The organism is Pseudarthrobacter sp. KH_020_B (genome assembly GCF_057840185.1).
Map to the genome: position 1 here is coordinate 2345595 of NZ_CM174506.1, position 57069 is coordinate 2402663.

Consider the following 57069-nt stretch of genomic DNA (forward strand, 5'->3'; position numbering starts at 1 on the left):
AGCAGATGGGTTTCTGCAACGGCATCGAAAACTACTCGTCGCACATTGACGGCCGCGCCCGCGGGACCGCTCCGCACTGCCTCATCGACTACTTCCCGGACGACTTCCTGCTGGTGATCGACGAATCCCACGTCACCGTGCCGCAGATCGGTGCCATGTACGAGGGCGACATGTCCCGGAAGCGGAACCTCGTGGACTTCGGCTTCCGCCTGCCGTCGGCCATGGACAACCGACCGCTCAAATGGGACGAATTCCTCGAACGCGTGGGCCAGACGGTCTACCTGTCGGCCACCCCCGGCAAGTACGAGCTCGGCAAGGCTGACGGCTTTGTGCAGCAGATCATCCGGCCCACGGGCCTGATCGACCCCGAGGTGGTGGTCAAGCCCACCAAGGGCCAGATCGATGACCTCCTCGGCGAGATCAAGACCCGCACTGCAAAGAACGAACGCATCCTGGTCACCACACTCACCAAGCGGATGGCGGAGGACCTCACGGACTACCTGCTGGGCCACGGCATCAAGGTCGAATACCTGCACTCGGACGTGGACACGCTCCGCCGCGTTGAGTTGCTTCGGGAACTCCGGATGGGCAGCTTCGACGTCCTGGTGGGCATCAACCTGCTCAGGGAAGGCCTCGACCTGCCCGAGGTCTCGCTGGTGAGCATCCTGGACGCTGACAAGGAAGGCTTCCTGCGCTCAGCGACTTCGCTGATCCAGACCATCGGCCGCGCGGCCCGCAACGTGTCCGGCCAGGTCCACATGTATGCGGACCGCATCACGGACTCCATGGCGCACGCCATTGATGAGACGAACCGGCGCCGCGCCATCCAGGTGGCCTACAACACGGAAAAGGGCATTGATCCGCAGCCGCTACGGAAGAAGATCGCCGACATCACCGACCAGCTGGCGAAGGAAGACGCCGATACCCAGGAGCTGCTCAGCAACAACCGGCTGGCCAAGGGCGCCAAGCGGGGCAAGTCTGCGGCCAAGGGCGCGGCGCAGGTTCGCAAGGACGGCCTCGCCGCGGCACCGGCGGAAGACCTCGTGGGCCTCATCGAGCAGCTGACCGAACAGATGCACGGCGCCGCCGCCGAGCTGCAGTTCGAGGTAGCGGCGAGGATCCGGGACGAGGTCAGTGACCTTAAGAAGGAACTTCGCCAGATGCAGGCGGCCGGCCACGCCTAGGCCACGCCCTGGCGGCGAGGGGACGTAGCAGTCGGGACATGTTCCCGAGTGCAGACGCGCCTGCTGTACAGTTAACGTCACGTAGGGGAGTATCCCGAGCGCTACGATCGTCAACACGCCAGGCACAGTCGCCTGGCCGGGCGTAGCGGGCCGCCATTTCAGCACCAAGTGCACAGGCTGGCCGGAGAGACTTACACCATTTCTCTGCACCCTGCGAAAGGCTAACCTGTGCCCGAATTACCCGTGTGGTTCGAGGTCGGCTCACTTGTCGTCCTTGGCCTGATCCTTCTCATTGACCTTCTGCTGGTCGTCCGGCGTCCCCATGAACCTTCCATGAAGGAAGCCGGCCTGTGGGTTGCGTTCTACGTCTCCCTCGCCCTGCTGTTCGCCGGGGCCATGTTCTTCTTTACCGGTGCCGAGTTCGGCGGCCAGTTCGTGGCCGGCTGGGTCACTGAATACAGCCTCAGCATCGACAACCTGTTTGTCTTCATCATCATCATGGCCCGCTTCTCCGTGCCCCGTAAGTACCAGCAGGAAGTCCTGATGGTGGGCATCATCATCGCCCTGATCCTGCGCGGCATCTTCATCCTCCTCGGCGCCATCGTGATCGAGCAGTTCAGCTGGGTGTTCTACATCTTTGGCGCCTTCCTGCTCTGGACCGCCTGGAAGCAGGCCCAGGACGAAGGTGAGGACGAAGAGGACAAGGAAAACCCGCTCATCGCCCGGATCCGCAAGGTCATCCCCATGTCGGAGAAGTTCGACGGCGGCAAGCTGCGCACCACGGTGGACGGCAAGAAGATCTTCACCCCGATGCTGATTGTGTTCATCACCATCGGCCTCACCGACCTCCTCTTCGCAGTGGACTCGATTCCCGCGATCTTCGGCCTGACGCAGAGCCCGTTCATCGTCTTCACCGCCAACCTGTTCGCCCTGATGGGCCTGCGCCAGCTGTACTTCCTGCTGGGTGGCCTGATGAACCGCCTGATCTACCTGAAGCACGCGCTGTCCTTCATCCTGGCGTTCATCGGCGTGAAGCTGGTGCTCCATGCCATGCACGTGAATGAACTGCCCTTCATCAACGGCGGTAACCACATTGAATGGGCACCGGAGATTCCGACATTCGTCTCCCTGGCCGTCATCGTGGGCACCATCATCGTTGCCGTGATTGCCAGCCTCCTGAGCTCCAAGGCAAAGACGGCTCATCTGGATCCGCGCCTCGAGGAAGACGCCAAGAAGAGCAGGAGCCTCAGCGACGCCGAGCAGGCACCCTAGTCAATGCACGTTCCAGCAATCCCGGTCGCCGTGCGGCCGGGATTGCTGGCTTTAATTACCCTCTGTAGCACCGGTCAGCCGAGGACTATGCTCGGACCATGGCCCGCACCCTGATCACGGAAATGGGAGTGCACCAGGTGCAACGGCGCACCGTGGTGCTGCTGAGCGCGGCCCAGGTTTTCGGTGGTATCGGCACCGGAGCCACGGTTTCCATTGGGTCCATCCTGGCTGTGGAACTTTCAGGTTCCAGCGCCTGGGCAGGTGCCGTGGCCACGGTTATGACATTGGGTGCCGCCCTGGCAGCCCTGCCCTTGGCTTCGCTGGCGGATCGTCGGGGCCGCCGGTCGGGCCAGGTCACGGGGCTTTCCGCCGCGCTGGCAGGCACCGTGCTGATAGTGCTTTCGGTCGTGTCCGGCTTGTTTGTCCTGCTGGTGCTGGGGGCGGTGGGCATCGGGGTGGGTACCGCAGCCAGCCTGCAGGCACGCTTTGCCGCCGTCGACCTTGCGGACGCTGAACACCGCGGCAGGGCGCTTTCCGCAGTCGTGTGGGCCGTGACGGTCGGCGCCGTGGCGGGACCCAACCTCATCCAACCTGGCACCGTTGTGGGCCTGGCACTTGGTCTGCCGCCCGTCGCCGGACCGTTCGTGATCTCCGCGGCCGGACTCCTGCTGGCAATCGTGCTGCTCTTTGCCGGCCTCCGGCCCGACCCGCTCCTGCTCGCCCGGGAAATCGCCGCCCAGGAACCCGCCGCGCTGCAACCCCTCGTCCAGCCGGCTGGCGGAAAGCTGCAGGGCACGCCGCCAAGCACGGCCAATCAGCAAGGCACCACCGCGCGCAACGCAGGCGGGGGATCACTCGTCCGCGGACTGCGGGCAATCCGCCAGTCCAGGGCGTCCTGGCTGGCGCTTGCCGCAGTCGTCGGAGCGCACGCCGTGATGGTCGGCGTGATGTCCATGACCCCGCTGCATTTGCAGGAACTCGTGGCCGGTCCGGGTGCCGCCCATGCTGGCCACGCCGCCTCCGGCGATGTCCTGGTGATCATCGGCTTTACCATCTCCCTGCACATCGCCGGCATGTTCGCGTTGTCGCCGGTCATGGGCTGGCTGACGGACAAGGCAGGCAGGACTGAGACCATCATGATCGGCTTCGCCACGCTGATCGCCGCCGTCGCCGTCGCAGGGTTTGGCCAGACGTCCACCGTGGCGGTGGCCGTGGGACTTGTCCTGCTGGGCATGGGCTGGTCTGCGGCCACCATTTCCGGCTCCACGCTGCTGGCGGAGAGCGTTAACCAGGAGTCCCGTGTGGTGGTCCAGGGCGTGTCAGACATGCTGATGGGCGCCGCCGGTGCGGTCGGCGGGGCCACCTCCGGCCTTATCCTCAGCTGGGCCGGCTACCTGGGACTGAACGTGGCGGGCGGCCTGGTGGGAGCTGCTGTGCTGACCGCCGCCGTCGTGGTCCTTGTGACGGCGCGTCGCCGCAACCCCGCCGCCGGCACAGCCAACGGCTCAGCAGGCGGATGAGCTGCCGGCTGAGCCCGGAACCGAGCGCACCATGCCCAGCAGCCGCCCGAAAATGGCCTCGCCGTCGTCGGCTATGCCGTCGTGGTGGAAGTCGGCGGTCTCCCAGACCTGGAGTCCGCGAACTGCAGCCGCCGTTTCCAGGGACAGATTGCGGTCCACGTATATATCGTCCCGGTAAACCGCGGCGGCGACCGGCACGCCGTTCGCGGCCAGTTGCGTGTGGTCATACAGCGGCTTCCAGTCAGCCTTAATGGCCAGCAATTGGGCCACCTGCCGCAGCGGCGCCAATGCGGCATCCTGCTCGAAGTACCACGGGTACACCATCTCGCCGGTCAGCAGCAGCGGTTCCGCCGCCGGGCGGAATGCCGGATTTTCCTGCAGCACACGCCAGGCGGCCCAGTCGGTGGCCTGTCCCTGCCCGTAGATGGACTCATGCAGCAAGGCATAGAGCGGGTTCGCCAGGCGGGACACGATGCCCTGGACCTGCTCCAGGAAGGCATCGGAGAGCCTGTTCCTGTGTGGCGTCACGGTAAAGGCGTCCTCCAGCAGGTAGTGCAGGCCATCCACCCGCGTGTTTCCGCCCAGGAACGAGCCAACCATCTGGAACCGTTCCACCGTGAGCCGGCCGCCGTCGGGAAGGAACTCCTCGGTCTCCCGGAGGTGCGAGGCGATCGCGTTCACTGTCCGGCGGTCCTCCGGATACCAGCTGAAGTACTCAGTGTTGCGGGCCGCAACCCGCGCGAACGTGGCGCGGTAGACGTCGTCGGCGTGGCCGGCCAGCGGCGCCAGCCCGCCAGTGATGAGGGCTTCCTTGAGCCCTTCCGGGGCAAAGGACAGGTACGTCAGCGCGCAGAATCCGCCGTAGCTTTGCCCGTAGATGCTCCAAGGGCCGGAGCCGAGCGCCGCCCGGATAAGCTCCGCGTCGGCCACGATGGAATCCGCACGGAAATGCTCCAGGTACGCAGCCTGTGCCTCGGCCGTTCCACGCGCCGGCAGCGTGTTCCGGTCAATGGGCGTCGAAAGCCCGGTGCCGCGCTGGTCCAGCACCAGGATCCGGAAGTCCCGGGCCGCCGCCTTGCTCCAGCCGTTCAGCGAAGCCAGCCGGTTGCCGCGGCCGCCCGGCCCGCCCTGCAGGAACAGCAGCCAGGGAAGCTCTTCGGCTTCAGCCGGGGTGTGGGCCGAGGAGACGTACTCACGGGCGAAAACGGTGATGGTCTCGCCCGCGGTGTCACCGCTCTCCGGCGCGAAGTGGTCCAAGGGAACGGTGAAGTAGTGCTCGGCGGTGCGCATGCCCCGGAATTCGTGCCGCGCCTTCACAAAATGCGGGACAGGGGTCCGCGTTTGCGTCGTGTGAGGCGAAGCGTCCCGCTCAGCCACGGATGGACACTGCCGTTGTGGTGCCAAAGCTCTGCAGCGCGTCGCCCGTCAGTCGGAACGTGGACCAGCCATCCAGGGGGCGGGCGCCGAGGCTGCGGTAAAAGTTGATGGACGGTTCGTTCCAGTCCAGGACGCTCCACTCAACCCGGGCGTAGCCGTTCTCGACGGCGGTGGCGGCCAGGTGCTGCAGGAGCGCCTTGCCGTGGCCCTCGCCGCGGGCCTGCGGGCTGACGTAGAGGTCTTCCAGGTAGATGCCGTGGACGCCCTCCCACGTGGAGTAGTTCAGGAACCAGAGCGCGAACCCCTGGACCTCGCCCGCGCTGTTCTCAGCCATCGTGGCAAATACACGGGGATTCTCGCCGAACAGGACCTCCGCCAGCATTTCCGGGGTGTTGCGGACCGCGTCCGGTTCCTTCTCATAGATGGCCAGGTCGTGGATCATCTGCAGGATGGCGGGGACGTCTTGCCGCGTGGCGGGGCGGATTACACTCATGGTCCGAGTTTACTAGCGGCGCCGCGGTCCCTCCTGCCAGGATCCGAGCTGCCAGGATCAGTCCTGCCAGCGAAGCGGCGAGGTCCCGTAGCGGACGGGTCCCTTGCTGTACTCCAGCGGCACGCCGTCCGCCAGGATGGGCGGCCCAACGTATCGCAGGCGGCCGTAAGGGCTGTCCATCACCAGGAAGTCCGGTTCAGGCAGGGAACCACCCTGGCTGGCCGCCGCGGGGAGCTGGAACAATTCTTCAGCGGTGCGGGCCAAGGAAAGCCGGGCCGCTCCGCCACGTCCGCTTCGGAGCCGTTCGGCCAGCAAGGCTATTGCTGCCGCCGCCAGGCCATATCCGGTGGCATGATCCAGCACCTGCACGGGCAGCGCCCCAGGCTTCCACCCGTCATCAGTCGTGCGGCCATACCGTTCGGCAATGCCGCAAGCGGCCTGCACCAGGCTGTCGAAACCGCGCCGCCCGTTCCAAGGGCCGCCGCTGCCCCAGGCGCTGAGGGTGACAATGACGAGGCCGGGCCGGGCCTGCCGACGGCGGGAGCCATAGGCTGGGCCTTCAAGGCATCCAAAACCCGAAGGCTGCCGGTCAGGTCGGGGACGGAGTCCATGGGGTCAGACCCTAGAGCCGGTTGACGTCGGTGACCCGGACCACTGCCGTTCCGGACTCGTCGGAGGCCGCCAGGTCCACGTCCGCGGAGATGCCCCAGTCATGGTTGCGCGCCGGATCGTCGAAAATCTGCCGGACCTTCCAAAGCCCTGGCTCTTCTGTGATCATGAGCAGCCCGGGGCCGCGGGCATCCGGGCCGGTGCCGATGTCGTTGTGTTCGTCGAAGTAGTCGTCCAGGACGTTTTCCCAGCGTTCGGCATCCCAGCCCGCGCCGCCGTCGAGCTCGCCCAGCGCTGCCGCGTCCTCGTCCGCGAACAGTTCCACACGGCGGAACATCTCGTTGCGGACCATCACGCGGAAGGCACGGATGTTGGACGTCAGCGACGGCGGCGGGGGAGGGGGAGCGTCGTGCGGGGTGGGCATCGCGCCGGACGTCAGCTCCTCCCATTCGTCCAGGAGGCTGGAGTCCACCTGCCGCACCAGTTCGCCCAGCCAGGCGATGAGGTCCTCAAGGTCCTCCCGGAGCATGTCCTGCGGCACCGTTTGGCGCAACGCCTTGAAGCAGTCGGCGAGGTAGCGCAGCACAATGCCCTCGGAACGGGCCAGCCCATAGAACTGGACGAACTCGCCGAAGTTCATGGCACGCTCGTACATGTCGCGGACCACGGACTTGGGCGCCAGTTCAAAGTCGCCCACCCATGGCGCGGCCTTGCGGTAGACCTCGAAGGCTTCGCCCAGGAGTTCCGCGAGCGGTTGCGGGTAGGTGACTTCCTCCAGCATGGCCATGCGCTGGTCGTACTCGATGCCGTCAGCCTTCATCGCGGCAATGGCTTCGCCGCGGGCCTTTTTCTGCTGGGCGGAGAGGATCTGGCGGGGTTTTTCGAGGGTCGCCTCGATCACGGACACCACGTCCAGGGCGTACGACGGCGACTCCGGGTCAAGGAGCTCAAGCGCCGCCAGCGCAAACGGCGAGAGCGGCTGGTTCAGGGCAAAATTGGCCTGCAGATGGACGGTGAGCCGGACGGTCCTGCCGTCATGGCCCTGCTCTTCTGCCGGGATCCGCTCCACCACCTCAGCGGCGAGCAGTTCGCGGTAGATTCCCAGGGCCTTTTTCATCAGCCGCAGCTGTGAGGATCGGGTCTCGTGGTTTTCGGTCAGCAGCCGGCGTGTCGCCGTGAAGGGGTCGCCGGGCCGTTCCATCAGGTTCATCAGCACCGAATGCGTCACGCTGAAACTGGACGTCAGGGGATCCGGCACAGACTCCACGAGGCGCTTGAAGGTGGGTTCACCCCAGGAGACGAAGCCCTCCGGCGGCCTCTTCTTGACCACCTGGCGCAGCTTCTTCTGGTCATCACCAAATTTGGCGGTGGCCTTGGCCATGGCCTTCACGTTTTCGATTACGTGCTCCGGAGCCTGGACCACCACGGTCCCCGCGGTGTCATAACCGGCGCGGCCGGCCCTCCCGGCAATTTGGTGGAACTCCCGGGAGTTAAGCGGGCGGGTGCGGACGCCGTCGTACTTGCTCAGCGCGGTGAGCAAGACGGTGCGGATGGGCACATTGATCCCCACGCCCAGCGTGTCCGTACCGCAGATCACCTTAAGCAGGCCCGCCTGGGCAAGCTGTTCCACCAGCCGCCGGTACTTCGGCAGCATGCCTGCGTGATGGACGCCGATACCGTGCCGGACCAGCCGGTTGAGCGTCTTGCCAAAGCCGGCAGCGAAACGGAAATTCGCGATCAGCTCCGCGATCTTGTCCTTCTCCTCGCGGGTGCACACGTTGATGCTCATCAGCGTCTGGGCGCGGTCAATGGCCTCGATCTGGCTGAAGTGCACCACGTAGACAGGCACCTGGCGCGTGGAGAGGAGTTCCTCAAGCGTTTCGTGGACCGGCGTCTGGTGGTAGTAGTAGTGCAGCGGAATGGGGCGTTCGGCTGAACTGACGGTGGTGGTGGGCCGGCCCGTGAGCTCGGTGATGCCGGCCTCAAAACGGCTGACATCGCCCAGGGTGGCGGACATCAGGAGGAACTGGGCCTGGGGCAGCTCCAGCAGCGGGACCTGCCAGGCCCAACCGCGCTGGGGGTCGGAGTAGAAATGGAATTCGTCCATGATGACCGCACCGAGTTCGGCGGCGGCCCCTTCGCGGAGGGCGATGTTCGCGAGGATTTCTGCCGTGCAGCAGATGATCGGCGCGTTCTGGTTGACGCCGGAGTCACCGGTGATCATGCCGACGTTTTCTGCACCGAAGATGTCGCACAGGGCAAAGAACTTCTCCGAGACCAGTGCCTTGATGGGGGCGGTGTAGTAACTGCGCTGGCCGCGCGCCATGGCCTGGAAATGCGCCGCGATGGCCACCAGTGACTTGCCGGAGCCCGTAGGGGTGGCGAGGATGACGTTGGCACCCGTGGCGAGCTCCATGATGGCCTCGTCCTGGGCAGCGTACAGTTCCAGGCCCCGGCTTTCGGTCCACTCAAGGAATTGGGTGTACAGGGCGTCCGGGTCGATGCCTGCGCCGGAGGGGTCTGAGGCGGACAGGACAGGCAGCTGGTCAACGAGTTTCATTGATTTCCAGCTTAGTGCCCAGCCGGTGCAGGATATCCGGGCGGGCCCGGGTTAGGCTCGCGGTACTGCCAGGCGGCACCAGGCGATGGAGGTAACTGTGAAGTGGGACCCTGTAAAGTACGTCCAGTTCGGCGATTACCGCGACCGGCCCTTTTTCGACCTGACGGGGCGGATCCAGGCCGACCGGCCACAGCATGTTGTGGACCTGGGATGTGGTCCGGGGAACCTCACGGCCACCCTCGCCCGGCGATGGCCGGAAGCGAACGTGGTCGGGCTCGATTCGTCCAGGGAAATGCTGGACAAGGCGGCCGCGCAGGCCGCCGGGCATGCGGGCCTCAGCTTCGGGCTGGCTGATATCGCAGCCTGGATACCCCCGGCTGAAACCGACGTGGTGGTCACCAATGCCGCGCTTCAGTGGGTGCCGGGGCATCAGGAGATGCTGGCGGGCTGGCTGGCGGCGCTCAAGCCCGGCGCTTGGTTCGCCATGCAGGTGCCGGGGAACTTCAATGCCCCGTCCCATGCCCTGATGCGGGAACTTGCAGGCTCGGCACGCTGGTCTCCCCAACTCGACGGCGTACTTCGCGGTGGAGAATCGGTGGGGGAGCCCGCAGACTACCTCAGCATCATGCTGGACGCGGGCTGCACGGCAGACGCCTGGGAAACCACGTACCAGCAGGTCCTCGCCGGGACGGATCCGGTGCTGAACTGGGTGCGCGGCACGGCGCTACGCCCGGTCGTGGCCGCCTTGTCGCCCGAGGACGGGCACGCCTTTGAAGCCGAGTATGCTGCGGCCCTGCGGGCCGCATACCCAGGAACGGCCCATGGCACGGTGCTTCCCTTCCGGCGGATCTTTGCCGTAGCGCAGAAGCATCCAAGCGCCTAAACTCCATTCGTTTGAGGTTCTCTACATGGCCGGCAATGGGGCTATGACCAAAAGGGATGTGATGCTCGTTACAATGACGAAAGCGGCTTCTGGGGATGGCAAATGGCGGGACCCTCATCGGCCTCCGAAAACCCGTCCTGGAGGTGCGATGCTTTTCGGCTTAATGACCCGGCTTCTGGCTGGCCACAAGGGCGCCGTGGCCTCGATCATTGCGCTCCAGCTTGTCCAGACCGCAGGCAACCTGCTGCTCCCCACCATTAACGCTGCCATCATCGACGACGGCATCGTGGCCGGGAACACGCCGGAAATCTTCCGCCTGGGCACCGTCATGGCCCTCATAGCTGCGGTCCAGGCGGCGGCGGCCATCGCCGCTGGCTACCTCGGCGCAGTGGTGGCCATGAAGATCGGGCACCAGCTGCGCGGCGAGGTCTTCACCAGGATCCAGTCGCTTTCTTCCCAGGAAGTGGCAGCCTTCGGCACACAAAGCCTCGTCACCAGGGCCACCAACGACACCCAGCAGATCCAGTCGTTCGCCGTCCTGGTCTTCACCATGCTGGTGGCGGCGCCGGTGATGGCGGCCGGAGGCGTCTTACTGGCGTGGCAACAGGACATCGTGCTTTCAAGCGTCGTGATCGTCATCATGCCCATACTCCTGCTGATCATGTATCTCATCGTCCGGCGCCTGGTGCCCCTGTACCGTCAAGGGCAGGAGCTCCTGGACCGAACGGGGGAGCTCCTTCGTGAGCAGATCATCGGCGCGAACGTGATCCGTGCCTTCGTCAGGCAGGGACACGAAACACGCCGGTTCGCGAAGACCAACAGCAGCCTCACCGGAAACAACCTTCAGTCGTCGCTGCTCGTGGCCGGCATGCTGCCGCTGATCATGATTGTAGTCAACCTGTCATCGGTGGCTGTGGTGTGGTTCGGTGGCCACCGGGTTTACGACGGCGGGATGAAGATCGGCGCCCTCACCGCCTTTATCGCCTACATCTTGCAGATTCTCCTGGCAATCATGATGGCCATGTACGTGTTCATGACGGCTCCGCGAGCCGCAGCCTGCGCAGAACGGCTGGGGGCCTTGCTCGAGGCAGAGCCGTCGGTCCAGGACCACAGTGCCCCCCAGGAGACCCGCCACGGGAGTCCCCTGGAGGGCGGCAGCGTCGCCTTCAGGAACGTCAGCTTCTCCTACCCCGGCGCCGAAAATCCAGTACTGGAAGACATCAGCTTCACGGCCCGGCCCGGAACCACTGTTGCGATCGTCGGATCTACAGGGAGCGGCAAATCGACACTCCTGAGCCTGGTGCCCCGGTTCCTGGACGCTACAGCCGGAACCATCAGCATCGGCGGCCGGAACATCTCTTCGATGCCCCTGGACGTCCTTCGCCGGACCATGGCGGTAGTGCCGCAGACGTCGCACCTTTTCTCCGGCACCGTAGCCGACAACCTGCGGGTCGGAGCCCCGGAGGCAACCGACGGCCAGCTGTGGGAGGCCTTGGAGACAGCCCGGGCCGCAAGCTTCATCCGTGCGCTGCCGCTGGGGATGGATACGGAAGTCGGGCAAGGCGGAACGAATCTCTCCGGCGGCCAGCGGCAGCGCCTCTGCATAGCGCGGGCCCTCCTGCGGCGAGTCCCCGTCTATCTCTTTGACGACAGCTTTTCCGCGCTGGACTTCGCCACCGAGGCCCGGGTCCGGGATGCCCTGGAGGTTGCCCTTGAGCGTGCGGTGGTCATCGTCGTGGCGGAACGGATCTCCACCGTTGCCGGAGCCGGACAGATCCTGGTGCTCGACGACGGCCGGCTGGTTGCCCAGGGGACGCACCAGCAGCTGCTGGAGACGTCTGCCACCTACCGGGAAATCGCAGAGTCCCAACTCGCGCTGGACGACGCGCCATGACCGCCTCGCCCGGCGCCGGGTCGCCCGAAGAATTCTGGCCCACAGCGCGCCGGGTCCTCGCCCTGCTGCGCCCGTCCAGGGGGCGGATGCTGGGTGCGGTTGCGGCCACCTGCGCGTTTGTTGTCCTCAATGTCGCGGCGCCGCACTACCTCGGTGATGCCACCGATGTAGTGGTGGATGGGGTCTACAGCGGAGTGCTGGACGGGCAGCGGCTCGGAATCCTGCTGGCCGCCGTTGCCGCGATGTACGTCGGTGCTTCCCTGTTCAACTGGATCCAGGGAGTGCTGACGGCCAGCGCAGTACATGGCCTGATGTACAACCTCCGGGCATCGGTTCAAGAAAAGCTGCACCGGCTTCCTTCCACGCACTTCCAGAAGCAGTCCAGGGGTGATGTCCTGAGCCGCGTCACGAACGACATCGACAATATTTCGCAAGCGCTCAGCCAGGTCCTCACGCAGCTGATCATGTCTGTCCTGATGTTGTGCGGTGCCCTGGCCATGATGCTGTGGATCTCGCCGATCCTGGCACTGATAGCCCTCGTTTCGGTGCCGTTGTCCACCCTTATCACTGTTATGGTGGCCCGGAAATCCCAAGCCCATTTCGCCCGCCAGTGGACCGAAACGGGTGAATTGAACGCCCATGTGGAGGAGTTTGTCACCGGGCACGAGGTCATTAAGGCCTTCGGGTACCAGGACCAGGCAGCGGCAGTCTTCAAGGCAAGCAACGACCGCCTTGCCCGGGCATCCGCACGGGCCCAGTATTCATCGGGCATTGTCCAACCGCTGATGGTCCTTATCGCCAATGTCAATTACATCGTGGTGGCGGTGGTGGGGGCGCTCCAGGTCACCACGGGGGCCATGACCATCGGCGGGATCCAGGCGTTCATCCAGTTCAGCCGGCTCTTCACCCAGCCCGTGGGCCAGATCGGCGGCATGCTCAACGTCATCCAGTCCTGCGTGGCTTCGGCGCGCCGCGTGTTCGACCTGCTCGACGCCGCGGAAATACCTGCTGAGCCTGAAAGTAACGGTCACAAAGCCGGCCAGGACGGGCGGATTGTATTCAGCGATGTCACCTTCGGCTATGCCCGGGCTGACCCCGCGGTCCGTGGACTGTCGTTCACGGTGGAACAGGGCCGGACTGTGGCGATTGTCGGGCACACGGGCGCCGGCAAGACCACCGTTGTCAACCTCCTTATGCGGTTCTATGAAGTCGACGCCGGCAGGATCACCATCGGCGGGATGGACATCGCTGACATTCCGCGGGACGTCCTGCGCGAGGGATTCGGGGTGGTGCTCCAGGATGCGTGGCTGTTTTCGGGCACCATCCGGGAGAACATCGAATACGGCCGGCCAGGAGCCACGGATGCGGAGATCACTGCGGCAGCAGAGGCGAGCCATGTGGACCACCTCATCAGGTCGCTGCCCGCCGGCTACGAGACGATGCTGGGCAACGGGGGAGAACCGCTGAGCCAGGGCCAGCGCCAGCTGATCTCCATCGCCCGGGCTCAGTTGGCGGACCGGACTGTGCTGGTCCTGGATGAGGCCACCAGTTCAGTGGATTCCCGGACCGAGGCCCTGATCCGCCAGGCCATGCAGAGGTTGCGCCGTGGAAAAACAAGCTTTGTGATCGCCCACCGTTTGTCCACGGTCCGGGACGCTGATCTAATTCTGGTCATGGACCACGGACGCATTGCAGAGCAGGGAACCCATCGAAGCCTCCTTGCAGCCAACGGCCGCTATGCGCGGCTCTACAACGCACAGTTCGCCGGCCGCGCGGGCCGCGCCGGCACGTTGGAGGCCGGACGATGACAACGGGCGGTCCGTTCCCCGGAACCTGGAAGCCCAACCAGTCCAGCACCGTGGCACTGTTTGAACAGCTGCGCCTGCACGTGATCCGCCTCGCGGACAGCGGTGCCCTTCCGCCGGGAACCAAGCTCCCGGCCGTGCGGACCCTGGCGGGGCTGCTCGACGTCGCGCCCCACACTGTGGCCAGGGCGTACAAGGAGCTGGAGGCAGCCGGTGTGGTGGCTACGAAGGGCAGGAACGGCACCGTGGTGTGCGCGCGTGATGAACGCGGGGATGCGCTCTCCCTTGCCGCCAACTCCTATGCATCAGTGGCCAAGGCCCAGGGTGCCACCTTCGCGGAAGCAGTCCAGCTGCTGGCAGCGGCCTACGATGCCGACTAGGCGGACCCCACATGGATATTCGAAGACGTTTTCGATTAGCATTAGTGGGTGCGTAAAGCCGTAGCTGAAGAAACAGCAGTCCAATCCGTCCCTGTCGCCGTTCCCCCGGCCCCAGCCACGCCTGCCCGGCCAGACCTCTCCCGCCTTGTGGTCAAGGGTGCGCGCGAGCATAACCTGCGCAATGTGGACCTGGATCTGCCCCGCGATGCCATGATCGTTTTCACCGGGCTGTCCGGTTCCGGGAAGTCATCGCTGGCATTCGACACCATCTTCGCCGAGGGCCAGCGGCGCTACGTCGAGTCCCTGTCGGCCTATGCCCGCCAGTTCCTCGGCCAGGTGGACAAGCCGGACGTCGATTTCATCGAGGGGCTCTCGCCGGCGGTATCGATTGACCAGAAGTCCACCAGCAAGAACCCCCGGTCCACGGTGGGCACCATCACCGAAATTTATGACTACATGCGTTTGCTGTGGGCACGTGTGGGACGGCCGCATTGCCCGGTTTGCGGCGAGGTTGTGGCCAGGCAGACTCCGCAGCAGATCGTGGACCAGCTGCTTGAGCTTGCGGAAGGCACACGCTTCCAGGTCCTGGCGCCGGTGGTGCGCGGGCGCAAGGGAGAGTTCGTGGACCTCTTCAAGGAGCTGACCGCAAAGGGCTATTCGCGTGCCCGGGTGGACGGCGAGCTGATCCAGTTGAGCGAGCCGCCCAAACTCGGCAAGCAGTTCAAGCACACTATTGAGGTGGTGGTGGACCGCCTAGTGGTCAAGGAAGGCATCAGCCAGCGCCTCACGGATTCCGTTGAAACGGCGCTTGGACTGGCCGAAGGCCGGGTACTGGCCGAGTTCGTCGACGTGGACGCAGATGCGCCGGGACGGTTGCGGGCGTTTTCGGAGAACCTCGCCTGCCCTAACGAACATCCCCTGGCCATCGATGAAATCGAGCCGCGCTCCTTCTCCTTCAATAATCCCTTCGGCGCCTGTTCCGCGTGCAGCGGCATCGGTACACGGCTCGAGGTGGACGAAGAACTGATCATTCCGAATCCTGAGCTGTCGTTGTCCGAGGGTGCCATCGCGCCGTGGTCACTGGGCACCGCAACCACCGAGTACTGGAACCGCCTGCTCGAAGGGCTGGCCAACGAGCTTGGCTTCTCCATGGACACACCTTGGGAGAAGCTGGGCAACGACGTCCGCCAGACCGTCCTGCACGGCAAGGACCACAAGGTGGTTGTCCAGTACAAGAACCGCTTCGGACGGGAACGCAAATACAGCACCGGCTTCGAAGGAGCCATCCAGTACGTCCACCGCAAGCACGGTGAGACGGACTCCGAGTGGGCCCGCGACCGCTACGAAGAGTACATGCGGCAGATCGCTTGCCCCGCGTGCAATGGCGCCCGGCTCAACCCCGCCTCGCTGTCCGTCCTGATCAACGGCAAGTCCATCGCCGAAGTCGCGGCCATGCCCATGCGCGTGTGCGCGGACTTCCTGAACACCCTGGTCCTCACCGGCCGCGAGGCCCAGATCGCCCACCAGGTGCTCAAGGAAATCCAGGCCCGGCTGACCTTCCTGCTCGACGTCGGCCTGGAATACCTGAATCTCGAGCGCCCCTCCGCCACGTTGTCCGGAGGCGAAGCGCAGCGGATCCGGCTCGCCACCCAGATCGGTTCCGGCCTCGTGGGCGTCCTTTACGTCCTGGACGAGCCCTCCATCGGCCTCCACCAGCGCGACAACCGCCGGCTCATTGAAACCCTGACCCGGCTCCGGGACATGGGGAACACGCTCATCGTTGTGGAGCACGATGAGGACACTATCCAGGTCGCGGACTGGATCGTGGACATCGGGCCGGGCGCAGGCGAGCACGGCGGTCAGGTGGTGCACTCTGGTTCGTACCAGGAGCTCCTGGCCAACACCAACTCGCTGACCGGCGATTATCTGTCCGGCCGCAGGAAGATCGAAATCCCCAAGAAGCGGCGCAAATACGACAAAAAGCGTGAGCTGAAGATCGTCGGGGCGCGGGAAAACAACCTGGTCAACGTTGATGCGGTCTTCCCCCTGGGCCTGTTCACAGCCGTGACCGGCGTCAGCGGTTCGGGCAAGTCCACCTTGGTCAATGAGATCCTCTACAAGGTGCTGGCCAACAAGCTCAACGGCGCCAAGCAGGTGGCCGGACGCCACAAGAGCATCATGGGCCTGGAGCACCTGGACAAGGTGGTGCACGTGGACCAGAGCCCCATCGGGCGCACCCCTCGGTCCAATCCGGCCACGTACACCGGTGTTTTTGACAACATCCGCAAGCTCTTCGCCGAAACCACCGAGGCCAAGGTCCGCGGCTACCTGCCAGGGCGGTTCTCCTTCAACGTCAAGGGCGGGCGCTGCGAAGCCTGCGCAGGTGACGGCACGCTGAAGATCGAAATGAACTTCCTGCCGGACGTCTACGTTCCCTGCGAGGTGTGCCACGGGGCACGGTACAACCGCGAGACCCTCGAAGTGCACTACAAGGGCAAGACCATCGCGGACGTGCTCAACATGCCCATCGAAGAAGGTGCGGAGTTCTTCGCGGCCTTCTCGCCGATCGCCCGGCACCTGAACACCCTCGTGGACGTGGGCCTCGGCTACGTCCGGCTGGGACAGCCGGCAACCACGCTGTCCGGCGGTGAGGCCCAGCGTGTCAAGCTTGCCGCGGAACTGCAGAAGCGCTCCAACGGACGCAGTGTGTATGTTCTCGACGAGCCCACTACGGGCCTGCACTTCGAGGACATCCGCAAGCTCCTGATGGTCCTTCAGAGTCTGGTGGACAAGGGCAACACAGTGATCACCATCGAACACAACCTGGACGTCATCAAGAGCGCCGACTGGATCGTGGATCTTGGCCCGGACGGCGGTTCGGGCGGCGGCCAGATCGTTGCCACGGGCACGCCCGAGCAGGTCGCGAAATCCACCAACGGCCACACGGCATCCTTCCTCGCGGAAATACTGGGCTAAGGGGTTGGCCTCCGCTGACGTATGCCGTGTCTGGCATGCGAGTTTCAGGCATGCTCGGTGTCGTGAGAAACTAAGCCGGTGACTCAAACAACAGTGCCCGTGATCTTTGACCTGGACGGCACTCTTGTCGATCCGGCCGGCGGAATATCCGGCGGAATCGCAGCAGCCCTTGCCGCCGCAGGCCTGCCGGTTCCTGGCCAGGACGTCCTGAACTCGATGATCGGCCCCAAACTCAGCGACGCACTCCAGAGTGTCTGCAAGGTTCCGGCCGAGATGCTTGACGAGGTCATCCGGACGTACCGGCAGCACTACCTGGCCACGGGGATAGCCCAGAGCCGGCTGTACCCCGGGATCCGGGAAGCGCTGGAGACCTTCGCGGCCGAAGGCAGGCCGGTGGCCGTCGCCACGCAGAAGCCCGAAGGGCTGGCCCAGATCGTGCTGCGCCACCACGGCATCGCCAACCTGTTCCAGTCCATCAGGGGTTCGGCAGACAACGAATCGTCAACGGATGGTCCGGTGGGAAAGGCAGACATCATCGCCGCGGCCCTGACTGACCTCTCCACCCAGCATGCCGTTATGGTGGGTGACCGCGCCCAGGATGTGGCGGGCGCCATCGCGAACGGCCTTGACTGCATCGGCGTGGGCTGGGGTTTCGCTCCCGACGGCGAACTCGAGGAAGCCGGGGCCTTCACCGTGGTGGACACCACCGCGGGCATGGTTGCCGCCATCGGGCGACTCGAAGCCATCCACGCTGCCGCGATGAGTGAGGTGCGCAACGATGGCGCTGTTTGAGGCGGTCCGCTGGACATTTCGCGGGCTCGTCGCGGGCACCTGCCGGCCCACCGTCGTCGGCCTTGAAAACGTCCCAAAAGAGGGGCCCTTCATTGTGGCCCCGAACCATCTTTCCTTCTTTGACAGCGTCATTGTCCAGGCACTGATGCCGCGGCCGGTGGCCTTCTTCGCCAAAGCCGAGTACTTCACCACGGGTGGCGTGAAGGGAAAGGTCATGAAATCTTTCTTCGAGTCCGTGGGCTCCATCCCCGTGGAGCGCGGCGAACAGGCAGCCAGCGTCCAGGCGCTCAAAACCCTCATGGACATCCTGGAGGCCGGCAAGGGCATCGGCATCTACCCTGAAGGCACACGGTCGCGGGACGGCATCCTCTACCGCGGGCGCACCGGCGTGGGCTGGCTTGCCCTGGCCACCGGAGCTCCCGTGATCCCGGTTGGACTGATCGGGACGGAGAACCTGCAGCCGGCCGGTGAGAAGGGCTTCAAGCCGCATCACTTCACCATGAAGGTGGGGGAGCCCTTGTATTTCGACAAGACCGGTCCGGATCATTCGCTGCCGGCGCGGCGGCAGGTAACCGACCGCATCATGGATGCGATCGCCGAACTCAGCGGCCAGGAACGCTCCACCAGCTACAACCAGAGCAAGGCCGCGGACTAGGCGTTGGTAGAATGAAGTAGTGGCAGATCCAGCAAGTTACAGGCCCCAGACGGGTGAGATTCCCACCAACCCCGGGGTGTACCGGTTCCGCGATCCCCACGGCCGGGTCATCTACGTCGGCAAAGCCAAAAGCCTTCGCTCCCGACTGAACTCCTACTTCGCGAACCCGGCGGGCCTGCTGCCCAAAACGCACGCAATGGTTCACACGGCCAGCAGTGTCGAGTGGACAGTGGTGGGCAGCGAGCTGGAGTCCCTGCAGCTTGAATACACCTGGATCAAGGAATACAAGCCACGCTTCAACGTGGTCTTCCGCGACGACAAAACTTATCCGTACCTGGCCCTCACCATGAGCGAGAAGCTCCCCAGGGTCCAGGTCATGCGCGGGGACCGCCGCAAAGGTACCCGGTATTTCGGCCCGTACACGGCTGGCGCGATCCGGGAAACCATGGACACTTTGCTGCGGGTTTTTCCGGTCCGCAGCTGCAGCGCCGGGGTCCTCAAACGGGCCCAGGCGAGCGGCCGGCCCTGCCTGCTGGGCTACATCGACAAATGCTCGGCCCCCTGCGTTGGCCGGGTGACCCCCGAGGAACACCGGGCCCTGGCGGAGGACTTCTGCGCGTTTATGGGCGGCGAGGCCAAACGCTTCATCACCAAGCTCGAAAAGGAGATGGCCGACGCCGTCGGCACGCTCGACTACGAACGTGCGGCGAGGCTCCGTGATGACATCTCCGCCCTGCGGAAGGTCTTTGAGCGCAACGCCGTGGTGCTCGCCGATGATACCGACGCCGATGTCTTCGCGCTGCACGAGGACGAGTTGGAAGCCGCCGTCCAGGTCTTCCACGTCAGGGGCGGCCGGATCCGCGGCCAGCGCGGCTGGGTAGTGGAAAAAGTGGAGGACGCCACCACCCCGGATCTGGTGGAACACCTGCTGCAGCAGGTCTACGGCGACGACGGCGACAGCCACGGCAGGCTGCCCCGCGAAGTCCTGGTGCCCGTAGAACCCAGCAATGCTGCGGAACTTACGGAATGGCTCGGCGGCCTGCGGGGAGCCAAAGTGGATATCAGGGTGCCGCAGCGCGGCGACAAGGCTGCGCTGATGTCCACCGTCCGTGAAAACGCCGAGCACGCGCTTAAACTGCATAAGACCCGCCGCGCCGGGGACCTCACCGTGCGCTCCCAGGCACTGCAGGAACTGCAGGAAGCCCTTGACCTGCCCGTGGCGCTCCTCCGGATCGAATGCTTCGACGTCTCCCACGTCCAGGGCACCAACGTCGTGGCGTCCATGGTGGTGGTCGAGGACGGCCTGCCCAAGAAGTCCGATTACCGGAAATTCTCCGTCACGGGGGCCGCCGCGGCAGACGACACCGCGGCCATGCACGATGTCCTGACAAGACGCTTCCGGCACTACCTGCAGGACAAGTCCGCGCAGCTCGAGGCGTCCGCCCTGCCAGGGCACCAAGCCGCCTTGGAAGCGGCTGCCGATGCGGCCGTCCTGGACACTACGACGGCGGCGCCGCGGGCGAAATTCGCGTACCCGCCCAACCTGGTGGTGGTCGACGGCGGCAAACCCCAGGTGAACGCGGCAGCCCGGGCGCTGGCGGATCTTGGCATTGAGGATGTTTACGTAGTGGGCCTGGCCAAACGGCTTGAGGAAGTCTGGCTGCCGGACAGCGACTTCCCCGTGATCCTGCCCCGGACGTCCCAGGGACTCTATCTGCTGCAGCGGATCCGTGACGAAGCCCACCGCTTCGCCATCACTTTCCACCGGCAGAAGCGCGGGACGGCCATGACCGTCTCGGCGCTGGACGGAGTGCCTGGCCTTGGTGAGTCCAAACGCAAGGCCCTGCTCACCCACTTCGGGTCCGTCAAGGGTGTGAAAGCTGCCACCGCGGCCGAGCTCACGGCGGCGAAGGGCATTGGACCATCCCTGGCGAACGCCATCGTGGCCCACTTCAGCGGCGAAGACGCGGCCGGCGATGCACTTCCAGCCGTGAATATGGCCACCGGCGAAATCATTGAAACCTAGGTAGGGTAAGGAGCGCAGGTTTCCGCCGTTGCGGTTGCCTGCCTTCATCTTGATAGAAACGGGGCGGAACGAATGGCAGACTCTACGGCGGAATCCGGGACGGAGCAGGACGGGCTGACGCCGGTCAAGCCCCTCGAAGCGGAACTGCTGGTGGTCACTGGTATGTCAGGGGCGGGACGCAGCACCGCCGCGGACGCGCTTGAGGACCATGGCTGGTACGTCGTGGAAAACCTGCCGCCACAGATGCTCGGCACCCTTGCCGAGATCGTGTCCCACGCGCCGCAGTCCATTCCGCGGCTGGCCGTGGTGATGGATGTCCGCAGCAAAGGCCTCTTCGTCGACGTCCGTGCAGCGCTGGGGGCCCTCGCCGCCAGCGGGGTCACTTTCCGGGTACTTTTCCTGGACGCCAACGACGACGTCCTGGTCCGCCGCTTCGAGCAAGGCCGCAGGCCCCATCCCCTCCAGGAAGGCGGCCGGATCCTGGACGGCATTGCCGCCGAACGGGAGGTGCTCAAGGAACTTCGCGACAGCTCCGACGTCGTACTGGATACCTCCGCGTACAACGTCCACGCCCTGGCAACGGCCATCACGGAACTCTTCAGCGAGACCGGCCCGGTGGCGCTCCGGCTCAACGTCATGAGCTTCGGCTTCAAATACGGCCTGCCGGTGGACTCCAACTACGTCGCGGACGTCCGGTTCATCCCCAACCCGCACTGGGTCCCGCAGCTGCGCCCGCACACCGGCCTGGACAAGGACGTCAGCGATTACGTCCTGGAGGCAGAAGGCGTAAAGAACTTCGTGGACCGCTACGTCCTGGCGCTCGAACCGGTCCTTGACGGTTACCGGCGCGAAAACAAGCACTACGCCACCATCGCCGTCGGCTGCACCGGAGGCAAGCACCGGTCCGTGGCAGTCGCCGTCGAGCTTTCCAAAAAACTGGCACAGTATCCCCGCGTGACCGTCACCACGACGCACCGGGATCTGGGCCGCGAATAATGGGGATGCTCACTGGGCCGCTGCCGCTGATACCGGTTTCAGGCGGAACCTCGGCAGGCCAGCAGGATAAGGGACCCAACGTCGTGGCGCTCGGCGGCGGACACGGCCTGTCAGCCTCGCTGTCGGCACTGCGGCTGCTCACTTCCGAACTGACCGCCATTGTCACGGTAGCGGACGACGGCGGGTCTTCCGGGCGTCTGCGCGACGAGTACGGCGTGCTCCCGCCCGGAGACCTCCGCATGGCCCTGTCCGCGTTGTGCGATGACACGGATTGGGGCCGTACCTGGCGCGACGTGATGCAGCACCGTTTCCAACCCGGCAAAGGCGGTGGCGGGTCACTTGACAACCACGCGATGGGAAACCTGCTCATCGTCACCCTATGGGAACTCCTGGGCGATACCGTGGCCGGGCTCAAGTGGGCCGGTGCCCTGCTGGGCGCCCGCGGGCAGGTGCTGCCCATGTCCACCGTGCCGCTGACCATCGAAGGTGACATCCGCGTGACCGCACCGGACGGGGAATCCGCGCTGCAGACAGTGCGCGGGCAGGCACGCTGCGCCGTTGCCGGCTCGCTGGAGCATGTCCGGCTGCTGCCCGAGCATGCCCCCGCCTGCGTGGATGCCCTGACTGCAATCGAGCTGGCTGACTGGGTGATTTTGGGGCCGGGGTCGTGGTACACGTCCGTGCTGCCGCACCTGCTTCTCCCGGAAATGCGCCAGGCACTGTGTGGCACGGCCGCGAAACGCTGCCTCACCATGAACCTGGCCACCGACACGAAGGAGACCACGGGCATGTCCGCGGCGGACCACCTGTACGCACTGCGCCGGTATGCGCCGGACTTCAGCGTCGACGTTGTCCTGGCGGATCCCGCATCCGTGCCGGACCGGCAGGAGTTCGAGAAAGCCGCCGCGATGATCGGCGCCGAGGTTGTCTTGGGTAAAGTGGGGGCGTCGGGCCGCCGACCCGTCCACGACCCCCTGCGTCTGGCAGCGGCGTACCACGACATTTTTGGGAACAGTTAGGAAGGTGCCATGGCACTGACATCATCGGTCAAGGAAGAACTGTCCCGTCTGGACATCAAAAAATCGTCAGTCCGCAAGGCGGAGGTCTCGGCCATGCTGCGCTTCTCCGGCGGACTGCACATCATCTCGGGCCGGATCGTGATCGAAGCCGAAGTTGACCTCGCATCCACGGCGCGCAGGCTCCGGGCAGCCATCGCGGAGGTGTACGGCCACCAGAGCGAGATCATCGTTGTCTCCGCTGGCGGGCTGCGCCGCGGAAGCCGGTACGTAGTGCGGGTAGTCCGCGATGGCGAATCCCTGGCCCGGCAGACAGGCCTCCTGGACGGCCGCGGCCGGCCGGTGCGGGGGCTTCCCTCGGCCGTGGTCAACGGCTCGGCTGCTGACGCCGAGGCAGTGTGGCGTGGAGCCTTCCTGGCCCACGGCTCCCTCACGGAACCGGGCCGTTCGTCATCACTGGAGGTCACCTGCCCGGGTCCCGAGTCCGCGCTTGCCCTCGTTGGTGCCGCCCGCCGTCTGGGCATCCAGGCCAAGGCCCGCGAAGTCAGGGGAGTGGACCGGGTGGTGATCCGCGACGGCGACACCATCGCTGCCCTGCTCATCCGCATGGGCGCCCACGACGCCCTGATGGTCTGGGAAGAACGCCGGATGCGCAAGGAAGTCAGGGCCACGGCCAACAGGCTGGCCAACTTTGACGACGCCAACCTGCGGCGCTCCGCCCAGGCGGCCGTGGCGGCCGGTGCCAGGGTTGACCGGGCACTGGAAATCCTGGGCGACGACGTCCCGGACCACCTCAAATACGCCGGCGAACTCAGGGTGGCCCACAAGCAGGCCAGCCTGGACGAGCTGGGGCGCCTGGCCGATCCGGTGATGACCAAGGACGCCATCGCCGGCCGCATCCGCCGGCTCCTGGCCATGGCGGATAAGCGGGCCATCGACTTGGGGATCCCTGGCACTGATGCCAATGTGACGCCTGAGATGCTGGACGAGTAGCGGCACCCCTAGAATCAGAGCGTTCACCCTGATCTTCCGGATGCCAGACATCCGGATGCACAATCCGAGAGTTACAACCCGGACAGACCGTCCACGACATTGGAGGATTTTGTGACCGAGTACGTACTGCCAGAACTCAGCTACGACTACGCGGCGCTTGAGCCGCACATTTCAGCGCGCATCATGGAGCTGCACCACAGCAAGCACCATGCAGCCTACGTGGCAGGCGCCAACAACGCCCTTGCCCAGCTGGCCGAGGCACGCGACAAGGGCGACTTCGCCAACATCAACCGCCTTTCCAAGGACCTCGCGTTCCACACCGGCGGCCACATCAACCACTCGGTGTTCTGGAACAACCTGTCCCCGGACGGCGGCGACAAGCCTGAGGGTGAGCTGGCAGCTGCCATCGACGACACCTTCGGTTCCTTCGATGCCTTCCGTGCCCAGTTCTCCGCGGCAGCCCTTGGCCTGCAGGGATCCGGCTGGGGTTTCCTGGCCTACGAGCCGATCGGTGGCAACCTGGTCATCGAGCAGCTCTACGACCAGCAGGGCAACGTGGCTCTCGGCACCACACCGCTGCTGATGCTGGACATGTGGGAGCACGCCTTCTACCTGGACTACGTCAACGTCAAGGCTGACTACGTCAAGGCCTTCTGGAACATCGTCAACTGGGCCGATGTCGCCAAGCGCTTCGAGGCTGCACGCACCAACGCAACGGGCCTCATCACCCTGCCGTAGTGACCGGCAGTACATGAGCGTGTAACAAACTTCACATTTCGGCGTGATTTCGGCCGGAATGTGGAAGGACCGCCCCCGCACTTGCGGGGGCGGTCCCACTTAAACGTAAGATGGATCACGGAAGGCGGTCTGCCTTCAGCAATGTGGCTGGTCGCCCTCCGATCTGTTAATCATCTCTGCCCAATGGCGTGCGGGATCTGTTAGTTGGCTTCAACGCCCGCTCAACTAGTTTGTGCTTAATCAAGCACCAAGGAGACTGAACAAGTGACGACCCGTATTGGTATCAACGGCTTCGGCCGCATCGGCCGCAACTACTTCCGCGCAGCCCTCGCCCAGGGCGCGGACCTGGAGATCGTTGCCGTCAACGACCTCACCAGCCCTGAGGCACTGGCCCACCTGCTCAAGTACGACTCCGTCGGCGGCCGACTGAAGGAAACCGTTGAGGTCAAGGACGGCAATATTGTCGTCGACGGCAACGTCATCAAGGTTCTCGCCGAGCGCGATCCCGCCAACCTGCCCTGGGGCGAGCTGGGCGTCGACATCGTCATCGAGTCCACCGGCTTCTTCACCAAAGCCGCTGCCGCGCAGAAGCACATCGACGCGGGCGCCAAGAAGGTCCTGATCTCCGCACCGGCCTCCGGCGAGGACATCACCATCGTGATGGGCGTCAACGACGGCCTGTACGACAACGCGGCGCACAACATCATTTCCAACGCGTCCTGCACCACCAACTGCCTGGGCCCGCTGGCCAAGGTCATCAACGACACCTTCGGCATCGAGCGTGGCCTGATGACCACCATCCACGCCTACACGGCTGACCAGAACCTGCAGGACGGCCCGCACAACGACCTCCGCCGTGCGCGTGCCGCCGCCATCAACATGGTCCCCACCTCCACGGGTGCGGCCAAGGCGATCGGGCTGGTCCTGCCCGAGCTCAAGGGCAAGCTGGACGGCTACGCCATCCGCGTGCCCGTCCCCACCGGCTCGGCCACCGACCTCACTGTCACCGTCTCCCGCGAGACCACTGTCGAGGAAGTCAACGCAGCACTGAAGAGGGCTTCGGAGTCCGACGAGTTCCAGGGCATCCTGACCTACACCGACGCACCGATCGTGTCCTCGGACATCGTCGGGGACCCGGCATCGTCGATCTTCGACTCCGGACTGACCAAGGTCATCGGCAACCAGGTCAAGGTTGTTTCCTGGTATGACAACGAATGGGGCTACTCCAACCGCCTCGTAGACCTCACGGAGCTCGTCGCAGCCAAGCTGGGCTAGGGTTAGACACATGACATTCCACACCCTCAACGAACTGATCGCTGAAGGTGTCCGCGGGCGGTACATTCTTGTCAGAAGTGACCTGAATGTGCCGCTCGACGGCTCTACAGTGACTGACGACGGCCGTATCAAGGCCTCCCTGCCAGTCCTGGGAAAGCTCACGGACGCCGGTGCCCGCGTGCTGGTAACAGCCCACCTCGGACGCCCCAAGGGCGCTCCGGAGGAAAAGTACTCCCTCCAGCCAGCCGTAGCGCGGCTCGCCGAACTTGCCGCCTTCAAGGTCTCGCTCGCACAGGACACCGTGGGCGGCTCTGCTCAGGAACTCGCCGCCTCGCTTCAGGACGGCGAAGTCCTCGTCCTGGAGAACGTGCGCTTCGACGCACGGGAGACCAGCAAGGACGACGCCGAACGCGGCGCCTTCGCGGACGAACTGGTGGCCCTGACCGGGGCCAACGGCGCCTACGTGGACGACGCCTTTGGCGCCGTACACCGCAAGCACGCCAGCGTCTACGACGTCGCCTCCCGGCTCGCGTCCTACCAGGGCGACCTTGTGCACACCGAGGTGGAGGTCCTGCGGAAGCTGACGGCTGACACGCAGCGGCCCTACGTGGTGGTGCTCGGCGGCTCCAAGGTCTCCGACAAGCTGGCGGTCATCGACAACCTCATCGGCAAAGCTGACACCATCCTGGTGGGCGGCGGGATGCTCTTCACGTTCCTGGCAGCAGAGGGCCACAGCGTTGCCGGAAGCCTCCTGGAAGAAGACCAGATCCCGGTTGTCCGGGACTACCTAAAGCGCGCTGCCGGTGCCGGCACCGAATTCATCGTGCCCACCGACGTTGTGGTGGCCGCCAAGTTTGCGGCCGACGCAGGCCACGAGACCGTCCCCGCGGACGGCATCGAGGGCAGCAGCTTCGGCGCCCAGGGCATCGGACTGGACATCGGACCGGACTCTGCAGCTGCTTTTGCGGACCGGATCAAGGGCGCCAAAACGGTGTTCTGGAACGGACCCATGGGCGTCTTCGAGTTCGAAGCGTTCTCCGGCGGAACCCGCGCCGTGGCCCAGGCCCTGACCGAGGCCGACGCGTTCACCGTGGTAGGCGGTGGCGACTCCGCTGCCGCCGTGCGGACGCTCGGTTTCGCTGACGACCAGTTCGGGCACATTTCCACCGGCGGCGGCGCCAGCCTGGAATACCTCGAAGGCAAGGAACTCCCGGGACTCAGCGTCCTGGACCGTTAGGAACCTGGACTGCCAAGTCCTCCGGCCGGCAGGGTGCCCGCGGGCACCCTGCCGGCCGCACACATATCAAGTATTTTTTGGAGAACACGTGACAACGTCAACGAACGGCGCTTTTGACCGCACGCCTCTCATTGCAGGCAACTGGAAGATGAACATGGACCACGTCCAGGGCATCACCCTCCTGCAAAAACTGGCCTGGACCCTGTCGGACGCCAAGCACGACTACAGCCGGGTTGAGGTGGCCGTCTTTCCGCCATTCACCGACCTCCGCGGCGTGCAGACCCTCGTCCAGGGCGACGAACTGGACATCGCCTACGGCGGCCAGGACCTCTCCCAGTTCGACTCGGGCGCTTACACCGGCGACACCTCCGGCCAGTTCCTGAACAAGCTGGGCTGCCGCTACGTCCTGGTGGGGCACAGTGAACGCCGCACCATCCACCAGGAATCTGACGAAGTGCTCAACGCCAAGGTCAAGGCAGCGTTCAAGCACAGTGTCACCCCGGTACTTTGCGTGGGCGAAGGCCTCGAAATCCGCCAGGCCGGCACGCATGTCGAGCACACCCTGACGCAGCTCCGGGCGAACGTTGCCGGACTGACGGCCGAGCAGGCGGCAGAGCTTGTGGTGGCCTACGAGCCCGTCTGGGCCATCGGCACGGGTGAAGTGGCCGGGCCGGAGGACGCCCAGGAAATGTGCGACGCCATCCGCGCGGAGCTGGCCGCCCTCTTTGGCGACGACGTTGCGGCGAAGAGCCGGCTGCTCTACGGCGGCTCGGTCAAGGCCAACAATGTCGCCGCGATCCTGAAGGAACCCGACGTCGACGGCGTGTTGGTCGGCGGGGCCAGCCTCGATCCCGCGGAGTTTGCTAATATTGTCAGGTTCGAGAGTCACCTGGTGACGGACTAGTCCGTCACTCAGCTTCAGGCTCCCGCAATTCCAATCTTCTGAAAGGCCGTCGTGGACGTTCTTCATGTCATTCTGCAGATTCTCCTGGGCATCACCAGCCTTCTGCTGACCCTGCTTATCCTCCTGCACAAGGGACGGGGTGGCGGGCTGTCGGACATGTTCGGCGGCGGTATGAGTTCCGGCCTCAGCTCCTCGGGCGTCGCCGAGCGGAACCTGAACAGGTTCACCGTGGTCCTGGGCGTTACCTGGGGCATCGTGATCATCGCCCTTGGCCTGGTCATGCGCTTCAGCGGCGCAGGGGACTCATAGCCCCTGCAACTGATCGTCGCCCGGCACTGCCGCGATGAGGATCTCCGAACTAAACTGTGGCTGTTGGCTTCCAACAGCCACAGTTTTTGTTTAAGCAGCCAGGAGACTCGATGGTACATAGTGCGTCAGCGTTCCGCGGCACCCGGGTGGGTGTCACAGAAGGGGCCGGTCCCAAGAACCAATCAGAAGCTGCCTCCGGCGAAAGGGTGCCGCGTATCCGCGTTTCCTTTTGGTGCACCAAGGGGCATGAGACCCAGCTTGTCTTCCTGCGGTTGCCGGACGAGCAGCTTCCCACCGTATGGGACTGCCGGCGCTGCGGGGCTCCGGCATCACGGGACGGCAAGGAAGCCGACCTGCCGGGCCCGCTGGACGAAGGCTTCAAGAGCCACCTTGAGTACGTTAAAGAACGGCGCTCCGACCAGGACGCCGAAGCTGTCCTGGCCGGAGCGCTGGAAAAACTACGCGCCGGCGGCGTCCTTCCGGACGAGCTGCCGCGGGACACGTGACGCTGCGTTTTCATCGATAAGCCACAGCGTGCGGGATGTTCCACGGGGGCCCGCCGCCGGTACCTGCACAGGGTTGGCTCCCGCCAAGGCCAGGCCTACCGCGCCGGCTTTGTCCTCGCCGGCCACCACCATCCAGACCTCGGCCGCCGTGTTAATGGCGGGAAGCGTGAGTGAGATCCGCTGGGGCGGCGGCTTGGGGGAATTGCGGACGCCAACTACTGTCCGCTCCTTCTCCCGGATTCCGGCCTGCTCCGGGAAGAGCGAGGCCACGTGGGCGTCCGGGCCAACGCCCAGCAGCACAACGTCCAGCCGCGGCAGTTCTCCCGGTTCGTCCGGACGGTCGTCGGACATGTCGGCAGCGTGTTCGGCCTGGGCTGCTTCCCGGAGCCTGCGCGCGTAGTCCTCGGCTGCTTCCTCGGGTGTGTCGAAGTCATCCGAGGAGGCTGGCTGGTTGATCCTCGCAGGATCAACCGGAATGCTCGACAGGAGTGCGGCGAAGGCCTGCTTGGTGTTCCGGTCGGGATCGTCCGCACCGACGAAACGCTCGTCACCCCACCAAAAATTCACCCTGGACCAGTCGACGGCGGGCGCCGCTGGGGAATCCGCAACAGCCTTCAGCGTTCCGATGCCTACTGTGCCGCCGGTCAGGACCACCGTGGCCTCACCGTGCTTGTCCTGCACATCCACCAGTTTGGTGATCAGGCGGGCCGCAATAGCGGCCATCAGGACGGACGAATCAGGATGGATGCTAACTCTTGGCTCAACGCTCACTGGGTCGGACGCTCCTTAGATTGGTACGTGGCAGTCCAATAGTAATCACTTCGCCGAAGACTTCGTCGGGGTCGAGGCGGCGGAGCTCTTCGGCGAGGCAGTCTTTGAGGCTGCGGCGTGGCAGCGAGATGCGTTGGGCGGGCTGTCCGGGCTGGGTCAGTTCCGCCACGGAGAGTCCGGGGCGGAAGAGCTGCACGTCGCCGGTGTGGCGGGTGAGGCGGACCCTCCGGATGCCGGTCCCGGCAGGGTCCGCGACGATGGTCACGGGCGCGTCCAGGGCCAGGGTCAGCCACGCCGCGAGCAGGATCGTGGACGGTGAGTCGGAGGCGCCTTCCACGGCGACGGCGGTGACGGGTGAGCCGTCCACCTGGTCCAGGACGGCCGCGAGCTGGATCCGCCAGTTCGTCAGCCGGGTCCAGGCGAGGTCGGTGTCCCCGGCCTTGTACGTGGCCCGGATGTTCGCCAGCGCCATTTGGGGATCGGCTTCGTTCGCGGAGTCGGTGATCCGGCGGTGCGCGATCCGGCCCACGGAGGTTTCGCAGGCGTTCTCCGGTGCCCCGTGCGGCCACCAGGCCACGATCGGGGCGTCCGGCAGGAGCAGGGCCGCGACCAGGGATTCGCTTTCGTGGGCGAGCTCGCCGTAGCCGCGGAGCACGATGACCTCGGACGCGCCGGCGTCACCGCCCACCCGGATCTGCGCGTCGAGCCGGTCCGGGGCTTCGGCTCCGGCGTCGGCGAGGACGATGATCCGGCAGGGGTGTTCGCGGCTGGCCTCGTTCGCGGCCTCGATCGCTTCTTCCTCGAGCCCGGACCGGGTCACGACCACCAGGGTCAGGACCCGGCCCAGCGCGATCACCCCGCCCTGCTCACGCAGGGAGGTGATCTTCTTGGAGATCTTCGAGGTGGTGGTGTCCGGCAAATCTACAATCATGGCCTTCTCCAGGTTCGTCCGTCGCGGGCCAGCAGTTCATCGGCCGAGGCCGGGCCCCAGGACCCCGGGGCGTAGGGTTCGGGCTGTTCGGCCAACCCGGCCCAGTAGTCTTCAAAGGGGTCCAGGATCTTCCAGGACAGCTCCACCTCGGCGTGCCGCGGGAACAGCGGCGGCTCCCCGAGCAGCACGTCCAGGATCAGCCGCTCATACGCCTCCGGGGAGGACTCGGTGAACGAGTGCCCGTAGCCGAAGTCCATGGTCACGTCCCGGACTTCCATCTGCGTGCCCGGGACCTTGGACCCGAACCGGATCGTCGCGCCCTCATCGGGCTGGACCCGGATCACCACGGCGTTCTGCCCGAAGTCATCCTCGCCATGATCCCGGAACAGCAGGTTCGGGGCGCGTTTGAACACCACCGCGATCTCGGTCACCCGCCTCCCCAGCCGCTTGCCCGCCCGCAGGTAGAACGGCACCCCGGCCCAGCGCCGGGTATGGATGTCCACCCGGACCGCGGCGAACGTCTCGGTCTTCGAATCGGCCGGGATGCCCTCTTCCTCCAGATAGCCCTGGACCTGTTCCCCGCCCTGCCAGCCGCCCGCGAACTGCCCGCGCGCCGAATGCGTGGACAGGTCCGCCGGGAGTTTGACCGCGGCGAGGACCTTTTCCTTCTCCGCCCGCAAATCGTCCGCGTTGAAGGAAATCGGCTCCTCCATCGCCGTCAACGCCAGCAGCTGCAGCAGGTGGTTCTGGATCACGTCCCGCGCGGCGCCCACACCGTCGTAGTACCCGGCCCTACCGCCCGTGCCGATGTCCTCGGCCATGGTGATCTGGACATGGTCCACATAGTTCGCGTTCCACAACGGCTCAAACAGCTGGTTCGCGAACCGCAGCGCCAGGATGTTCTGCACCGTTTCCTTGCCCAGGTAATGATCGATCCGGAACACAGCATCCGGCGGGAACACCGATTCCACAATGTCGTTCAGCGCCCGGGCCGAGTCCAGGTCATGCCCGAACGGCTTCTCGATCACCACCCGCCGCCATTTATCCCCCTCGGCCTGCGCGAGGCCGTGCTTGGACAGCTGCCGGCAGACCTGCTCAAACGCCTTCGGCGGGATGGACAGGTAGAACGCGTGATTGCCCCGCGTTCCGCGCTGCCCATCCAGCTCAGCGATCGTGTCACCCAACCGCTCAAACGCATCATCGTCGTCGAACTCGCCCTGGACAAAGCGGATACCCTCCGCGAGCTGGTTCCACACCGCCTCATCAAACGAAGTCCGCGAATACGCCTGCACCGAGGCCTTCACCTCGGCGGCGAAGTCCTCGTGCTTCCACGGACGGCGGCCAAAACCCACCAACGCGAAACTCGGCGGCAACAGCCCCCGGTTCGCGAGGTCATACACGGCCGGCATGAGCTTCTTACGGGCAAGGTCACCGGTCACTCCAAAGAGCACCAACGAGGACGGACCGGCAATCCGGTTCAGGCGGCGGTCACGGGGATCCCGGAGCGGATTACGCCCTGATCGCCCCGAACGCGGCGCGGAATTCCTGCCGTTTTCAGTTTCTGGCATGTCTGCTGTTGAGCCTTAGTTGTCGGTGACGGAAGCTGACCGGGCTGCGACTGCTGCAATGATCTCCTGCAGCTGTGCAACGCCGGTGGCGCGGTCGGTCAGGTGCAGTCGCAGGACGGGGCGGCCATGGCCGGCCAAGACCTGGGCGTCGCCCGCGGCCTGGGCGGAAATCAGTTCCCCGAACGTGAACGGACGGTCCGGGATGGCCAGGTCTTCCGCAGGAGCGGCCGTGACCTGGAGGAAGACGCCGATGGCGGGTCCGCCCTTGTGGAACTGCCCGGTGGAGTGCAGGAACCGCGGGCCCCAGCCGAAGGTGACGGGACGGCCACTGACGCCGGCAAGCGGGTCGCGGATGCCTTCCAGCCCTGCGAAGGCCATCCGGTCAAAGTAGGCATGGACGCTGAGGTAACTGTCGTCGTCGAGCGTTCCCAGGAGAGCGCCGACGGCTTCCTCCGCAGTGGCTGCTCCACGGAGCCAGTCACCGCCGCGGACTTCGATGGCGCCGTCCACGAAGGCGGCAGGGGTCGGTTCGGGCTGGGCGTCCAGCAGGCCGCGGGCGGCAACCTTGGCTGCCTCCACGTCCGGCTGGTCGTACGGGTTGATGCCCAGCAGGCGTCCGGCAACGGCGGTGGCGAACTCCCACACCATCATCTGGGTGGCCAGGCCACCCGCGATGGCTACCTCGTTCTCACCGAGTTCGACGTCGGCATCCGCGGCTACCAGCCGCACCACCAGGACGTCCGCGGCGCCGGAAGTGACCTCCGGCGACGCGGGGCCGGCCACCACCGGCAGGACGCCGGTGCCGAGCTTGCCGGTGGATTCGGCGATGAGCTGTTCGGCCCAGTCCGCGAAGCCCACAATGCCGGAGCCGTCCTCGGCGATGACAATCTTGTTGCGCAGCGGGTTGGTTCCGCCCAGGGCCGTTCCGAGGGCCAGCCCGATGTTCTCTACGGCGTCCTCGTTCAGGATCTCGGCGGCTTCCTCAGCCTCATCCAGGAAGGCCTGGATGTCCACACCGGCCAGGCCGGAGGGGACCAGACCGAATGCGGTGAGGGCTGAGTAGCGGCCACCCACGTTCGGATCGGCGTTGAAGACGGCGCGGTAGCCGGCCTCACGCGAGGCCTTATCCAGCGGGGAACCGGGATCGGTGACAATGATGATCCGGCTCTTCGCATCGATGCCGGCCTCGGTGAAGGCGTGCTCGAAGATCCGGCGCTGGGAGTCGGTCTCCAGGGTTGAACCGGACTTGGACGAAACCACAATCGCGGTTTCGGCCAGCCGGTCTGCGAGGGCAGCCCGGACCTGGTCGGGGTCGGTGCTGTCCAGCACTGTCAGCTCGACGCCAGCGGTGCCGGCGATGACCTCGGGAGCCAGCGAGGATCCGCCCATGCCGCAAAGCACGATGCGGGTCACGCCGTCAGCCTTGAGGGCATCACGGAGCTCGAGGATGCCGGCCACGAGGGCCTGTGAGACGGTGGCCGCCTCAACCCAACCGAGGCGGACAGCGGACTCGGCCTCGGCGTCGGGACCCCACAGGGTGTGGTCCTTGGCGAAGATCCGGGTGGCAATGCGGTCCGCCACGAGGGCGGGCAGGTGCTGCTCGAGTGCCTGCTGCGCGGCACCGGTGGCGTCGTAGCTGAGAGTGCTCATAGTGGGTTAGGAAGCCTTCCGTGCAGCGGCAAGGGCACTTTCGACGTCGCCCAGGAGTTCCTTCCAGCTGGCCACGAACTTGTCCAGGCCTTCTGATTCGAGGAGTGCGACAACCTCGTTGTAGGAGATACCCAGCGCGTCCAGTGCGTCCAGCGTGGCGTTGGCTTCGGTGTACGTGCCGGAGACGGTGTCACCGGTGACGACGCCGTGGTCGAACGTGGCGTCCAGGGTCTTCTCCGGCATGGTGTTTACGACGCCGGGGGCTGCCAGCTCGGTGACGTAAAGCGTGTCGGGGTAAGCCGGGTCCTTGACGCCGGTTGAGGCCCAGAGCGGACGCTGGGGGAGCGCGCCGGCTTCGGCCAGCAGTGCCCAGCGCTCGGTGGCGAAGAGTTCCTCGTAGACCTGGTACGCCAGGCGTGCGTTGGCCACGCCTGCCTTGCCCTTGAGTGCCTTGGCCTCGTCGGTGCCGATGGCGTCAAGGCGCTTATCGATTTCGGAGTCCACGCGGGAAACGAAGAACGACGCGACCGAGTGGATCGTGGACAGGTTGTGGCCGTTTTCCTTGGCCTGCTCAAGGCCGGACTGGAAAGCGTTGATGACGGCGCGGTAGCGCTCGAGCGAGAAGATCAGGGTCACGTTGACGCTGATGCCTTCGGCCAGCGTCGCGGTGATCGCTTCGAGGCCTTCAAGGGTTGCCGGGATCTTGATGTGGACGTTGTCCTTGTTGACCTTCTTGTACAGGTGCTTGGCTTCGGCGATGGTGCCGGCGGTGTCCCACGCGAGGCGCGGGTCAACTTCGATGGAGACGCGGCCGTCAACACCGTTCGTGGCTGCTGCCACCGGTGCGAAGAGGTCGCAGGCGTCCGCGACGTCGGTGGTGGTGATTTCGAAGATGGTGTCTTCGACGCTGGCGCCAGCTGCGGCCTGGGCCGCGATGGTGGCGTCGTAGTCGTGGCCTGTGCTGATGGCGGCGTGGAAGATGGACGGGTTGGTGGTGACACCAACAACGTTCTTCTCTTCGATGAGCTTGCGCAGAGTGCCGGTCTTGAGGCGGCTGCGGGAAAGGTCATCGAGCCAGATGGATACTCCGGCGTCGGAGAGCTGCTGTGTGGGGGTAGTCATCGTGATATCTCCTGGAATCTGGTTCAGGCCTGCAGGCCAGCGAGGGAGTCCTTGGCAGCGGCGGCGACAGCCTCCGCGGTGATGCCGAACTCCTGGAAAAGGCGCTTGTAGTCGGCGGAAGCGCCATAGTGCTCGAGCGAGATGGAACGGCCGGCGTCGCCGACGAATTCCCTCCAGCCCAGGGCCAGCCCGGCCTCGACGGAGACCCGGGCCTTGAGGGCAGCGGGGAGCACGGACTCGCGGTAGGCGGCGTCCTGCTTGTTGAACCACTCGACGCACGGCATGGAGACAACGCGGGCGGCGATGCCTTCGGCCTGGAGGGCTTCGCGGGCCTTGACGGCCAGCTGGACCTCGGAGCCGGTGCCGATCAGGATCACGTCGGCGGGCACGGTGGCGCCGTCCTTGGAAGCTTCAGCCAGGACGTAGCCGCCCTTGGCCACGCCGTCAACGGAACCGAACGTGTCGCCGTCGGCTTCGCCAACACCCCGGGCGTAGGTGGGGATGTTCTGGCGGGTCAGCACAATGCCGGCCGGGTTTTCGTGGTTCTCCAGCATGGTCTTCCATGCCATCGCGACCTCGTTGGCATCGCCGGGGCGGACCACGTCCAGGCCAACGATGGCGCGCAGGGAAGCGAGCTGTTCCACCGGCTGGTGGGTGGGCCCATCTTCGCCCAGTCCGATGGAGTCGTGCGTCCAGACGTACAGGGACGGAACACCCATCAGGGCGCCGAGCCGGATGGCGGGCCGCTGGTAGTCGCTGAAGATCAGGAACGTGCCGGAGAATGCGCGGGTGCGGCCGTGTAGGGCGATGCCGTTCACGATCGATGCCGCGGCGTGCTCGCGGATACCGAAGTGCAGGACACGGCCGTACGGGTTGCCGGACCACGTATCGGTCTGCTTGGAGGCAGGCACGAATGACGGCGAGCCTTCGATGGTGGTGTTGTTGGACTCGGCGAGGTCGGCGGAGCCGCCCCACAGTTCCGGCATGACAGGTCCCAGTGCGTTCAGCACCTTGCCGGAAGCCGCGCGGGTGGAGACGTCCTTGCCGGCCGGGAAGACCGGAAGTGCGGCGTCCAGGCCGTCGGGCAGTTCGCGGGCCTCGATGCGCTGCAGGAGGGCGGCGCCTTCGGGGTTCGCGGCCTGCCAGGCGTTGAAGGATTCTTCCCATTCCTTCTTGGCGGCGGCACCGCGGTCAACGACCGAGCGGGCGTGGGCCAGGACTTCCTGGTCAACGTCGAAGGACTTGGCGGGATCGAAGCCGAGGACCTCCTTGAGGCCTGCGACTTCCTCTGAACCCAGAGCGGAACCGTGGATCTTGCCCGTGTTCTGCTTCTTGGGCGCCGGGTAGCCGATGATGGTGCGCAGCGAAATGATGGAGGGCTTCGACGTTTCGGCCTTGGCCGCGAGCAGTGCGGAGTAAAGCTCCTGCACGTCCTCTTTGTATTCGCCGGTCTTGGTCCAGTCGACGCGCTGGGTGTGCCAGCCGTAAGCCTCGTAGCGCTTGAGGACATCCTCGGTGAAGGAGATGTCGGTGTCGTCCTCGATGGAGATGTGGTTCTCATCGTAGACAACTACAAGGTTGCCCAGTTCCTGGTGGCCGGCCAGCGAGGAAGCCTCGGCCGTGACGCCTTCCTGGAGGTCGCCGTCGGAGGCGATGACCCAGATGGTGTGGTCGAACGGGCTTTCGCCAGCGGGAGCATCGGCGTCGAACAGACCGCGCTGGCGGCGCTGGGAGTACGCGAAACCGACCGACGAAGCCAGGCCCTGGCCCAGTGGTCCGGTGGTGATTTCCACACCGGCGGTGTGCTTGTACTCCGGGTGGCCCGGCGTCAGGGAATCCCAGGTGCGGAGCGCCTCAAGGTCCTTCAGTTCCAGGCCGTAGCCGGACAGGAACAGCTGGATGTACAGGGTCAGCGACGTGTGGCCCGGAGACAGGATGAAACGGTCGCGTCCCAGCCAGTCCGGGTTGCGCGGGTCGTGGCGCATCAGCTTCTGGAAGAGAAGGTATGCGGCGGGCGCCAGGCTCATGGCCGTGCCGGGGTGGCCGTTACCGACCTTCTCCACTGCATCCGCAGCCAGAACGCGGATGGTGTCCACCGCGCGCTGGTCCAAGCTGGTCCATGACAGTTCTTGCTCTTCCAAATGTGGCACGAAAACCGGGCCCCTCTCTGTGCTGATGGTGGACGGTACACGGGATCCGTTCCGGGGCACGATGAGGTGCCCGCTGCGGTGTGTACCAGCCGTTCACCATCGAAACGTTGATCTATCATTCAGCAGGGCTGTGGGAACGCGTTTTCCAACGCTTTTCTGCCGCGTGCTGATCTGGTGACAGCTTAGCTCGATTCCACTCTGCGGTCAGCGCAAATCTCACCTTTTGGACGCAATTTCCCCTTATGTGAATCGCCATTTCGTGAGGTTGAGTTAATCTGCTCGAATCACCCTGCGCGCAATCATCAGGGCCTAACCAGCGGGCATCTGTTACAAATGCGCACGGTATGATATTTGGAGGCCGACGCCGGTAGCCGAGCCCTTGAGGGGCGGCGGCAGACCCGGGGCGTTGCCGGGACCTTCTTCTGATGAGGAGTGGTGGGCTGCCCGGCGAACGGCCGCACGACACAGCTGCACCGCCAGAGAGAACTGCCAACCAGAACGGGTGACTGCCACCGTGAGCACAACAGATACGCCGCTTAATGCTTCCCGCGCCAGAGGGGGAGCCGGGTTCGCCCGTAAGGCCAAGGCGTATTTCGCCCTCACCAAGCCGCGTGTCATTGAGTTGCTGTTGGTCAGCACCCTGCCCACCATGATCTACGCCGAGCGCGGTTTCCCGCCCATCGGGCTGATCCTGGCCACGCTGGTAGGCGGCGCCTTTGCTGCCGGCAGTGCCGGCGCCTTCAACTGCTACCTTGACCGCGACATCGACAAACTGATGCACCGGACCGAGAACCGGCCGCTCGTGACCGGCGAGGTGACACCTCGTGAGGCGCTGGTTTTCTCCTGGCTGCTCGGGGCTGCCGCCATTGTTATTCTCTGGTTCGGCGCAAACCCGCTGGCCGCCTGGCTCGGCCTTGCCGCGATCTTCTTCTACGTGGTCATCTACACGATCATCCTCAAGCGGCGCACCGCACAGAACATTGTGTGGGGCGGAGCCGCGGGCTGCTTCCCTGTGGTGATCGCCTGGGCCGCCGTGACCAACACCGTCGAGTGGCCGGCCATCATCCTGTTCATGGTGATTTTCCTCTGGACGCCGCCGCACTACTGGCCGCTTTCCATGCGTTACGGCGAGGACTACCGCAACGCCAACGTCCCCATGCTGGGGGCCATTGCCGGCGCCAAGGTGGTTTCCGTCCAGGTGGTCCTCTACGCCTGGGCCATGGTGGCCTGCTCGCTGCTCTTGGTCCCGGCCGGTGGCGCGGGCTGGGTCTACACGGCCACCGCAGTCCTGGCGGGTGCCTGGTTCCTGTACGAGTCACACTCCCTGTACAACCGGGCGCAGCGCGAGGACATCTCGGACAAGCGCGCCATGAAGGTCTTCCACGGCTCCATCAGCTACCTGACGCTGCTGTTCATCGCACTGGCCGTGGATCCGTTCGTCGGATCAGCGATCATCGGCTCGTAGCACCCGCCACCGGACGCTCTCTCACGTTTGACGCGTTTTCGAGCGACGCTCTCTCACGTTTCGCACGATTTGCCCCAACGCTCTCGCAGTTCCTGCTGGAACTGCAAAGACCCTCTCTTACCCAAGGTGAGAGAGGGTCTTTCGTATGCGTACAGCAGGTGCGAGAGCGTCCGTGGTTTTGCCACCAAAGGTGAGAGAGCGTTCGTTAACTGCGGAGTGCCACGGTTCGTCGCGAACCGTGGCACTCCATCGGGGGTGAGGGCAGAAGGGTGAGCTACGCCGTCGGGCTTGAGCGGGCGACGTCGGCGGTGTTTGTTGCCGCGCTCATCAGCAGCGCCGCGCCGAGCATGTGCGCGCCCACCAGCAACGCGGGGATGCCGTTGTAGTACTGCGTGAAGCCGATGACGGCCTGCAGCAGGGTCACCGTCAGGAGCAAGAATACGGAGGTGCGGAACGGTCCCTGGATCCGGCGGACAATCACCAGCACTACTGCGAAGAGTGTTCCAGCGGTGATCACGTACGCCGGAACGGCATGGATGTGGGAGAACAGGTCCCAGTCGAGGCCGTTCCGGGGTGCGTTGGCGTCACCTGCGTGGGGTCCGGAGCCGGTCACCACTACGCCGAGCATCACGGCGAGGGCGGAGAAAAGCCCGACGGCGGCAGCCAGCGGACGCATGACGCCCGGCAAGGCGGGGAGTTGGGCGCTTGCATGGCGGCCTGTCCTGCCGTAGGCCCGGTTGACGAGCAGCGTGGCGATCACCACGAGGGCCATGGAAACGAGGAAGTGCAGGCCAACCACCCACGGATTGAGGTTGGTCAGCACGGTGATGCCACCGATCACCGCCTGTGCCGGAATGCTGGCCAGCAGGCCCAGCGCCAGCAGGAAGAGATCCCGGCGCTCCTTGCGAAGGTTCCACAAGTACACAAGCATGGCCAGCGCAACTGCTGCCAGGGCAAACGTCAGGAGCCGGTTGCCGAACTCAATGAAGCCGTGGATCCCCATTTCGGGAGTGTTCACCAGGGAGGTGTCCGTGCAGCGAGGCCACGTGGGGCAGCCGAGGCCGGACGCGGTCAGCCGCACGGCGCCGCCGGTGACCACCAGCAGCGTCTGGCCAACCAGGGACGCCACCGCGAGGCGGCGGACGCTGGCGTCCACGGTAAGGGGCAGCCTCGCGATGAGGCGGCCGGCGATCTGGGGGAGGCGTGAAGCCGTGCTCACGGATATCTCAATTCCACTTGAACCAACGGATGGCTGCTGCTCCGGCAAGAACCGTCCAGAGCAGCAGGATAAGAGCGGCGCCGCCGTTCAGCGAGCCGTGCAGGAAAGCTTCGCGCATGGCCTCGCCGAGTGCGCCGGAGGGCAGGTAGTGGACCGCTCCCTGCGCAAGTGCGGGCAGCCGTTCCGCGGGAATCACTATTCCTCCCAGGGCGCCCAGCAGGATCCAGAGCAGGTTGGTGATGGCGAGGGTTGCCTCGGGCCGCACAGTGCCGGCCACCAGGAGCCCCAGCGCGGTGAACGCCACGGCGCCCAGGGCCAGCAGCGACAGCCCAGGGAGCCAGCCGGCGGCAGGCGGCTGCCAGCCCAAGGGAAGCGCCACCAGTGCCACTACTGCCACCTGGAGGCAGAGCACCGCCAGGACCGCCAGCACCTTACCCGCGATGAGGCCTTCACGGCCCAGGGGTGTGGTGGACAGGAACCGGAGAACGCCGTACCGCCGGTCGAAGCCGGTGGCGATGCCCTGCCCGGTAAAGGCCGTGGACATCGCGCACAAAGCCAGGATGCCCGGGACCGCCACGTTGATGCGGCTGGCTCCGAAGCCGTCGAGGAAGGGGGTGACGGTGAGCCCCACCAGTGCAAGAAGCGGCAGGACCACGGCGAGGATCAGCTGCTCGCCGTTCCGCAGCATGGTCGCTGATTCGTACTTGCCCTGCAGCAGGATGCGGCGCAGTAGCGTGGCCGGCGCTCCCGGTGTGGGGGTGGCTGTGGGCACCGTCATCGGATGTCCTTTCCCGAGATGTCCAGAAAGACATCTTCCAGGCTTCGTGCCGCGAGGCTCATGGAACCGGGCATCACGTCGTGGGCGGCCCACCAAGCGGTGAGCGCTGCGAGATCGCGGGGCGTCAGCGCACCCGAGGCCACGTAGCTTCCGGCCCGCGTTTCAGTGACGTCGATGGCATCGGGCAGCACGCCGGTGAAATCCAGCCCCGGGGGCGCCTCGAACATCAGCGTGCGGACGTGGTCCGTGCCGGCCTCCACGGCGGGGTCGCGCTGCAGGAGTTGCGAAACTGTCCCCTCGGCGACGTTCCGGCCGGCGTCGATGATGTACACATAGTCGGCCAGCCGCTGGGCGTCGTCCATCAGGTGGGTGGTCAGAATAATGCCCATACCCCCGGCCCGCAGTTCCGAGATTAGCTCGAAGACCAACTGCCGGGACTGGGGATCCAGGCCGGCGCTGGGCTCATCCAGGAAAAGGACTTCCGGATTGCCCATCAGGGCCGCGGCCAGCGCCAGGCGCTGCTTCTGCCCGCCGGAGAGTCTGCGCACGGTGGTCCGGGCGAAAGTGTCTATGGCGAGCCGTTCCACCAGTTCGTCAACGGAGCGGGGCCTCGCGTACATTCCGGCGATGTGCCGCAACAGCGGGATGGGACGGGCCGACGGCGGGAGGCCACCGTCCTGAAGCATGACGCCGACGCGGGACCGCAGTTCAGCGCCCGAACGGCCCGGATCTTGGCCCAGCAGCGAGATGCTTCCGCCGCTGCGCTTCTGCAGGCCCTGGGCGCACTCGATCGTGGTGGTCTTCCCGGCTCCATTGGCGCCCAGCAGGGCCGTGACCTGGCCGCGTTCGGCCATAAGGGAAACGCCGTTGACCACCCGGAGCATTTTTCCGTCCAAGCTGGCCAGCGGACCAACATCCTTAATTAACCCGCTGATGGACAGAACCGGGGATTCGGGGGATCGCACCCCAGCATTCTACGCGATGTAGTACTGGCGGGGCCGCAGGGGATTCCGGCCGCAGGTCAGCCTGACCTTACTAGTACGGGGGACTAAATTACGACATGATTGTGTTGTGTATTCCATGACCAATGCTACTGCTGTGCCGTTTGCCGGGCACGGAGCGCCGCGTACCGCCGCTGACCGCGGCCACGTGGCCGCCCTGCCGGTGGCGGACTCGGACGAGCGTACCCGGGACCGGGTCCTTGGTGCCGTGCTTGAGCATGGCCCCATCAGCGCGGCGGAACTCGGCGACATGCTCGGTTTCACGCCAGCCGCGGTCCGCAGGCATCTTGATCACCTGGCCCGCAGCGGGGTTATCGAGGTCAAGCGCGTGGCCAAGGCCGGTGCCGGCGCGGGGCGTCCCGCCCGCCGCTATGTCCTGAGCTCGCAAGGCCAGTCCACGCTTGGCAACGATTACCTCGACATCGCCGCCCTCGCGCTCAAGCAGCTCCAGGCAGTGGCGGGCGAACAGGCAGTCCGCGCATTCGCCGTCGAACGTTTTGCCGACATGGAACGACGGTACGCACCGGAGGTCGAACAGGCCGGACCGGACATCACCGCCAGGGCGCAGGCCCTGTCTGCGGCGCTGAGCCGGGATGGTTTCGTGGCGTCAGCCGCCTCGATCGAGGCCAAGGCCCCGCTGCCGGCAGCACTGTCCAGCGTCCAGCTGTGCCAGGGGCACTGCCCTATCCAGCAGCTCGCCGCCGAGTTCCCCGTCTTCTGCGACGTGGAGACCGAAGTGTTCGCCCGGCTGGTCGGCGTTGACGTACGCCGCCTGTCCACCCTGGCGCGCGGCGGACACGTCTGCACCACCCACATACCCACAGGCCGGCTGGCTGCCCGGGGACCCCAGGTCCCGCAGGCAGCCCCCGCCAGCCTGGATGAAGTAACCAACCATCAGCAAGAAAGGCCGTGATGACGGACCAACTATCAGAGAAAGCGGTAGCCGAAGACACTGTGATCTCGGAGATTCTGGAAAAGAATCCCGAGCTCCACGGCATCGGCACGTACGAGTACGGCTGGTCCGACAAGAACGACGTCGGCGCCAACGCACGTCGTGGCATCAACGACGAAGTAGTCCGCGACATTTCGGCCAAGAAGAATGAGCCGGAGTGGATGCTGGACCTGCGCCTGAAGGGCCTGAAGTACTTCGACCGCAAGCCCATGCCCACCTGGGGTGCAGACCTCTCCGGCATCGACTTCGACAACATCAAGTACTTCGTGCGGTCCACCGAGAAGCAGGCCGCCACCTGGGAAGACCTCCCCGAGGACATCCGCAACACGTACGAGAAGCTGGGCATCCCGGAAGCTGAGCGCAGCCGCCTCGTCTCCGGCGTGGCCGCCCAGTACGAGTCCGAGGTTGTTTACCACCAGATCCGTGAGGACCTCGAAGCCCAGGGCGTCATCTTCCTGGACACCGACACCGCGCTGCGCGAACACCCGGAGATTTTCCAGGAGTACTTCGGCACCATCATTCCCGTGGGCGACAACAAGTTCGCGTCGCTGAACACGGCTGTTTGGTCCGGCGGCTCCTTTGTGTACGTCCCCAAGGGCGTCCACGTGGACATCCCGCTGCAGGCATACTTCCGCATCAACACGGAAAACATGGGCCAGTTCGAGCGCACGCTGATCATCGCCGACGAGGACTCCTACGTCCACTACATCGAAGGCTGCACCGCGCCGATCTACACCTCGGACTCGCTGCACTCCGCCGTGGTGGAAATCATCGTCAAGAAGGGCGCCCGCGTCCGCTACACCACCATCCAGAACTGGTCCACCAACGTGTACAACCTGGTGACCAAGCGTGCCATCTGCGAAGAGGGCGCCACCATGGAATGGGTTGACGGCAACATCGGCTCGAAGGTCACCATGAAGTACCCGGCCGTTTACCTGGTGGGCGAGCACGCCAAGGGCGAGACCCTGTCCATCGCGTTCGCCGGCGCCGGCCAGCACCAGGACACCGGTTCGAAGATGGTGCACATCGCGCCGAACACCAAGAGCTCCATCATCTCCAAGTCCGTGGCCCGTGGCGGCGGACGTGCCGCCTACCGCGGCCTGGTCCAGGTCCGTGAAGGTGCCAAGCACTCGGCCAACACGGTCCGTTGCGACGCGCTCCTGGTTGACACCATCAGCCGTTCGGACACCTACCCGTACATCGACATCCGTGAGGATGACGTGGTGATGGGCCATGAAGCAACTGTTTCCCGGGTCAGCGAAGAGCAGCTCTTCTATCTGATGTCCCGCGGCATGCGCGAAGACGAGGCCATGGCGATGATCGTCCGTGGCTTCATCGAGCCCATCGCCCGCGAACTCCCGATGGAGTACGCACTTGAGCTGAACCGCCTGATTGAACTGCAGATGGAAGGGTCCGTCGGATAACGATGACTGAAATCACTACTGAAAAGGCCCGCATCGGCGCGCCCTCGGCCCAGCCGTTTATTAACGGTTTCACGGAAGAAGGCGAAAGCCTGTCTCCGATCAATGCGGCCGCTTCCAAGGTCCCGTTGGCCGGCGAAGCGGTCAAGCGCCACTCGCACGGCGGCGGCGTCGGCATTCCGGACAGCTCACGTGCCGGCCGGCTGACCTCGTACAACCTGGCGGACTTCAAGCCCCTCACCGGGCTTGAGGAAGACTGGCGATTCACCCCGCTCAAGCGCCTGCGTGGCCTGCACAGCGCGGTCCTGGCGGGAGCGGCTCCCACCATCACCGTCAGCGGTCCGGAGCGGGTCACGGTTGAGACCGTGGCACGCGGCGACAAGCGAATCGGTTCCGCCGGCATCCCGGAGGACCGCGTATCCGCCAACGCCTGGGAGAACTTCAGCGAAGCCACCGTCCTCACCATCCCGGCCGAGTTTGAAGCTGACACCGAGGTCACTGTTGTGATCGAAGGCACCTCCACGGAGGCCGCCGCCCAGCACCTGGTGATCGTGGCGGAGAAGTTCTCCAAGGCCGTTGTGGTCCTGAACCACCAGGGCTCTGCCGTTGTGTCCGAGAACATCGAAATCGTTGTTGAAGACGGCGCCAACCTCACGGTTGTCTCGCTCCAGGAATGGAACGAGGACGCCGTCCATGCCTCCTCGCAGCAGGCAAAGATCGGGCGTGACGCCAAGTTCAAGCACGTAGTCGTCAGCCTCGGCGGGGACCTGGTCCGCGTCACGCCGTCGGCCCGTTTTACCGCCCCCGGCGGTGAAGCGGAAATGTTCGGCCTGTACTTCGCCGACGCCGGCCAGCACCTGGAGCAGCGGCTCTTTGTTGACCACGCCGTGGCGAACTGCACCTCCAACGTGCTGTACAAGGGCGCTTTGCAGGGCCGCAATGCCCACGCTGTGTGGGTAGGCGACGTCCTGATCCGCAAGGAAGCCGAAGGCACCGACAGCTACGAGGCCAACCGCAACCTGCTGCTCACGGACGGCGCCCGCGCCGACTCCGTGCCGAACCTCGAGATCGAAACCGGCCTGATCAAGGGTGCCGGCCACGCCAGCGCCACCGGCCGGCTGGATGACGAGCACCTGTTCTACCTCATGGCCCGCGGCATCCCCGAGGATGTTGCCCGCCGCCTGGTGGTCCGTGGCTTCCTGCACGAGATCATCCAGCAGATCAAGGTACCGGCCCTCGAAGAGCGGCTCACCGAGGCTGTAGAGCGCGAACTCGCCGTGACGAACAACTAGACGGCGCGGAAAACAGATGACTGACCAGCCAAAGGGCGAATTTGTCTGCAAGACGGATGAAATCCAGCTCAAGCAGGCGCTCCGGATCCTGATCGATGACTACCCCGTAGCCATCGTGAAGGACTCCATGGGAGACATCCACGCCATCGGGGACACGTGCTCGCACGCGGACATCTCACTGTCCGAGGGCGAAGTGGAAGGGTGCATGATCGAATGCTGGGGCCACGGCTCCCAGTTCGACCTGCGCAGCGGTGAGCCGCTCCAGCTGCCCGCCTACGATCCCATCCCGGTGTTCGCCGTCGAGATCGTTGGTGACGAGGTCTACGTGGACTTCACGAACGTGCTCAACGGAGCGGAAGCCCCGAACTTCAGCTAGCAGCATCTCCGGCGCCTGCCGGACACAAGCAACAGAACCAAACTTCCAGATACAGACCGCACCACCGCCGGAGGGCGCGGTGCAGAGGAGAACAAGACCTATGTCTACTCTTGAGATCAAGGACCTGCACGTCAGCATTGACACGGAGCAGGGCACCAAGGAGATCCTGAAGGGCGTCAGCCTGACCATCAAGACCGGTCAGACCCACGCCATCATGGGCCCCAACGGTTCAGGCAAGTCCACCCTGGCATCCACCATTGCCGGGCACCCGCGCTACAAGGTCACCAGCGGAACCATCACGCTCGACGGCGAAGACGTCCTCGCGATGACCGTTGACCAGCGCGCCCGCGCCGGCGTCTTCCTGGCCATGCAGTACCCCGTGGAGGTCCCCGGTGTCAGCATGACCAACTTCCTGCGCACCGCCAAGACCGCCATCGACGGCGAAGCGCCCAAGCTGCGTACCTGGACCAAGGACGTCAAGGCGGCCATGGCCCAGCTGCGCATCGACGCGGACTTCGCCGAGCGCAACGTCAACGAGGGCTTCTCCGGCGGCGAGAAGAAGCGCGTGGAGATCCTCCAGCTCGAACTCTTCAAGCCGAAGTTCGCCATCCTTGACGAGACCGACTCGGGGCTGGATGTTGACGCCCTGAAGGTTGTCTCCGAAGGCGTCAACCGTGCACACGAAACGGGCAACATGGGCACGCTGCTCATCACGCACTACACCCGCATCCTGCGCTACATCAAGCCTGACTTCGTCCACGTATTCGTAGACGGCCAGGTTGTCGAGGAAGGCGGCCCGGAGCTGGCAGACCGCCTCGAAGACGAAGGCTACGACCGCTACACCACGGGCGCCGGCGCAGCCGCCATCGCTGCTGCCCAGGCCTAGTTAGGACTTGCCATGACCGAAATCAATGCGGCCCGCACGGGCCTCGAGGATGTCGAAGAGGCACTTAAGGACGTCATCGACCCGGAACTCGGTGTGAACATCGTGGACCTCGGGCTGCTGTACGGCCTGAAGTACTCCGACGACGACGGCGCGCTGCTGATCGACATGACGCTCACCACGGCCGCCTGCCCGCTCACCGATGTCATCGAGGAGCAGGTAGGCAAGTCCCTTGACGGCATCGTCGACGACTGGCGCCTGAACTGGGTGTGGATGCCGCCTTGGGGTCCGGAGCGGATCACCGATGACGGCAAGGACCAGATGCGGGCCCTCGGCTTCAACATCTGAGTCTTCACCGCTCAAAGGACGACGACGGCCGGTTACCTCCCCAGCGGAGGTGACCGGCCGTCGTCGTACTTGCATCGGTTGCTCCGTAAACGCCCTTTTGACGCCTTAAAAGGGCCGCTACGGAGCAATCGATGGATCAGAGGGTGGGCGCGGAGAACGTGTCGCACTGGTTGATATCGCCGGTCTGATAACCCGTGTAGAACCACTTTTGGCGCTGTTCGCTGGAGCCGTGCGTCCAGGCCTCCGGCGAGACCCGGCCGGTGGCGGCTTCCTGGATCCGGTCATCGCCCACGGCGGAAGCTGCGGACAGGGCGTCGTTGAGGTCCTGCTGGGTGATCGGTTCCAGGAACGGCTGGCCGTCGGGTCCAGGCTGGGTTGAGGCGTGCCTCACCCAGAGGCCGGCGTAGCAGTCGGCCTGGAGTTCCACGCGGACGGCGCCGGACTCGGGTCCCTGCGGGTCCTGCTGGGCGCGGTCGATGTACCCCAGCACGTTCTGGATGTGGTGGCCGAATTCATGCGCCACCACATACTCCTGTGCCAGGGGACCGCCCGAGGATCCGAAGCGGTCCACGAGATCCTGGAAGAACCCCGGATCGAAGTAGGCGGTGCTGTCAGCCGGGCAGTAGAAGGGGCCCACCGCGCTGGAAGCGGTCCCGCAACCGCTGTTGACGGCTTGGTCGAAGATCACCGTCTCCGGCTGCGGGTACTGCACGTTGTAGTTCTGGAGGTAGGCCGGCCAGAACGCGTTCAGGCTATTCACGGTGCCGGTGATCCGGCAGTCCAGCCGTGCGTCGGCATCGGCCCCCGTGGTGCACGCCGGTGCCGTGCCCTGATTCTGTTCGGCCGTACCCGCCCCGCCGGTCAGGCCTTCCAACAGTGCTGGATTGACGCCGAGGAGGACGGCAATCAGGAGGATGATCCCGCCCCCGACGCCGCCGCCCACTTTGGCTCCGCGGCCCATGCCGCGCCGGTCCTGGACCTGGGACGGGTCCAGCTGGACGTTGTCATTGAAGCTCATGAAGTCACAATAGCCCTTGCCGGCACCGCCGAAGCGGAGTCCGCCCGGTAAAGTTGGGACGATGCCTTTTCTCGACAAGATCCAGCGCTGGGCCGACGAACGCCCCCATCACACCGCCGTTGTGGTGGCCGGACGGCGCCTGCGCTGGGCCGAGCTCCGGGACGCCGCCGCAGCAGCCCTGCCGGCGACAGCAGCGGTCAGCGTCCTTGCGGAGGCCAACTCCGTGGACTTCGCCGTGAGGTTCACCGCAGCCGTTGCCGGCGGCCGGCAATGCGCCGTCCTGGATCCGACCTGGCCGGCGTCCCTGCACCAGGAGATCGTTCAACGGCTGGCGGAATCAGCCAGGCCGGGAACGGTTTCCGCGGCGGATGCCTTGGCGGACGGGCCGCCGGAGTCGACGTTCCTCATCGGCCTGACCTCCGGTACCACCTCCGTGCCCAAGGCGTTTACCCGGTCCCGGCAGTCCTGGCAGCAGTCCTTCGACGCGTCCATTGAGTTCTTCGGCCTCGCCCAGGACGATGTCACGCTCGCGCCCGGGCCCCTGGCCGCCAGCCTTAACCTCTACGCCCTTGCTGAGTGCCTCTACGCCGGCTCCGAATTCCAGACCCTTGAAAGTTTCGACGTCGGTGATGTCCACGCCGCCATCACGCACGACGGCGTGACCCGGCTCATCCTCGTGCCCACCATGCTGCGGCTGCTGAGTGAGCGCGGCCTGACCGGCTGCGTCGATGCCTCCGGCATCCGGACCATCATCTGTGCCGGCTCGAAACTGGATGCCCGCACCCTTGAAGCGGCACGGCGCTGGGCGCCGAACGCCACCATCTTTGAGTACTACGGCGCATCCGAACTGAGCTTTGTCTCCGGTGTGGGGCTGGCAGCGGGGGAGCTGCTGGACGCCGGGGGCACAGGCATCGGACACCCGTTCCCGGGCGTGGACCTCAGAATACTGGCCGACGACGGTTCCGAACTGCAGGACGGCGAAGCCGGAAACATCTGCGTGCGCAGCGGCATGGTCAGCAACGGCTACCTGTGGGGCGACGACGGGCAGGCAATGCGCTCCTTCAACGGCTGGTTCACGGTGGGGGACCAGGGCTACCTCTCCGACGGCGAACTGCACATCCTGGGCCGGCGTGCCGACATGATTCTGACCTCGGGAAAGAACGTGTATCCGCACGAAGTGGAACTCGCCCTGGCTGCCGTGCCGGGGGTGGCTGCTGCGGTGGCCGCTGGAATACCTGATGATCTCCGCGGCCAACGCGTGGTCGCCGGCGTCGTTCCGTCCCATGGCGGAGTCACTGCCATGCAGCTCAAAGCAGGACTCGAAAACATCCTGCCGCGGGACAAGCGGCCCCACCAGTACTTCGCGCTCACCGAACTTCCCACCACGGACCGTGGCAAGGTCAGCCGGAACATCCTGCTGGACTGGATCGGCTCCCAGGACCCCAGGGCGCGGCACCTTGACCGCTGACAGGCAGACCGCTGACCTCTTGCCGGCGGACCGGCAGCCCGTGATCATCGCGGCGAGGCGTACCGCGGTCCGGCGTGCCAACGGTGCGCTGAAGGAGCTGCGTGCGCACCAGCTTCTCGCGCCGGTCCTGGTCAACCTCCTGGCAGACACGCAGGTGCCGGCTGACGCAGTCACTGATGTGGTGATCGGCAACGCCGTGGGCGGCGGCGGAAATGTGGCACGTCTGGCGCTTCTTGAGGCTGGACTGCCGGTCAGTGTGCCGGGCCTGACTGTGGACCGCCAGTGCGGGTCCGGCCTCGATGCGATTGTCCTGGCCGCCCGGCTGGTGGCCGCCGGCGGCAACCCCCTGTATCTCGCCGGGGGAGTGGAGAGCATCAGCACGGCCCCGCTGCGGGCCTACCGCGACGACGACGGCGAGCCCGCCTTTTTTGCCCGGGCCCAGTTTGTGCCGCACAGCTTCGGCGACCCGGATATGGGGGTCGCCGCCGAGAACGTGGCCGCCCGGTTCGACGTCGGCCGGGAACGGCAGGATGCCTCGGCGCTGCGCAGCCACCAGCGGGCACTGGCCGCCGCACAAGCGGGCTATTTCGCCGGCGAGATCACCACGCTGGAAACGCCGGCTGGACCCATCAGTGCCGACGACGGCCCCCGTTCTGGCCTGAACGCTGCCGTCCTGAAACGGTTCCCGGCCGCCTTTGTGCCAGGGGGGACTATCACGGCCGGGAACTCATGCTTCGACGCGGACGCCGCCTCCGCCGTCGTCGTAACTTCCTTGCAGCGGGCCCGGGAACTCGGGGCAGCTAACGGGCTCCTGGTGCTGGCCACGGATACTGCCGGCGTGGACCCCGAACTGCTGGGCATCGGCGCAGCGGTTGCCGCGGAGCGGCTCCTCCAGGCGAGGGGACTGTCCGCGGCCGGCGTGGACCTGGTGGAGTTCAACGAGGCCTTCGCGTCCCAGACCCTGGCCTGCCTTGACCAGTTGGGCATTGATCCGGAGCGGGTCAACCTCGACGGCGGGGCGCTGGCATTGGGCCACGCCTACGGAGCGTCCGGGGCCGTACTGGTGACGCGGCTACTCGCGCAGGCCCGGCGTGCCGGGAATCATGGCTCCCTCGCACTGGCGCTGATCAGTATTGCCGGAGGTATGGGCACGGCGGCGCTGCTGCGTTATGAGTTGCTGGCCGTCGACCACCAGGCCCCCTAAGCCGCACAAGAAAAACCGACGGAACGTCAGTCCGCGTCGCCCAGCCCGCGGGCAGCAAGCGCTTCGCCGGTCTGGCGGGCGAAGGCCACTGTGCTGATGAAGACGGGCAGCACAAGGGCACGCGGATTCCGCTCAAGCCCGCGGGCCCGGGCAGAATCCCTGACGTCTGCAAAGGCGCCGGCGATATACGGGATGCTGCGGAGCATGATGGCGATGGTCAGCGCAAACCGTTCAGGGTCCGCGCCAAAGCGGCGGAACGGGGTGGCCATCGACACCACGCCGTCCAGGATCCGCTGCATGGGGGTGGTGGCCGTCAGCAGGGACGCCGCCACCACGCACACCAGGATGTTCAAGACAATCCGCGCAGCCGTGGGTCCACCCAGCTGCCACCACTGGAACAGGCCAATGACCACCAGCACCAGGGCAACAGGACGGACAGCACCCAGGAGCCGCCGGGGTCCGGCGCCCGTAAGGAGAAACAGCACGCCGAGCGCGGACAGCACCGCGACGGAGACCAGCCAGTCGACCACCAGGAAGGACACCAGGCCGCAGCCCACTACCAGCAGGAATTTCAGTGCCAGCGGCGTCCGGTGGATGACGGAATTCCCCGGAACGTAGTTGGCCAGCAGGAAGCCGTGTCCCCTCACGGTGCAGCCAGGCCGTTGCTGACCAGCGCCCGGTACGAGTCGACTGCCGCCGCCGCGCCGCCGTCGAACATCACGCGCCCTGCCTCCACCACCAGCACCCGGTCCATTTCCAGGGCGAGGTCTAGGTCGTGCGTGGACATGACGATCTGCTGGTCGAGGCCAGCGAGGGTGCGGCGCAGGAGCTCGCGGTTCCTGAGGTCCAGGAGGGTGGACGGTTCATCCAGCACCAGGACAGCTGGGTTGACTGCCAGTACAGCGGCGAGGGCCATCAGCTGCCGTTCACCGCCGGAGAGCTCGTAGATGCTTTGGTCCGCGAGCGGCAACAGGCCGAGGCGCTCCAGGGCCGCTTCAGCCAGCCTGCGCCGCTCCGCCCCGTTGCGGACCGGGCGGCGCAGTGACAGCTCCACGTCCTCGCGGCCCGTGGGCATCACCAGCTGCGACAAGGGATCCGTGAAGACGAACCCCACCTGCCGGCGGACGGCCCGCACCGCACGGACCGTGTCGGCACCGTCCACCGATACTGCGCCGGAACTCGGCTGCACGAGGCCGTTTATCATCCGCAGCAGCGTGGACTTGCCTGACCCGTTGGCCCCGATCACGCCGATGCGCTGTTCGGTCAGCTCAAGCACGACGTCCTGGAGCAGGGACTTGGGTTCCGGGCGGTTGTCGACGGCGACAGCCACGGATGCCTGCCGGAATGAAATGGTTGGCATGGCGGGATTAGTTGCTGATCCGCTTTACCCGGCGGACCAGGACGTCCGGAAATGCCCGGTGCAGGGCCACGGCGATCACCGCGGCGAGGATGTTCTTAATCACGTCGCCAGGGTAGAAAACCAGGTCTGCGAGGAAGGCGTCACCCAGTGACGCTTTGGTGTTCAGGGCGATCCCGGCAACTCCGAGCGTGTGCACAACAGCGATGCTGGTGACCATCGCCGAGGCGAAGAACCACAGCGCCCGGACACGTGTTGTCCGCCGGATCACCACGGTGGCGAGCCAGCCCACCACCGCTGCTGCGATGGGGAAGGCAATGATGTAGCCGGCCGACGGTCCGGCCAGGATGCCCAGGCCGCTGCGGCCCTGGCTGAAGATCGGCAGGCCCGCCAGCCCCAGGAGGGTGTACAGGCCGACGGCGGCGAAACCCCGGCCGGGGCCCAGCATCAGGCCGGTGAGCATCACCGCAAGGGTCTGGAAAGTGATGGGGATGCCGAACACGTTCGCCGCGATGCCGGGCACCATGGCGGAGCCGGCAACGAGCGCCGCGAAGACCGCGATCAGGCCCAGGTCGGTGGCGTTCCAGCGGCTCCGGAGGCGGGAAGAGGTGCCGGTGACGGCGGCGTCAGTCTGGCTCATGGGGTGTTCCTGTCGTGGTTGTACAAGCGAAGCATGGGGTAATCCTGACGTTACCCGCCGCCGTCGGGCTCCATTTTGTAGGGGACCTACTACGCGGAGCGCCCGGGACTGACGGCAGGGCACAAACGTTGAGCCAACGCACGACGGCGGTGCGGCGGTTATGGGGTCATGCTGGGGCCGGTAGACTTGGAAAGGCCGTTCTGTCGGCCATTCTGCCGGCTGCTTCCAGACATCATCCGTTGAGCTGCGGCGTTTCCCTGTTGTGAAAGGCCTTACCTGCTGTGATTACTGTCCAGGATCTTGAACTGCGCGCCGGCGCCCGGCTCCTCATGGACCAGGTGAGCTTCCGCATCGACAAGGGCGACAAGATCGGCCTCGTGGGCCGTAACGGTGCAGGCAAGACCACCCTTACGCGGGTCCTCGCCGGCGAGGGACTGCCGGCCGCGGGCAAGGTGTCGCGCACCGGTGAGATCGGATACCTGCCCCAGGATCCGCGCACCCCGGACATGGAACAGCTGGCCCGCGACCGCATCCTGGCGGCCCGTGGACTGGACGTCGCCGTGGGCAAGCTCCGGAAGGCGCACGACGAGATGGCCAGCGAGGACGCCGATGTCCAGCGCAAGGCCATGAACCGCTACGACCGGCTCGAATCCGAGTTCCTGGCCGCCGGCGGCTACTCGGCTGAGGCCGAGGCCGCCGCCATCTGCTCCAACCTGGCGCTGCCGGACCGCATCCTGAACCAGCCTCTCAAGACCCTCTCCGGCGGACAGCGCCGCCGTGTTGAACTGGCCCGCATCCTGTACTCCGACGCCGAGACCATGCTCCTCGATGAGCCCACCAACCACCTCGATGCCGACTCCATCGCGTGGCTGCGCGAGTTCCTCAAGAACCACCAGGGCGGCCTGATCGTAATCAGCCACGACACCGAACTCCTGGAAGCCACGGTCAACAAGGTCTTCCTGCTGGACGCCAACCGCGCGCAGATCGACTTCTACAACATGGACTGGAAGCGCTACCTGCTCCAGCGCGAAACCGACGAACGCGCCCGCAAGCGTGAACGCGCCAACGCCGAGAAGAAGGCCCAGGTCCTTTTCGACCAGGCCAACAAGATGCGCGCGAAGGCCACGAAGGCCGTCGCGGCGCAGAACATGGCCAAGCGTGCCGAACGCCTGCTCAGCGGCCTGGAAGCTGTCCGCGAGAACGACCGCGTCGCAGCCCTGCGGTTCCCTGATCCGTCCCCCTGCGGCAAGACCCCGCTCACCGCTGAAGGCCTCAGCAAGTCCTACGGTTCCCTGGAAATCTTCACGGACGTGGACCTCGCGATCGACCGCGGCTCCAAGGTGGTCATCCTGGGCCTCAACGGCGCCGGCAAGACCACCCTCCTGCGGATGCTCGCCGGCGTTGACAAGCCTGACACCGGTGACGTTATTGCCGGCCACGGCCTGAAAGTCGGCTACTACGCCCAGGAGCACGACACCCTTGACGTCGACCGGACCGTCCTGGAAAACATGCGCTCCTCCGCCCCGGACATGAAGGACGCAGAAGTCCGCGGCATCCTCGGCTCGTTCCTGTTCTCCGGCGATGACGTCGACAAGCCCGCCAGCGTCCTCTCCGGCGGTGAGAAGACGCGCCTGGCCCTGGCCACCATCGTCGCCTCCAGCGCCAACGTCCTCCTCCTCGATGAGCCCACCAACAACCTGGACCCCGCCAGCCGCGCCGAAATCCTCGGCGCACTGCGGAACTACAGCGGCGCCGTCGTCCTGGTCAGCCACGACGAAGGGGCTGTTGAAGCCTTGAACCCCGAGCGCGTTGTGCTGTTGCCAGACGGCGTCGAGGACCTCTGGAACGAGGACTACCTGGACCTGATTACGCTGGCTTAATCACCTTTGGGGGGCGATTCAGCGGACAGTCACTTCTTCGGCGTCGGTGATTCTTTGTAGGTCTTCGTAGGTGATGCTGAACATTGAGTTGTGGTCTCCTGCTCCGGCCCAGAGGACTTTGTGGGCTTTGAGGGAGTTGTCCAGGAGTGTCCTGATCTTTTCCGGGTGGCCTATCGGGGCTACTCCGCCTACTTCCTGGCCTGTGTGTCGCAGGACGAAGGTGGCGGTTGCCCGGCGGATCTTTCCTGTTCCCAGTTGGGCCGCCACGAGGGGCGTGTTTACCTTGGCGGCGCCACTGGCCAAGATCAGAAGCGGGGCGCCGTCGACGTCGAAGATCAGGCTGTTGGTAATGGCCGCAACGTCGCAGCCGAGAGCCTCAGCCGCGGCAGCCGCCGTCGGGACCTTGGTGTCAAAGATCCGCACTGTGTCCCGGGCGCCGGCCGAGGTCAGGGCGCTTTTCACATTCGCAACGGGGGCGGCCACGTGCACATTGTGCATGAGTCAGTAGCCCTGCGCGTCCAGGAGGGCGTCTTCCTCTTCCTCGGTTGTCGCCTTCTTGCGCTTGCGGGCTACAGGCGGACGACGGCGGGCTGCCGCGGCGGCGGAGTGCACCGGGCTGCCTGAATCGCGCGACCCGTCCTCACCTTCAAGCTCGTCCTCGGCGTCGATCGCTGCGTTCCTGGCCTGCTGCCGTGCGGCGTACCCGAAGCCCACGAACATCAGCACGCCGAAGGCGAACCACTGCAACGAATAGGACAGATGGGTGCCTTCTTCGGTGGCCGGCTTCGGGAACGGGAACGGCATGTCAGCGGTGGCGGGGGATTCAGACGCGAGCTGCCCGTAGGCGCCGGTGAGTACGGGATATCCCAGTTGGTCCGCGTAAGTGGGGAGATCGATGGAAGCCAACTGGCCGTCGGGGGCGCCGCGGTCCAGTTGGGGTTCCCCGTGCTTGAGGCGGACGACGGCGGTCACGGGTCCGGCGGGAGGCGCCGGGATGGAATCGGGGCTGCCCGGGTTCTTGTTGCCGATGGGCAGCCAGCCGCGGTCGATCACCACGGTTTCGCCGGACTCCAGCTTGAACGGGACAACCACCTCATACCCGGGCTGCCCGTTCAGCGGACGGTTGCGGACAATCCGCTGGCCGTCCAGATCGTAGGTGCCTTTGAGTTCAACCTGGGTCCATTCCTTCGACGCGTCCAGCGCGGAGAACTCGTCCCTTGCCTCGTCGAAGGAGATGGGTGTAGCGGAATAGTTGGTAACCACGCGGTTGATCTCCGCGAGGGTCTCGGCGCGGCGGTCCATCTGCCAGCGGCCAAGGAAGACGCAGGCAGCGGCAAAGATGGCGGCCAGCAGGAGGTATCCCAGCCACTTGCTGGAAAAGAGGAAGCGGTACATTCAGCCGTCCTGCCCTGCTGGCGCTTGTCCGGCGACCTGCCCCGAATCCAGGACCAGGGTTTCCTTCCAGAGCCCGCGGGTCTGGAGGTAGTCTTCGAGCCAGTCGCGGTGGTCATCGCAGGCCAGCCAGGTCTTGCGGCGTTCCGGCGTATGGATCTTGGGGTTGTTCCAGAGCAGTTGCCAGGACGCTTCCGAGCGGCAGGCCTTGCGGGAGCACATGGCAGCCATGGCTGGCGGGTGACCCGCGGTCCCTGCAGCCAGGTCAAATATGTTCATGAGGCGCGCCGTTCCTGTCCGTGCGTGGGTTCGTCGTCGTCGCCAATGAGTTCGCCCTGGATGACGGCGGACGTGGAGTCGTCCTGCTCCGGCGGCCAAGACGGGCTTTCGAGCTCGGCAAGCGGAGCCGAGTCCAGCAGCAAGTCGCTGTGGACCTCCGCCTTGTCGCTGCCGTTCGCGATCACCACAGCGATCCAGGGGAGGAAGACGGCGCCGGCCACCATCACGAGCTTGAACCAGCCGTCCACCACAAAGATGAGGATGAGGCAGACCATGCGGATTCCCATGGCCACCGCGTACTTGATCATGCGCTGGCGCATGTCCTCCGAGTGGGCAGCCGCCGCGTCCGTGATGCTGTGGACTCCGGAATCCCCGGAGAACCTTTCGGGATCTCCGGGCACGGACTGTCCAGCATGGTTTTCAAGGGTCACGGCTGATTGATCACGCTCCAAAGGCTTGCCTCAATTCTCTCACCATCGGCAGTGGCGCCCAAACGCGGGCTAAGATCGGAGGCAGCAAAATCACACCCCGTCCTACCCGCGGCTGCACATGCCGCAGAATCCCGGAGCGTTTAATGTCTGAAGCAGCTACATCGGCCCGCAGTGTCCTGATCACCGGTGGAAACCGCGGCATCGGCCTGGCCATCGCGCAGGCTTTTGTGGCCAACGGCGACAAGGTGGCCGTGACCTACCGGAGCGCGTCGGAGCTGCCTGCCGGGATTCTGGGCGTGAAGGCCGATGTGACTGACGAAGCCTCTGTGGATGCGGCCTTCGCCGAGGTGGAAGCTGCCCACGGTCCCGTTGAGGTCCTGGTGGCAAACGCGGGAATCACCAAGGACACGCTCCTGATGCGCATGAGTGAAGAAGACTTCACGTCGGTGATCGACACCAACCTCACCGGCGCTTTCCGCGTCATCAAGCGCGCTTCGAAGGGCATGATCCGGATGCGCAAGGGCCGCGTGGTCCTCATCTCCTCGGTCTCCGGCCTCTATGGCGCGCCGGGTCAGATCAACTACTCCGCTTCCAAGGCCGGCCTGGTGGGCATCGCCCGGTCACTGACCCGCGAGCTGGGTTCACGTGGAATCACAGCAAACGTTGTGGCCCCCGGATTCATTAACACGGACATGACGGCCGAACTGCCCGAGGCCACGCAAAAGGACTATCTTTCCAGCATTCCCGCCGGCCGGTTTGCCGAGGCTTCGGAAGTGGCGAACGTGGTCCGCTGGATTTCCAGTGACGAGGCGGCCTACATTTCCGGAGCCGTCATTCCTGTTGACGGCGGTCTTGGCATGGGTCACTGACCACGGTGCACGGGATAGACACCTGAGAACCGTCACGCTGCGGCGTCGAAGGCATCTCGAAGCCAGGCGGCAACTTCGTCGTGCAGTTCCCGGGCATTGTGCAGTTCGAGGTGGTGCATCCACACACCGGGGGATGGGTGCACCACCTCCTTGAACCTCGCGGATTCCACTGGCCGCGGCAGGGCGATGGAAAGGACCACCGGA

53 protein-coding genes (2 of these 53 running past the window's edge) are annotated in these 57069 nt (G+C 65.4%); 31 read left to right on the forward strand and 22 right to left on the reverse strand.

The window, feature by feature from the left end; translation table 11 throughout:
- From uvrB to AC3IT0_RS10755, 3 genes are all read left to right on the forward strand, one after another.
- A protein-coding gene (gene uvrB, locus AC3IT0_RS10745) for an excinuclease ABC subunit UvrB (RefSeq protein ID WP_489323666.1) crosses the window boundary here: on the forward strand, positions 1-1184 show its 3' portion. Its footprint begins 916 nt before the window's first position; the window shows 1184 of its 2100 coding nt (coding positions 917-2100); its start codon lies beyond the left edge, outside the window; it ends in the stop codon at positions 1182-1184.
- Positions 1185-1412: 228 nt separating this feature from the next.
- Positions 1413-2456: a TerC family protein gene (locus AC3IT0_RS10750; RefSeq protein WP_489323667.1), complete on the forward strand. Its 1044-nt coding sequence runs from the start codon at positions 1413-1415 to the stop codon at positions 2454-2456.
- A gap of 98 nt (positions 2457-2554) precedes the next feature.
- A complete protein-coding gene (locus tag AC3IT0_RS10755; RefSeq protein ID WP_489323668.1) occupies positions 2555-3976 on the forward strand; it encodes an MFS transporter in 1422 nt (473 codons plus the stop codon).
- Here the strand turns inward: AC3IT0_RS10755 and AC3IT0_RS10760 are convergent.
- From AC3IT0_RS10760 to AC3IT0_RS10775, 4 genes are all read right to left on the reverse strand, one after another.
- Positions 3962-5266 carry an alpha/beta fold hydrolase gene (locus tag AC3IT0_RS10760; protein ID WP_489323669.1) on the reverse strand — a complete coding sequence of 435 codons (1305 nt, stop codon included), beginning with the start codon at positions 5264-5266 and terminating at the stop codon, positions 3962-3964. The two genes, AC3IT0_RS10755 and AC3IT0_RS10760, sit on opposite strands and share 15 nt — an antisense overlap.
- Before the next feature lie 79 nt (positions 5267-5345).
- Entirely contained in the window at positions 5346-5846 is a 501-nt protein-coding gene (locus tag AC3IT0_RS10765) for a GNAT family N-acetyltransferase (protein ID WP_489323670.1), read from the reverse strand.
- A 57-nt stretch (positions 5847-5903) separates the two neighbouring features.
- Positions 5904-6356 carry a CoA transferase gene (locus tag AC3IT0_RS10770; RefSeq protein WP_489323772.1) on the reverse strand — a complete coding sequence of 151 codons (453 nt, stop codon included), beginning with the start codon at positions 6354-6356 and terminating at the stop codon, positions 5904-5906.
- Between the two features lie 112 nt (positions 6357-6468).
- Complete coding sequence (locus AC3IT0_RS10775) at positions 6469-9015, reverse strand: DEAD/DEAH box helicase (RefSeq protein WP_489323671.1); 2547 nt, start codon at positions 9013-9015, stop codon at positions 6469-6471.
- Between the two features lie 97 nt (positions 9016-9112).
- Here AC3IT0_RS10775 and AC3IT0_RS10780 point away from each other — a divergent pair, with 97 nt between their 5' ends.
- The 17 genes from AC3IT0_RS10780 to AC3IT0_RS10860 all read left to right on the forward strand — a co-directional run bounded on the left by AC3IT0_RS10780 (position 9113) and on the right by AC3IT0_RS10860 (position 28400).
- Complete coding sequence (locus tag AC3IT0_RS10780) at positions 9113-9898, forward strand: trans-aconitate 2-methyltransferase (RefSeq protein ID WP_489323672.1); 786 nt, start codon at positions 9113-9115, stop codon at positions 9896-9898.
- Positions 9899-10046: 148 nt separating this feature from the next.
- Positions 10047-11792 (forward strand): ABC transporter ATP-binding protein, encoded by a 1746-nt coding sequence (locus AC3IT0_RS10785; protein ID WP_489323673.1) that lies wholly within the window; start codon positions 10047-10049, stop codon positions 11790-11792.
- Positions 11789-13600, forward strand: a complete 1812-nt coding sequence (locus AC3IT0_RS10790) for an ABC transporter ATP-binding protein (protein ID WP_489323674.1) — start codon at positions 11789-11791, stop codon at positions 13598-13600. The genes AC3IT0_RS10785 and AC3IT0_RS10790 overlap by 4 nt, the downstream gene beginning before the upstream one ends.
- Positions 13597-13977 (forward strand): GntR family transcriptional regulator, encoded by a 381-nt coding sequence (locus tag AC3IT0_RS10795; protein WP_489323675.1) that lies wholly within the window; start codon positions 13597-13599, stop codon positions 13975-13977. Before AC3IT0_RS10790 ends, AC3IT0_RS10795 begins: the two co-directional genes overlap by 4 nt.
- Before the next feature lie 48 nt (positions 13978-14025).
- Complete coding sequence (gene uvrA, locus AC3IT0_RS10800) at positions 14026-16953, forward strand: excinuclease ABC subunit UvrA (protein WP_489323676.1); 2928 nt, start codon at positions 14026-14028, stop codon at positions 16951-16953.
- 78 nt (positions 16954-17031) lie between these two features.
- The gene (locus AC3IT0_RS10805; protein ID WP_489323677.1) at positions 17032-17745 is read left to right on the forward strand and encodes an HAD hydrolase-like protein; all 714 of its coding nucleotides are present in this window, start codon (positions 17032-17034) and stop codon (positions 17743-17745) included.
- On the forward strand, positions 17732-18400 hold the full coding sequence (locus AC3IT0_RS10810) for a lysophospholipid acyltransferase family protein (RefSeq protein ID WP_489323678.1): 669 nt from the start codon (positions 17732-17734) through the stop codon (positions 18398-18400). Before AC3IT0_RS10805 ends, AC3IT0_RS10810 begins: the two co-directional genes overlap by 14 nt.
- A 19-nt stretch (positions 18401-18419) precedes the next feature.
- On the forward strand, positions 18420-20426 hold the full coding sequence (gene uvrC / locus AC3IT0_RS10815) for an excinuclease ABC subunit UvrC (RefSeq protein WP_489323679.1): 2007 nt from the start codon (positions 18420-18422) through the stop codon (positions 20424-20426).
- Positions 20427-20498: 72 nt separating this feature from the next.
- The gene (rapZ, locus tag AC3IT0_RS10820; RefSeq protein WP_489323680.1) at positions 20499-21422 is read left to right on the forward strand and encodes an RNase adapter RapZ; all 924 of its coding nucleotides are present in this window, start codon (positions 20499-20501) and stop codon (positions 21420-21422) included.
- Entirely contained in the window at positions 21422-22441 is a 1020-nt protein-coding gene (locus AC3IT0_RS10825; protein ID WP_489323681.1) for a gluconeogenesis factor YvcK family protein, read from the forward strand. The genes rapZ and AC3IT0_RS10825 overlap by 1 nt, the downstream gene beginning before the upstream one ends.
- Before the next feature lie 9 nt (positions 22442-22450).
- Positions 22451-23431: a DNA-binding protein WhiA gene (gene whiA / locus AC3IT0_RS10830; RefSeq protein ID WP_489323682.1), complete on the forward strand. Its 981-nt coding sequence runs from the start codon at positions 22451-22453 to the stop codon at positions 23429-23431.
- 111 nt (positions 23432-23542) lie between these two features.
- Positions 23543-24169, forward strand: coding sequence for a superoxide dismutase (locus AC3IT0_RS10835; RefSeq protein ID WP_489323683.1), 627 nt, complete (start codon positions 23543-23545; stop codon positions 24167-24169).
- 264 nt (positions 24170-24433) lie between these two features.
- Positions 24434-25444 (forward strand): type I glyceraldehyde-3-phosphate dehydrogenase, encoded by a 1011-nt coding sequence (gene gap, locus AC3IT0_RS10840; protein ID WP_489323684.1) that lies wholly within the window; start codon positions 24434-24436, stop codon positions 25442-25444.
- Positions 25445-25454: 10 nt separating this feature from the next.
- Positions 25455-26681, forward strand: coding sequence for a phosphoglycerate kinase (locus AC3IT0_RS10845; RefSeq protein WP_489323685.1), 1227 nt, complete (start codon positions 25455-25457; stop codon positions 26679-26681).
- A gap of 88 nt (positions 26682-26769) precedes the next feature.
- Positions 26770-27585 carry a triose-phosphate isomerase gene (tpiA, locus tag AC3IT0_RS10850; protein ID WP_489323686.1) on the forward strand — a complete coding sequence of 272 codons (816 nt, stop codon included), beginning with the start codon at positions 26770-26772 and terminating at the stop codon, positions 27583-27585.
- Between the two features lie 51 nt (positions 27586-27636).
- Entirely contained in the window at positions 27637-27894 is a 258-nt protein-coding gene (secG, locus tag AC3IT0_RS10855; protein WP_489323687.1) for a preprotein translocase subunit SecG, read from the forward strand.
- A 110-nt stretch (positions 27895-28004) separates the two neighbouring features.
- Positions 28005-28400: an RNA polymerase-binding protein RbpA gene (locus AC3IT0_RS10860; RefSeq protein ID WP_489323688.1), complete on the forward strand. Its 396-nt coding sequence runs from the start codon at positions 28005-28007 to the stop codon at positions 28398-28400.
- Here the strand turns inward: AC3IT0_RS10860 and pgl are convergent.
- Genes pgl through tkt form a run of 6 tightly spaced genes read right to left on the reverse strand, consistent with a single transcriptional unit; the run spans position 28353 to position 36583 of the window.
- Positions 28353-29123, reverse strand: coding sequence for a 6-phosphogluconolactonase (pgl, locus tag AC3IT0_RS10865; RefSeq protein WP_489323773.1), 771 nt, complete (start codon positions 29121-29123; stop codon positions 28353-28355). The two genes, AC3IT0_RS10860 and pgl, sit on opposite strands and share 48 nt — an antisense overlap.
- 37 nt (positions 29124-29160) lie before the next feature.
- Positions 29161-30102, reverse strand: a complete 942-nt coding sequence (locus AC3IT0_RS10870; RefSeq protein ID WP_489323689.1) for a glucose-6-phosphate dehydrogenase assembly protein OpcA — start codon at positions 30100-30102, stop codon at positions 29161-29163.
- Entirely contained in the window at positions 30099-31670 is a 1572-nt protein-coding gene (gene zwf, locus AC3IT0_RS10875) for a glucose-6-phosphate dehydrogenase (RefSeq protein ID WP_489323690.1), read from the reverse strand. The genes AC3IT0_RS10870 and zwf overlap by 4 nt, the downstream gene beginning before the upstream one ends.
- A gap of 15 nt (positions 31671-31685) precedes the next feature.
- On the reverse strand, positions 31686-33320 hold the full coding sequence (locus tag AC3IT0_RS10880; RefSeq protein ID WP_489323691.1) for a glucose-6-phosphate isomerase: 1635 nt from the start codon (positions 33318-33320) through the stop codon (positions 31686-31688).
- 6 nt (positions 33321-33326) lie between these two features.
- Entirely contained in the window at positions 33327-34442 is a 1116-nt protein-coding gene (gene tal, locus AC3IT0_RS10885) for a transaldolase (protein ID WP_489323692.1), read from the reverse strand.
- Positions 34443-34465: 23 nt separating this feature from the next.
- A complete protein-coding gene (gene tkt / locus AC3IT0_RS10890) occupies positions 34466-36583 on the reverse strand; it encodes a transketolase (RefSeq protein WP_489323693.1) in 2118 nt (705 codons plus the stop codon).
- A 511-nt stretch (positions 36584-37094) separates the two neighbouring features.
- Between tkt and AC3IT0_RS10895 the strand changes: the two genes are divergently transcribed.
- Positions 37095-38057, forward strand: coding sequence for a heme o synthase (locus AC3IT0_RS10895; protein WP_489323694.1), 963 nt, complete (start codon positions 37095-37097; stop codon positions 38055-38057).
- Positions 38058-38331: 274 nt separating this feature from the next.
- On the opposite strand, the gene AC3IT0_RS10900 is transcribed toward AC3IT0_RS10895, so the two are convergent.
- The 3 genes from AC3IT0_RS10900 to AC3IT0_RS10910 are packed head-to-tail and all read right to left on the reverse strand — an operon-like array spanning position 38332 to position 41019.
- Positions 38332-39276, reverse strand: coding sequence for a COX15/CtaA family protein (locus AC3IT0_RS10900; RefSeq protein WP_489323695.1), 945 nt, complete (start codon positions 39274-39276; stop codon positions 38332-38334).
- 7 nt (positions 39277-39283) lie between these two features.
- On the reverse strand, positions 39284-40054 hold the full coding sequence (locus AC3IT0_RS10905) for an ABC transporter permease (RefSeq protein WP_489323696.1): 771 nt from the start codon (positions 40052-40054) through the stop codon (positions 39284-39286).
- A complete protein-coding gene (locus AC3IT0_RS10910) occupies positions 40051-41019 on the reverse strand; it encodes an ABC transporter ATP-binding protein (protein WP_489323697.1) in 969 nt (322 codons plus the stop codon). Before AC3IT0_RS10910 ends, AC3IT0_RS10905 begins: the two co-directional genes overlap by 4 nt.
- Positions 41020-41134: 115 nt before the next feature.
- Between AC3IT0_RS10910 and AC3IT0_RS10915 the strand changes: the two genes are divergently transcribed.
- The 6 genes from AC3IT0_RS10915 to AC3IT0_RS10940 all read left to right on the forward strand — a co-directional run bounded on the left by AC3IT0_RS10915 (position 41135) and on the right by AC3IT0_RS10940 (position 46327).
- Positions 41135-41968 carry a helix-turn-helix transcriptional regulator gene (locus AC3IT0_RS10915; RefSeq protein ID WP_489323698.1) on the forward strand — a complete coding sequence of 278 codons (834 nt, stop codon included), beginning with the start codon at positions 41135-41137 and terminating at the stop codon, positions 41966-41968.
- Positions 41968-43431, forward strand: coding sequence for a Fe-S cluster assembly protein SufB (gene sufB, locus AC3IT0_RS10920; protein WP_354216361.1), 1464 nt, complete (start codon positions 41968-41970; stop codon positions 43429-43431). The genes AC3IT0_RS10915 and sufB overlap by 1 nt, the downstream gene beginning before the upstream one ends.
- A gap of 2 nt (positions 43432-43433) precedes the next feature.
- Positions 43434-44720, forward strand: coding sequence for a Fe-S cluster assembly protein SufD (gene sufD, locus AC3IT0_RS10925; protein WP_489323699.1), 1287 nt, complete (start codon positions 43434-43436; stop codon positions 44718-44720).
- Between the two features lie 16 nt (positions 44721-44736).
- Positions 44737-45096, forward strand: coding sequence for a non-heme iron oxygenase ferredoxin subunit (locus AC3IT0_RS10930; protein ID WP_489323700.1), 360 nt, complete (start codon positions 44737-44739; stop codon positions 45094-45096).
- A gap of 100 nt (positions 45097-45196) precedes the next feature.
- Complete coding sequence (sufC, locus tag AC3IT0_RS10935; RefSeq protein WP_489323701.1) at positions 45197-45982, forward strand: Fe-S cluster assembly ATPase SufC; 786 nt, start codon at positions 45197-45199, stop codon at positions 45980-45982.
- A gap of 12 nt (positions 45983-45994) precedes the next feature.
- A complete protein-coding gene (locus tag AC3IT0_RS10940; RefSeq protein WP_489323702.1) occupies positions 45995-46327 on the forward strand; it encodes a metal-sulfur cluster assembly factor in 333 nt (110 codons plus the stop codon).
- Positions 46328-46463: 136 nt separating this feature from the next.
- Here AC3IT0_RS10940 and ypfJ read toward each other — a convergent pair whose 3' ends face one another.
- The gene (ypfJ, locus tag AC3IT0_RS10945; protein ID WP_489323703.1) at positions 46464-47345 is read right to left on the reverse strand and encodes a KPN_02809 family neutral zinc metallopeptidase; all 882 of its coding nucleotides are present in this window, start codon (positions 47343-47345) and stop codon (positions 46464-46466) included.
- A 61-nt stretch (positions 47346-47406) separates the two neighbouring features.
- Between ypfJ and AC3IT0_RS10950 the strand changes: the two genes are divergently transcribed.
- Both AC3IT0_RS10950 and AC3IT0_RS10955 read left to right on the forward strand, forming a co-directional pair.
- On the forward strand, positions 47407-48813 hold the full coding sequence (locus AC3IT0_RS10950) for a class I adenylate-forming enzyme family protein (protein ID WP_489319839.1): 1407 nt from the start codon (positions 47407-47409) through the stop codon (positions 48811-48813).
- Positions 48803-50017, forward strand: a complete 1215-nt coding sequence (locus AC3IT0_RS10955; protein WP_489319840.1) for a thiolase family protein — start codon at positions 48803-48805, stop codon at positions 50015-50017. The genes AC3IT0_RS10950 and AC3IT0_RS10955 overlap by 11 nt, the downstream gene beginning before the upstream one ends.
- 26 nt (positions 50018-50043) lie before the next feature.
- On the opposite strand, the gene AC3IT0_RS10960 is transcribed toward AC3IT0_RS10955, so the two are convergent.
- The 3 genes from AC3IT0_RS10960 to AC3IT0_RS10970 are packed head-to-tail and all read right to left on the reverse strand — an operon-like array spanning position 50044 to position 52014.
- The gene (locus tag AC3IT0_RS10960) at positions 50044-50664 is read right to left on the reverse strand and encodes an energy-coupling factor transporter transmembrane component T family protein (RefSeq protein WP_489319841.1); all 621 of its coding nucleotides are present in this window, start codon (positions 50662-50664) and stop codon (positions 50044-50046) included.
- Positions 50661-51377, reverse strand: coding sequence for an energy-coupling factor ABC transporter ATP-binding protein (locus AC3IT0_RS10965; RefSeq protein WP_489319842.1), 717 nt, complete (start codon positions 51375-51377; stop codon positions 50661-50663). Before AC3IT0_RS10965 ends, AC3IT0_RS10960 begins: the two co-directional genes overlap by 4 nt.
- A 7-nt stretch (positions 51378-51384) precedes the next feature.
- Positions 51385-52014: a biotin transporter BioY gene (locus AC3IT0_RS10970; protein ID WP_489319843.1), complete on the reverse strand. Its 630-nt coding sequence runs from the start codon at positions 52012-52014 to the stop codon at positions 51385-51387.
- A gap of 281 nt (positions 52015-52295) precedes the next feature.
- On the opposite strand from AC3IT0_RS10970, the gene AC3IT0_RS10975 reads away from it, so the two are divergent.
- A complete protein-coding gene (locus tag AC3IT0_RS10975) occupies positions 52296-53894 on the forward strand; it encodes an ABC-F family ATP-binding cassette domain-containing protein (RefSeq protein WP_489319844.1) in 1599 nt (532 codons plus the stop codon).
- 18 nt (positions 53895-53912) lie between these two features.
- Here the strand turns inward: AC3IT0_RS10975 and AC3IT0_RS10980 are convergent, their stop codons facing one another.
- The 4 genes from AC3IT0_RS10980 to AC3IT0_RS10995 are packed head-to-tail and all read right to left on the reverse strand — an operon-like array spanning position 53913 to position 55996.
- A complete protein-coding gene (locus AC3IT0_RS10980) occupies positions 53913-54392 on the reverse strand; it encodes a YbaK/EbsC family protein (protein WP_489319845.1) in 480 nt (159 codons plus the stop codon).
- A 3-nt stretch (positions 54393-54395) separates the two neighbouring features.
- A complete protein-coding gene (locus AC3IT0_RS10985) occupies positions 54396-55289 on the reverse strand; it encodes an SURF1 family cytochrome oxidase biogenesis protein (protein WP_489319846.1) in 894 nt (297 codons plus the stop codon).
- Positions 55290-55565, reverse strand: coding sequence for a hypothetical protein (locus AC3IT0_RS10990; protein ID WP_489319847.1), 276 nt, complete (start codon positions 55563-55565; stop codon positions 55290-55292).
- Complete coding sequence (locus tag AC3IT0_RS10995) at positions 55562-55996, reverse strand: DUF3099 domain-containing protein (RefSeq protein ID WP_489319848.1); 435 nt, start codon at positions 55994-55996, stop codon at positions 55562-55564. Before AC3IT0_RS10995 ends, AC3IT0_RS10990 begins: the two co-directional genes overlap by 4 nt.
- Before the next feature lie 143 nt (positions 55997-56139).
- Between AC3IT0_RS10995 and AC3IT0_RS11000 the strand changes: the two genes are divergently transcribed.
- Positions 56140-56865, forward strand: a complete 726-nt coding sequence (locus tag AC3IT0_RS11000; RefSeq protein WP_489319849.1) for a beta-ketoacyl-ACP reductase — start codon at positions 56140-56142, stop codon at positions 56863-56865.
- 32 nt (positions 56866-56897) lie between these two features.
- On the opposite strand, the gene AC3IT0_RS11005 is transcribed toward AC3IT0_RS11000, so the two are convergent.
- A protein-coding gene (locus AC3IT0_RS11005; protein WP_489319850.1) for a hypothetical protein crosses the window boundary here: on the reverse strand, positions 56898-57069 show its 3' portion. 5 nt of this gene lie beyond the right edge of the window; only the last 172 of its 177 coding nucleotides appear in the window; its start codon lies off the right edge, out of view; its stop codon occupies positions 56898-56900.

Coding starts and splice junctions, on each gene's coding strand:
- pgl (WP_489323773.1), bottom strand. CDS start 29,123: ATGGCCGCTATTGCGGCCCGCCTGATCACCAAACTGGTGGATGTGCAG.
- AC3IT0_RS10980 (WP_489319845.1), bottom strand. CDS start 54,392: ATGCACAATGTGCACGTGGCCGCCCCCGTTGCGAATGTGAAAAGCGCC.
- ypfJ (WP_489323703.1), bottom strand. CDS start 47,345: ATGAGCTTCAATGACAACGTCCAGCTGGACCCGTCCCAGGTCCAGGAC.
- AC3IT0_RS10940 (WP_489323702.1), top strand. CDS start 45,995: ATGACCGAAATCAATGCGGCCCGCACGGGCCTCGAGGATGTCGAAGAG.
- AC3IT0_RS10765 (WP_489323670.1), bottom strand. CDS start 5,846: ATGAGTGTAATCCGCCCCGCCACGCGGCAAGACGTCCCCGCCATCCTG.
- AC3IT0_RS10760 (WP_489323669.1), bottom strand. CDS start 5,266: ATGCGCACCGCCGAGCACTACTTCACCGTTCCCTTGGACCACTTCGCG.
- AC3IT0_RS11000 (WP_489319849.1), top strand. CDS start 56,140: ATGTCTGAAGCAGCTACATCGGCCCGCAGTGTCCTGATCACCGGTGGA.
- rapZ (WP_489323680.1), top strand. CDS start 20,499: ATGGCAGACTCTACGGCGGAATCCGGGACGGAGCAGGACGGGCTGACG.
- AC3IT0_RS10870 (WP_489323689.1), bottom strand. CDS start 30,102: ATGATTGTAGATTTGCCGGACACCACCACCTCGAAGATCTCCAAGAAG.
- tal (WP_489323692.1), bottom strand. CDS start 34,442: ATGACTACCCCCACACAGCAGCTCTCCGACGCCGGAGTATCCATCTGG.
- sufC (WP_489323701.1), top strand. CDS start 45,197: ATGTCTACTCTTGAGATCAAGGACCTGCACGTCAGCATTGACACGGAG.
- zwf (WP_489323690.1), bottom strand. CDS start 31,670: ATGCCAGAAACTGAAAACGGCAGGAATTCCGCGCCGCGTTCGGGGCGA.
- AC3IT0_RS10755 (WP_489323668.1), top strand. CDS start 2,555: ATGGCCCGCACCCTGATCACGGAAATGGGAGTGCACCAGGTGCAACGG.
- AC3IT0_RS10860 (WP_489323688.1), top strand. CDS start 28,005: ATGGTACATAGTGCGTCAGCGTTCCGCGGCACCCGGGTGGGTGTCACA.
- sufB (WP_354216361.1), top strand. CDS start 41,968: ATGACGGACCAACTATCAGAGAAAGCGGTAGCCGAAGACACTGTGATC.
- AC3IT0_RS10810 (WP_489323678.1), top strand. CDS start 17,732: ATGGCGCTGTTTGAGGCGGTCCGCTGGACATTTCGCGGGCTCGTCGCG.
- AC3IT0_RS10880 (WP_489323691.1), bottom strand. CDS start 33,320: ATGAGCACTCTCAGCTACGACGCCACCGGTGCCGCGCAGCAGGCACTC.
- AC3IT0_RS10845 (WP_489323685.1), top strand. CDS start 25,455: ATGACATTCCACACCCTCAACGAACTGATCGCTGAAGGTGTCCGCGGG.
- AC3IT0_RS10790 (WP_489323674.1), top strand. CDS start 11,789: ATGACCGCCTCGCCCGGCGCCGGGTCGCCCGAAGAATTCTGGCCCACA.
- sufD (WP_489323699.1), top strand. CDS start 43,434: ATGACTGAAATCACTACTGAAAAGGCCCGCATCGGCGCGCCCTCGGCC.
- AC3IT0_RS10970 (WP_489319843.1), bottom strand. CDS start 52,014: ATGAGCCAGACTGACGCCGCCGTCACCGGCACCTCTTCCCGCCTCCGG.
- AC3IT0_RS10990 (WP_489319847.1), bottom strand. CDS start 55,565: ATGAACATATTTGACCTGGCTGCAGGGACCGCGGGTCACCCGCCAGCC.
- AC3IT0_RS10905 (WP_489323696.1), bottom strand. CDS start 40,054: ATGACGGTGCCCACAGCCACCCCCACACCGGGAGCGCCGGCCACGCTA.
- AC3IT0_RS10965 (WP_489319842.1), bottom strand. CDS start 51,377: ATGCCAACCATTTCATTCCGGCAGGCATCCGTGGCTGTCGCCGTCGAC.
- AC3IT0_RS10785 (WP_489323673.1), top strand. CDS start 10,047: ATGCTTTTCGGCTTAATGACCCGGCTTCTGGCTGGCCACAAGGGCGCC.
- AC3IT0_RS10985 (WP_489319846.1), bottom strand. CDS start 55,289: ATGTACCGCTTCCTCTTTTCCAGCAAGTGGCTGGGATACCTCCTGCTG.
- AC3IT0_RS10915 (WP_489323698.1), top strand. CDS start 41,135: ATGACCAATGCTACTGCTGTGCCGTTTGCCGGGCACGGAGCGCCGCGT.
- whiA (WP_489323682.1), top strand. CDS start 22,451: ATGGCACTGACATCATCGGTCAAGGAAGAACTGTCCCGTCTGGACATC.
- AC3IT0_RS10950 (WP_489319839.1), top strand. CDS start 47,407: ATGCCTTTTCTCGACAAGATCCAGCGCTGGGCCGACGAACGCCCCCAT.
- AC3IT0_RS10930 (WP_489323700.1), top strand. CDS start 44,737: ATGACTGACCAGCCAAAGGGCGAATTTGTCTGCAAGACGGATGAAATC.
- AC3IT0_RS10825 (WP_489323681.1), top strand. CDS start 21,422: ATGGGGATGCTCACTGGGCCGCTGCCGCTGATACCGGTTTCAGGCGGA.
- AC3IT0_RS10795 (WP_489323675.1), top strand. CDS start 13,597: ATGACAACGGGCGGTCCGTTCCCCGGAACCTGGAAGCCCAACCAGTCC.
- AC3IT0_RS10775 (WP_489323671.1), bottom strand. CDS start 9,015: ATGAAACTCGTTGACCAGCTGCCTGTCCTGTCCGCCTCAGACCCCTCC.